Annotated in this window: 56 protein-coding genes; 25 read left to right on the top strand and 31 right to left on the bottom strand. The window is 66.7% G+C overall.

The window, feature by feature from the left end:
* Positions 1–12 precede the first annotated feature (12 nt).
* A complete protein-coding gene (locus JHD77_RS22540; RefSeq protein ID WP_003096551.1) occupies positions 13–375 on the top strand; it encodes a cupin domain-containing protein in 363 nt (120 codons plus the stop codon).
* 133 nt (positions 376–508) lie between these two features.
* Here the strand turns inward: JHD77_RS22540 and rpmG are convergent, their stop codons facing one another.
* Positions 509–664 carry a 50S ribosomal protein L33 gene (gene rpmG, locus JHD77_RS22535; protein WP_003096555.1) on the bottom strand — a complete coding sequence of 52 codons (156 nt, stop codon included), beginning with the start codon at positions 662–664 and terminating at the stop codon, positions 509–511.
* Between the two features lie 11 nt (positions 665–675).
* Positions 676–912 carry a 50S ribosomal protein L28 gene (rpmB, locus tag JHD77_RS22530; protein WP_003096556.1) on the bottom strand — a complete coding sequence of 79 codons (237 nt, stop codon included), beginning with the start codon at positions 910–912 and terminating at the stop codon, positions 676–678.
* Between the two features lie 354 nt (positions 913–1,266).
* On the opposite strand from rpmB, the gene JHD77_RS22525 reads away from it, so the two are divergent.
* Entirely contained in the window at positions 1,267–2,847 is a 1,581-nt protein-coding gene (locus tag JHD77_RS22525) for an ABC transporter substrate-binding protein (protein ID WP_003098288.1), read from the top strand.
* A gap of 25 nt (positions 2,848–2,872) precedes the next feature.
* Positions 2,873–3,421, top strand: a complete 549-nt coding sequence (locus JHD77_RS22520) for a hypothetical protein (RefSeq protein WP_003098290.1) — start codon at positions 2,873–2,875, stop codon at positions 3,419–3,421.
* Between the two features lie 16 nt (positions 3,422–3,437).
* Here JHD77_RS22520 and radC read toward each other — a convergent pair whose 3' ends face one another.
* Positions 3,438–4,112, bottom strand: coding sequence for a RadC family protein (radC, locus tag JHD77_RS22515; protein ID WP_003096559.1), 675 nt, complete (start codon positions 4,110–4,112; stop codon positions 3,438–3,440).
* A gap of 139 nt (positions 4,113–4,251) precedes the next feature.
* Between radC and coaBC the strand changes: the two genes are divergently transcribed.
* Genes coaBC through argB form a run of 4 tightly spaced genes read left to right on the top strand, consistent with a single transcriptional unit; the run spans position 4,252 to position 9,473 of the window.
* Positions 4,252–5,460, top strand: a complete 1,209-nt coding sequence (gene coaBC, locus JHD77_RS22510; protein WP_003098292.1) for a bifunctional phosphopantothenoylcysteine decarboxylase/phosphopantothenate--cysteine ligase CoaBC — start codon at positions 4,252–4,254, stop codon at positions 5,458–5,460.
* A 7-nt stretch (positions 5,461–5,467) separates the two neighbouring features.
* On the top strand, positions 5,468–5,923 hold the full coding sequence (gene dut, locus JHD77_RS22505; protein WP_019372296.1) for a dUTP diphosphatase: 456 nt from the start codon (positions 5,468–5,470) through the stop codon (positions 5,921–5,923).
* A gap of 36 nt (positions 5,924–5,959) precedes the next feature.
* A complete protein-coding gene (locus tag JHD77_RS22500) occupies positions 5,960–8,551 on the top strand; it encodes a phosphomannomutase/phosphoglucomutase (RefSeq protein ID WP_031755388.1) in 2,592 nt (863 codons plus the stop codon).
* 16 nt (positions 8,552–8,567) lie between these two features.
* Positions 8,568–9,473 (top strand): acetylglutamate kinase, encoded by a 906-nt coding sequence (gene argB, locus JHD77_RS22495; protein ID WP_003096572.1) that lies wholly within the window; start codon positions 8,568–8,570, stop codon positions 9,471–9,473.
* A gap of 45 nt (positions 9,474–9,518) precedes the next feature.
* Here the strand turns inward: argB and sphR are convergent, their stop codons facing one another.
* Positions 9,519–10,589: an AraC family transcriptional regulator SphR gene (gene sphR / locus JHD77_RS22490; protein ID WP_003098298.1), complete on the bottom strand. Its 1,071-nt coding sequence runs from the start codon at positions 10,587–10,589 to the stop codon at positions 9,519–9,521.
* 225 nt (positions 10,590–10,814) lie between these two features.
* Between sphR and JHD77_RS22485 the strand changes: the two genes are divergently transcribed.
* On the top strand, positions 10,815–11,765 hold the full coding sequence (locus JHD77_RS22485) for a SphA family protein (RefSeq protein ID WP_003098300.1): 951 nt from the start codon (positions 10,815–10,817) through the stop codon (positions 11,763–11,765).
* Positions 11,766–11,834: 69 nt separating this feature from the next.
* Here JHD77_RS22485 and JHD77_RS22480 read toward each other — a convergent pair whose 3' ends face one another.
* The 3 genes from JHD77_RS22480 to JHD77_RS22470 form a co-directional block, all read right to left on the bottom strand.
* A complete protein-coding gene (locus JHD77_RS22480; protein WP_073658430.1) occupies positions 11,835–13,043 on the bottom strand; it encodes a DSD1 family PLP-dependent enzyme in 1,209 nt (402 codons plus the stop codon).
* Between the two features lie 82 nt (positions 13,044–13,125).
* The gene (locus JHD77_RS22475) at positions 13,126–14,454 is read right to left on the bottom strand and encodes a D-arabinono-1,4-lactone oxidase (RefSeq protein ID WP_003098304.1); all 1,329 of its coding nucleotides are present in this window, start codon (positions 14,452–14,454) and stop codon (positions 13,126–13,128) included.
* A gap of 77 nt (positions 14,455–14,531) precedes the next feature.
* Positions 14,532–14,921: a c-type cytochrome gene (locus JHD77_RS22470; RefSeq protein WP_003098306.1), complete on the bottom strand. Its 390-nt coding sequence runs from the start codon at positions 14,919–14,921 to the stop codon at positions 14,532–14,534.
* Between the two features lie 173 nt (positions 14,922–15,094).
* Here JHD77_RS22470 and JHD77_RS22465 point away from each other — a divergent pair, with 173 nt between their 5' ends.
* Complete coding sequence (locus tag JHD77_RS22465; protein ID WP_003098308.1) at positions 15,095–15,559, top strand: acyl-CoA thioesterase; 465 nt, start codon at positions 15,095–15,097, stop codon at positions 15,557–15,559.
* Here JHD77_RS22465 and JHD77_RS22460 read toward each other — a convergent pair.
* Together JHD77_RS22460 and pyrE are read right to left on the bottom strand one after the other, a co-directional pair.
* Positions 15,539–16,156, bottom strand: a complete 618-nt coding sequence (locus JHD77_RS22460) for a hypothetical protein (RefSeq protein ID WP_003161150.1) — start codon at positions 16,154–16,156, stop codon at positions 15,539–15,541. The genes JHD77_RS22465 and JHD77_RS22460 overlap by 21 nt on opposite strands.
* Positions 16,157–16,176: 20 nt before the next feature.
* Positions 16,177–16,818, bottom strand: a complete 642-nt coding sequence (pyrE, locus tag JHD77_RS22455; RefSeq protein ID WP_003096586.1) for an orotate phosphoribosyltransferase — start codon at positions 16,816–16,818, stop codon at positions 16,177–16,179.
* A gap of 80 nt (positions 16,819–16,898) precedes the next feature.
* Here pyrE and JHD77_RS22450 point away from each other — a divergent pair, with 80 nt between their 5' ends.
* Positions 16,899–17,678: an exodeoxyribonuclease III gene (locus tag JHD77_RS22450; protein WP_003098313.1), complete on the top strand. Its 780-nt coding sequence runs from the start codon at positions 16,899–16,901 to the stop codon at positions 17,676–17,678.
* 58 nt (positions 17,679–17,736) lie between these two features.
* Here JHD77_RS22450 and JHD77_RS22445 read toward each other — a convergent pair whose 3' ends face one another.
* On the bottom strand, positions 17,737–18,108 hold the full coding sequence (locus tag JHD77_RS22445) for a DUF4870 domain-containing protein (protein ID WP_003096590.1): 372 nt from the start codon (positions 18,106–18,108) through the stop codon (positions 17,737–17,739).
* 46 nt (positions 18,109–18,154) lie between these two features.
* On the bottom strand, positions 18,155–18,874 hold the full coding sequence (gene rph, locus JHD77_RS22440; RefSeq protein WP_003096595.1) for a ribonuclease PH: 720 nt from the start codon (positions 18,872–18,874) through the stop codon (positions 18,155–18,157).
* A gap of 180 nt (positions 18,875–19,054) precedes the next feature.
* On the opposite strand from rph, the gene JHD77_RS22435 reads away from it, so the two are divergent.
* From JHD77_RS22435 to JHD77_RS22410, 6 genes are all read left to right on the top strand, one after another.
* Positions 19,055–19,918, top strand: a complete 864-nt coding sequence (locus JHD77_RS22435; protein WP_003096599.1) for a YicC/YloC family endoribonuclease — start codon at positions 19,055–19,057, stop codon at positions 19,916–19,918.
* Between the two features lie 58 nt (positions 19,919–19,976).
* Entirely contained in the window at positions 19,977–20,588 is a 612-nt protein-coding gene (gmk, locus tag JHD77_RS22430; RefSeq protein ID WP_003098317.1) for a guanylate kinase, read from the top strand.
* 88 nt (positions 20,589–20,676) lie between these two features.
* Positions 20,677–20,943: a DNA-directed RNA polymerase subunit omega gene (gene rpoZ / locus JHD77_RS22425; protein WP_003096602.1), complete on the top strand. Its 267-nt coding sequence runs from the start codon at positions 20,677–20,679 to the stop codon at positions 20,941–20,943.
* Between the two features lie 65 nt (positions 20,944–21,008).
* Positions 21,009–23,114: a bifunctional GTP diphosphokinase/guanosine-3',5'-bis pyrophosphate 3'-pyrophosphohydrolase gene (spoT, locus tag JHD77_RS22420; RefSeq protein ID WP_003096603.1), complete on the top strand. Its 2,106-nt coding sequence runs from the start codon at positions 21,009–21,011 to the stop codon at positions 23,112–23,114.
* A gap of 61 nt (positions 23,115–23,175) precedes the next feature.
* Positions 23,176–23,556, top strand: coding sequence for a RidA family protein (locus JHD77_RS22415; protein ID WP_003096609.1), 381 nt, complete (start codon positions 23,176–23,178; stop codon positions 23,554–23,556).
* A 54-nt stretch (positions 23,557–23,610) separates the two neighbouring features.
* Positions 23,611–24,342 carry a hypothetical protein gene (locus JHD77_RS22410; protein WP_003096611.1) on the top strand — a complete coding sequence of 244 codons (732 nt, stop codon included), beginning with the start codon at positions 23,611–23,613 and terminating at the stop codon, positions 24,340–24,342.
* Positions 24,343–24,348: 6 nt separating this feature from the next.
* On the opposite strand, the gene JHD77_RS22405 is transcribed toward JHD77_RS22410, so the two are convergent.
* The 3 genes from JHD77_RS22405 to JHD77_RS22395 form a co-directional block, all read right to left on the bottom strand.
* On the bottom strand, positions 24,349–24,969 hold the full coding sequence (locus tag JHD77_RS22405; protein ID WP_031755386.1) for a LysE family translocator: 621 nt from the start codon (positions 24,967–24,969) through the stop codon (positions 24,349–24,351).
* Between the two features lie 66 nt (positions 24,970–25,035).
* On the bottom strand, positions 25,036–25,836 hold the full coding sequence (locus JHD77_RS22400) for an AraC family transcriptional regulator (RefSeq protein WP_003114367.1): 801 nt from the start codon (positions 25,834–25,836) through the stop codon (positions 25,036–25,038).
* Complete coding sequence (locus tag JHD77_RS22395; protein ID WP_003096618.1) at positions 25,836–26,687, bottom strand: SDR family oxidoreductase; 852 nt, start codon at positions 26,685–26,687, stop codon at positions 25,836–25,838. The genes JHD77_RS22400 and JHD77_RS22395 overlap by 1 nt, the downstream gene beginning before the upstream one ends.
* A 137-nt stretch (positions 26,688–26,824) precedes the next feature.
* On the opposite strand from JHD77_RS22395, the gene oxyR reads away from it, so the two are divergent.
* The 3 genes from oxyR (at position 26,825) to JHD77_RS22380 (ending at position 31,328) form a co-directional block, all read left to right on the top strand.
* Positions 26,825–27,757 (top strand): oxidative stress transcriptional regulator OxyR, encoded by a 933-nt coding sequence (oxyR, locus tag JHD77_RS22390; RefSeq protein ID WP_003096622.1) that lies wholly within the window; start codon positions 26,825–26,827, stop codon positions 27,755–27,757.
* On the top strand, positions 27,754–29,829 hold the full coding sequence (gene recG / locus JHD77_RS22385; RefSeq protein ID WP_031755384.1) for an ATP-dependent DNA helicase RecG: 2,076 nt from the start codon (positions 27,754–27,756) through the stop codon (positions 29,827–29,829). Before oxyR ends, recG begins: the two co-directional genes overlap by 4 nt.
* Before the next feature lie 89 nt (positions 29,830–29,918).
* Entirely contained in the window at positions 29,919–31,328 is a 1,410-nt protein-coding gene (locus tag JHD77_RS22380; RefSeq protein ID WP_003098324.1) for an HDOD domain-containing protein, read from the top strand.
* Positions 31,329–31,399: 71 nt separating this feature from the next.
* On the opposite strand, the gene JHD77_RS22375 is transcribed toward JHD77_RS22380, so the two are convergent.
* From JHD77_RS22375 to glcD, 9 genes are all read right to left on the bottom strand, one after another.
* Positions 31,400–31,792 carry a hypothetical protein gene (locus JHD77_RS22375; protein ID WP_003096629.1) on the bottom strand — a complete coding sequence of 131 codons (393 nt, stop codon included), beginning with the start codon at positions 31,790–31,792 and terminating at the stop codon, positions 31,400–31,402.
* A gap of 135 nt (positions 31,793–31,927) precedes the next feature.
* Positions 31,928–32,200 carry an HU family DNA-binding protein gene (locus JHD77_RS22370; protein ID WP_003096630.1) on the bottom strand — a complete coding sequence of 91 codons (273 nt, stop codon included), beginning with the start codon at positions 32,198–32,200 and terminating at the stop codon, positions 31,928–31,930.
* 201 nt (positions 32,201–32,401) lie between these two features.
* Positions 32,402–33,556 carry a rubredoxin-NAD(+) reductase AlkT gene (alkT, locus tag JHD77_RS22365; protein ID WP_028681425.1) on the bottom strand — a complete coding sequence of 385 codons (1,155 nt, stop codon included), beginning with the start codon at positions 33,554–33,556 and terminating at the stop codon, positions 32,402–32,404.
* Between the two features lie 51 nt (positions 33,557–33,607).
* Positions 33,608–33,775: a rubredoxin gene (locus JHD77_RS22360; RefSeq protein ID WP_003098329.1), complete on the bottom strand. Its 168-nt coding sequence runs from the start codon at positions 33,773–33,775 to the stop codon at positions 33,608–33,610.
* A gap of 183 nt (positions 33,776–33,958) precedes the next feature.
* Positions 33,959–34,126 (bottom strand): rubredoxin, encoded by a 168-nt coding sequence (locus JHD77_RS22355; RefSeq protein WP_003098330.1) that lies wholly within the window; start codon positions 34,124–34,126, stop codon positions 33,959–33,961.
* Positions 34,127–34,259: 133 nt separating this feature from the next.
* Positions 34,260–34,661: a heme-binding protein gene (locus JHD77_RS22350; RefSeq protein WP_003098332.1), complete on the bottom strand. Its 402-nt coding sequence runs from the start codon at positions 34,659–34,661 to the stop codon at positions 34,260–34,262.
* 4 nt (positions 34,662–34,665) lie between these two features.
* Positions 34,666–35,892 (bottom strand): glycolate oxidase subunit GlcF, encoded by a 1,227-nt coding sequence (gene glcF / locus JHD77_RS22345; protein ID WP_016264032.1) that lies wholly within the window; start codon positions 35,890–35,892, stop codon positions 34,666–34,668.
* A 9-nt stretch (positions 35,893–35,901) separates the two neighbouring features.
* On the bottom strand, positions 35,902–36,981 hold the full coding sequence (glcE, locus tag JHD77_RS22340; RefSeq protein WP_009877268.1) for a glycolate oxidase subunit GlcE: 1,080 nt from the start codon (positions 36,979–36,981) through the stop codon (positions 35,902–35,904).
* A complete protein-coding gene (gene glcD / locus JHD77_RS22335; RefSeq protein ID WP_009877269.1) occupies positions 36,981–38,480 on the bottom strand; it encodes a glycolate oxidase subunit GlcD in 1,500 nt (499 codons plus the stop codon). The genes glcE and glcD overlap by 1 nt, the downstream gene beginning before the upstream one ends.
* A 204-nt stretch (positions 38,481–38,684) precedes the next feature.
* Here glcD and glcC point away from each other — a divergent pair, with 204 nt between their 5' ends.
* From glcC to ubiA, 3 genes are all read left to right on the top strand, one after another.
* Positions 38,685–39,440, top strand: a complete 756-nt coding sequence (gene glcC, locus JHD77_RS22330) for a transcriptional regulator GlcC (protein WP_003096643.1) — start codon at positions 38,685–38,687, stop codon at positions 39,438–39,440.
* Positions 39,441–39,519: 79 nt separating this feature from the next.
* Entirely contained in the window at positions 39,520–40,056 is a 537-nt protein-coding gene (locus tag JHD77_RS22325; protein WP_003114374.1) for a chorismate lyase, read from the top strand.
* Between the two features lie 26 nt (positions 40,057–40,082).
* On the top strand, positions 40,083–40,973 hold the full coding sequence (gene ubiA / locus JHD77_RS22320; protein ID WP_003104612.1) for a 4-hydroxybenzoate octaprenyltransferase: 891 nt from the start codon (positions 40,083–40,085) through the stop codon (positions 40,971–40,973).
* 23 nt (positions 40,974–40,996) lie between these two features.
* Here the strand turns inward: ubiA and JHD77_RS22315 are convergent, their stop codons facing one another.
* Positions 40,997–41,380 carry a COG4315 family predicted lipoprotein gene (locus tag JHD77_RS22315; RefSeq protein WP_003096652.1) on the bottom strand — a complete coding sequence of 128 codons (384 nt, stop codon included), beginning with the start codon at positions 41,378–41,380 and terminating at the stop codon, positions 40,997–40,999.
* Positions 41,381–41,556: 176 nt separating this feature from the next.
* On the opposite strand from JHD77_RS22315, the gene phoB reads away from it, so the two are divergent.
* The 3 genes from phoB to JHD77_RS22300 all read left to right on the top strand — a co-directional run bounded on the left by phoB (position 41,557) and on the right by JHD77_RS22300 (position 45,093).
* Positions 41,557–42,246 carry a phosphate regulon transcriptional regulator PhoB gene (phoB, locus tag JHD77_RS22310; RefSeq protein ID WP_003096653.1) on the top strand — a complete coding sequence of 230 codons (690 nt, stop codon included), beginning with the start codon at positions 41,557–41,559 and terminating at the stop codon, positions 42,244–42,246.
* A 72-nt stretch (positions 42,247–42,318) separates the two neighbouring features.
* A complete protein-coding gene (gene phoR, locus JHD77_RS22305; protein WP_003121316.1) occupies positions 42,319–43,650 on the top strand; it encodes a phosphate regulon sensor histidine kinase PhoR in 1,332 nt (443 codons plus the stop codon).
* A gap of 102 nt (positions 43,651–43,752) precedes the next feature.
* Positions 43,753–45,093 carry a hemolysin family protein gene (locus tag JHD77_RS22300; protein ID WP_003096655.1) on the top strand — a complete coding sequence of 447 codons (1,341 nt, stop codon included), beginning with the start codon at positions 43,753–43,755 and terminating at the stop codon, positions 45,091–45,093.
* Between the two features lie 34 nt (positions 45,094–45,127).
* On the opposite strand, the gene JHD77_RS22295 is transcribed toward JHD77_RS22300, so the two are convergent.
* From JHD77_RS22295 to pstS, 7 genes are all read right to left on the bottom strand, one after another.
* A complete protein-coding gene (locus tag JHD77_RS22295) occupies positions 45,128–46,027 on the bottom strand; it encodes a peptidoglycan DD-metalloendopeptidase family protein (RefSeq protein ID WP_003096656.1) in 900 nt (299 codons plus the stop codon).
* 115 nt (positions 46,028–46,142) lie between these two features.
* Complete coding sequence (locus tag JHD77_RS22290) at positions 46,143–47,045, bottom strand: response regulator (protein WP_003096657.1); 903 nt, start codon at positions 47,043–47,045, stop codon at positions 46,143–46,145.
* A gap of 118 nt (positions 47,046–47,163) precedes the next feature.
* Positions 47,164–47,892: a phosphate signaling complex protein PhoU gene (gene phoU / locus JHD77_RS22285; RefSeq protein ID WP_003096661.1), complete on the bottom strand. Its 729-nt coding sequence runs from the start codon at positions 47,890–47,892 to the stop codon at positions 47,164–47,166.
* A 95-nt stretch (positions 47,893–47,987) separates the two neighbouring features.
* On the bottom strand, positions 47,988–48,821 hold the full coding sequence (pstB, locus tag JHD77_RS22280) for a phosphate ABC transporter ATP-binding protein PstB (protein ID WP_003096663.1): 834 nt from the start codon (positions 48,819–48,821) through the stop codon (positions 47,988–47,990).
* A gap of 15 nt (positions 48,822–48,836) precedes the next feature.
* On the bottom strand, positions 48,837–50,513 hold the full coding sequence (gene pstA / locus JHD77_RS22275) for a phosphate ABC transporter permease PstA (RefSeq protein WP_003096667.1): 1,677 nt from the start codon (positions 50,511–50,513) through the stop codon (positions 48,837–48,839).
* 19 nt (positions 50,514–50,532) lie between these two features.
* Positions 50,533–52,566: an ABC transporter permease subunit gene (locus JHD77_RS22270; RefSeq protein ID WP_003121319.1), complete on the bottom strand. Its 2,034-nt coding sequence runs from the start codon at positions 52,564–52,566 to the stop codon at positions 50,533–50,535.
* A gap of 422 nt (positions 52,567–52,988) precedes the next feature.
* Complete coding sequence (pstS, locus tag JHD77_RS22265) at positions 52,989–53,960, bottom strand: phosphate ABC transporter substrate-binding protein PstS (protein ID WP_003096673.1); 972 nt, start codon at positions 53,958–53,960, stop codon at positions 52,989–52,991.
* Between the last annotated feature and the right edge of the window lie 366 nt (positions 53,961–54,326).

Here is a 54,326-nt window from a genome sequence, read left to right as displayed (position 1 = left end):
CCGAGAGTCAGCATGAACATCGAACAGATCGTCGACTTCGCCCAGGCCAACAGCGCCCCGGAGCACTACAGCCCGGCGCCGGAGAAAATCCTCAAGGGCGACCCGAAACAGAGCGTGCGCAACCACTACGGCAGCCCCTGCGGGCAGTTCAACGCCGGTATCTGGGAAGGCGCCGTGGGCCAGTGGACGGTGAACTACACCGAACACGAGTACTGCGAGATCATCCAGGGCGTCTCGGTGCTGCGCGACCGGCACGGCAACGCCAAGACCGTGCGCGCCGGCGACCGCTTCGTGATCCCTGCCGGCTTCCAGGGCACCTGGGAAGTGCTCGAAGCCTGTCGCAAGGTGTATGTGATCTTCGAAGCCAAGGCTTGAGCCCCGGCTTCATCCAGAATGCTTGTTACCCTTGCCCGCCACCTGGCGGGCTTTTTTGTGCGCGGCCCGGGGTTCGTACGCCGGAAATGAAAAAGCCCGCCAGGGGCGGGCTTTTCGCAAGGTGCCGGATCAATTACTTGATCTTGGCTTCCTTGTAGATCACGTGCTGACGAACAACCGGATCGTACTTCTTGATCTCGATCTTCTCAGGCTTGGTACGCTTGTTCTTGTCGGTGGTGTAGAAGTGGCCGGTACCGGCGCTGGACACCAGACGAATCAATTCACGCATGATTCAGCTCCTTAGAATTTTTCGCCGCGGGCACGCAGGTCAGCCAGGACGGCCTCGATGCCACGCTTGTCGATGATACGCATGCCCTTGGCGGAAACGCGCAGACGTACGAAGCGCTTCTCGGACTCGACCCAGAAACGGTGGTGCTGCAGGTTCGGCAGGAAACGGCGGCGGGTTTTGTTGTGTGCGTGGGAAATGTTATTCCCGGTAACCGGACCCTTACCGGTTACTTGACAGACTCTAGACATGCCTCAGCCCTCTATAACCTCATGCCCAACCCGGCATGGGTTGGCTGCTTTAACTCAAGTTCGATACTCAGTTTCACCGGGGTCTTACCCGCTGCATCCCGACGAAGGAGAGCGTGGCCCCAGAAAAGAGCGCAGCTTTATATCAGAAAGGCGCCCCGCGCCGCAAGGGTGAAGACCATGGCGCAGCCGCGGCCCGCCTCACTGCGGGCTTCGCACCGCGGCCGTTCGTCGCCTTGCCTCGTTGTCGCTGCCCGCCGCATGGTCTAGGGTAGCGATTCAAGGTCGCCAACGGCCTTGCATGACTGCGCCCAACCGCTGCGGATGGGCATGTTAACCGTTCGAATGGAGCCCGTCATGCGCCTCGCCGCTTTCTCCCTGTTCCTCGCCCCCCTGCTGCTCGCCCAGCCCGCCGCCGCTGCCGCCTTGAGCGTGTGCACCGAAGCCAGCCCCGAGGGCTTCGACGTGGTCCAGTACAACTCGCTGACCACCACCAACGCCTCGGCCGATGTGCTGATGAATCGCCTGGTCGAGTTCGACGCCGGCAAGGGGACGGTGGTGCCCTCGCTGGCCGAGCGCTGGTCGGTGTCCGACGACGGCCTGAGCTATCGCTTCGACCTGCGCCAGGGTGTGCACTTCCACAGCACCGCCTACTTCAAGCCGAGCCGTACGCTCGACGCCGACGACGTGGTGTTCAGCTTCCAGCGCATGCTCGATCCGGCCAATCCCTGGCACAAGGTGGCGCAGAACGGCTTCCCGCACGCCCAGTCGATGCAACTGCCGGAGCTGATCAAGCGGGTGGAGAAAAGCGGCGACCACCAGGTGCTGTTCGTTCTCGACCACCCCGACGCGACCTTCCTGCCGATGCTGAGCATGGGCTTCGCCTCCATCTATTCGGCGGAATACGCCGACCAGTTGATGAAGGCCGGAACCCCGGAAAAGCTCAACGCCGAGCCGATCGGCAGCGGCCCGTTCGTGTTCAAGCGCTTCCAGAAGGACGCGGTGGTGCGCTACGCCGCCAACCCCGAGTACTTCGCCGGCAAGCCGGCGGTCGACGCGCTGATCTTCGCCATCACCCCGGACGCCAACGTGCGCCTGCAGAAGTTGCGCCGCGGCGAATGCCAGATCGCCCTGTCGCCGAAGCCGCTGGACGTGGAGAGCGCGCGCAAGGACGCCAGCCTGAAGGTCGAGCAGACGCCGGCCTTCATGACCGCCTTCGTCGCCCTCAATACCCAGCATCCGCCGCTGGACGATCCCAAGGTGCGCCAGGCGATCAACCTGGCCTTCGACCGCACCAGCTACCTGCAGGCGGTATTCGAAGGCAGCGCCAGTGCCGCCACCGGCATCTATCCGCCGAACACCTGGAGCTATGCCAGGGATATTCCCGCCTACCCGCACGCCCCCGAACAGGCGCGCAAGCTGCTGGCCGGCAAGCAGCTTCCCGAGCTGAACATCTGGACCCGCCCGTCCGGCAGCCTGCTCAACCCCAACCCGAGCCTCGGCGCCCAACTGCTCCAGGCCGACCTGGCGGAGGCCGGGATCAAGGCCAACATCCGCGTCATCGAATGGGGCGAGTTGATCCGTCGCGCCAAGAACGGCGAACACGACCTGCTGTTCATGGGTTGGGCAGGCGACAACGGCGATCCGGACAACTTCCTCACTCCGCAATTCAGCTGCGCCAGCGTCAAGTCGGGGCTCAACTTCGCGCGCTATTGCGACCCCGGCCTGGACAAGCTGATTGCCGACGGCAAGGCCGCCAGCAGCCAGGAACAACGCACCGGCCTGTACCACCAGGCGCAGAAACTGATCCACGAACAGGCGCTCTGGCTGCCCCTGGCCCACCCGACCGCCTTCGCCCTTACCCGCCAGGAGGTGCAGGGCTACCAGGTCAATCCGTTCGGTCGCCAGGATTTCTCTCGGGTCGCCGTGAAACGCTGAAGGCCACGCCCGGGAGAACCCAGCGATGGATCTCGACCGTCTCTACCTGCCGCATTGGCAGTTCAGCGAACACCACCAGCGGCTGATCGACGCGCCGGCCGCAGCGGTACTCGACGCGGTGGAAGACCTGCTGCGCTTCGACGACCCGCTGGTGCGCGCCTTCCTCGTCCTGCGCGAAGCGCCGGGAAGGCTGGCCGGCCTGCTGGGCCGGCGCAACGACCTGGCCGGCCGCCCACGCTTCGGCCTGCATGAGTTCACCCGCCTGGAGCGCCGCGCCGACCAGGCCATCGCCTACGGCCTGGTCGGCCGCTTCTGGCGCGCCGACTTCGCCCTGGAACGCATCGCGGACGGCGAGCATTTCCGCTGCTACGACCAGCCCGGAGTGGCCAAGCTCGTGCTGTGTTTCCGTTGCACGCCCAGCGCCAGCGGTACCCTGCTGCACACGGAAACCCGAGTGTTCTGCCCCGATCGCGCCAGCCGCCTGCGCTTCACCCCCTACTGGTTGGCGATCCGCCCGGTCAGCGGGCTGATCCGCCGGCGCCTGCTGGCGGGCATCGAGCGGCGCCTGGGCTGAGCCCTTCGTCGAACGCTCACAGCCAACCGTATTCGGCCAGCGACAGCGGCTCGCCGTCGCCGATGATGAAGTGGTCGAGCACCCGCACGTCGATGAGCGCCAAGGCTTCCTTGAGGCGCGCAGTGAGTTGGCGGTCGGCGAGACTCGGACGGGCGTCGCCGGAGGGGTGGTTATGGGTCAGGATCAGCGCCGCCGCGTTGTGCGCCAGGGTGCGCTTGACCACCTGGCGCGGGTAGACGCTGGCGCCATCGATGCTGCCCTGGAACAGCACCTCGAACGCCAGGACCCGGTGCCTCGTGTCGAGGAACAGGCAGGCGAACACCTCGTGCTGCTCGTGGCGCAGGCGCGCCTTGAGATAGTCGCGCACCGCCTGCGGGCTCTCCAGTATCGAATCGCGACGCAGGCGCTCGGCCAGGTGGCGCCGGCCCATCTCCAGCACGGCCTGCAATTGCGCATACTTGGCCACGCCGAGCCCGAGATGGCCGCAGAACGAGGCGAGGTCCGCCTCGAGCAGGGCACGCAGCCCGCCGAACTCGCTCAACAGCCGCCGCGACAGCTCGACCGCACTGCAACCGGTCACTCCCGTACGCAGGAAGATCGCCAACAGCTCGGCATCGGAAAGGGCCGCCGCGCCCTGCTCCAGAAGCTTCTCCCGAGGCCGTTCGGCTTCGGGCCAATCGCGGATGCTCATTCGCTTTCCCCATCGAGCCCGCCCGCTGTTCCCGTGCGGACGCTGTGCTATCTTAGCCCATCCTTTTTGCGCGGCAGACGACCTGGGGAGGCGCGTTTGCCGAAGCGCATGTCATCCATTTCCTTATTAAGGCAAGCCTATGCAGCGGCTCTATCGGAAACGCATCGTCCTCGGCGTGGGCGGCGGCATTGCCGCCTACAAGAGCGCCGAACTGGTCCGCCGCCTGCGCGACCAGGGCGCTGAAGTCCGAGTGGTGATGACCCAGGGCGGCCGCGAGTTCATCACGCCCCTGACCCTCCAGGCGTTGTCCGGCCATCCGGTGCATACCGATCTGCTGGACCCGGCGGCGGAAGCCGCGATGGGCCACATCGAACTGGCCCGCTGGGCCGATCTGGTGCTGATCGCACCGGCTACCGCCGACCTCATGGCGCGCCTGGTCCAGGGCGTGGCCAACGACCTGCTGACCACCCTGGTGCTGGCCACCGACGCGCAAATCGCCCTGGCACCGGCGATGAACCAGGCCATGTGGCGCGACACCGCGACCCAGGCCAACGCCGAGCTGCTGCGCCAGCGCGGCTTCCACCTGTTCGGTCCGGCAGCGGGCAGCCAGGCCTGCGGCGACGTCGGCCTCGGGCGCATGCTCGAAGCCGAGGAACTGGCGCAGCGCGCCGCCGACTGCTTCCAGCGCCAGGCGCTGACCGGCGTGCATGTGCTGATTACCGCCGGCCCGACCCAGGAAAACATCGACCCGGTGCGCTACATCACCAACCACAGTTCCGGAAAGATGGGCTTCGCCCTCGCCGAGGCGGCGGTGGAAGCCGGCGCACGAGTGACCCTGGTCACCGGCCCGGTGCACCTGCCGACGCCCGACCGGGTGCAGCGCGTCGACGTGGTCAGCGCCCGCGACATGCTGGCCGCCTGCGAGGCGGCGATGCCCTGCGACCTGCTGATCGCCTCCGCGGCGGTCGCCGACTACCGCCCGGAAGTGGTCGCCGCGCACAAACTGAAGAAAGACCCTACCAGCGGCGAGGGCTTGCTCTTGCAGCTGGTGCGCAATCCCGACATTCTCGCCACCCTCGCACAGCGCGAGGATCGTCCCTTCAGCGTGGGCTTCGCCGCAGAAACCGAAAACCTGCTGGACTATGCTGCACGCAAGCTGAAGGACAAGAACCTCGACCTGATCGTCGCCAACGACGTGGCCAACCCCTCGATCGGCTTCAACAGCGACGAGAACGCGATCACGGTGATCGACCGCGACCTGCATCCGAGCACCTTCGCCCAGACCAGCAAGGGCAAGATCGCTCGCCAGCTGATCGCCTTCATCGCCGACCGCCTCAACCAGCAATGAGTTACTGATGCACTCTCTCCAAGCCAAGATCCTCGACCCCCGCCTGGGCTCCGACTTCCCGCTCCCGCAGTACGCCACGCCGGGCTCGGCCGGCCTCGACCTGCGCGCCATGCTCAAGGAAGACAGCGTCCTCGGCCCGGGCCAGACCCTGCTGATTCCCACCGGCCTGTCCATCTACATCGCCGATCCCGGCCTCGCCGCCCTGGTTCTGCCGCGCTCCGGCCTGGGCCACAAGCACGGCATCGTGCTGGGCAACCTGGTCGGCCTGATCGACTCGGACTACCAGGGCGAGCTGATGGTGTCCTGCTGGAACCGCGGCGAGTCGCCGTTCACCATCGCCGTCGGCGAGCGCATCGCGCAGTTGGTACTGGTGCCGGTGGTGCAGGCGCATTTCGAGCTGGTCGAGCAGTTCGACGAAAGCCAGCGCGGCGCCGGCGGCTTCGGCCATTCCGGCAGCCACTGACCCCGAACACAGGACGAGACGCCGAGGAGACGCGGCATGAAGCTTTTCCAGCGCACCGCCAAGGATGGGAACGAGTTGGGCGACCTGCTCGAACCGGAAAAGAAGCCGCGCAAGGCAGCGTCCGAACGCGCTGACGGCAAGGACCTGCTGCCCGGCATAGGCGCCAGCCTGCTGGGCGTGGCGGCCGCCGGCGCCCTGCTCTGGTTCGGCGTCTTCGGCGGCGCCGGTGAGGCACAGCAGCGCCAGTTGGACGCGGCCTGGGCCGAAGGCCAGGCCGGCGCCTTGCGCCAGGCCTTGCAGCAACTCGCCGCCGACACCCGCGCCGCCGCGGCCAGCCCCCTCGCCCTCGAAGCCCTGCAAAGCGGCGACGCCGCCCGCATCGAGGCCGCCCAGCGCAGCCTGCTGGCCTGGGACGGCGTGGTCGATGCCCACCTGAACGCGCCCGGTCAGGCCACCCAGGACAACGACAGCCCCGGCCCGGTCAGCTTCGCCGCCCTGGATATCCTGCACCGGGTGGAAAGTGGCCAGAACGTCGCCGCCGAAGCCTACAAGGTCGGCCAGCGCTGGCTGCTGTACAGCGCCGCGCCGGTGCGCGGCGCCGACCAGAGCCTGCAAGGCACGCTGCTGCTGGCGGTCGACCTGCAACGGCTGCTGCGCGCCCTGCCGCCCTTGCCGGGCGATGCCGGCCAGGTGCAACTGGTCCAGCAGTTCTCCGGCGCACCGGCCCAGGTGCTGCTGCAACGCGGTATGCCGGCGCCGGGCAAGGGTGCGCAAGCGCTGGACAGCGGCAATCCGAACTGGAAACTGAACTACACGCCCGGCAGCGTCGCCTCGACCCAGGCCTCGCCGCTGCTGCTGGCACTCGCGGCGCTGCTGGCCCTGCTCGGCGGCATCCTCGGCGCCTACCTCACCCGTTCGTCGCTGTTGCGCCGCCTGCACCAGGATGTCCTGACCCTCGGTCAGTATCTTCAGGAACTCGGCGGGCAACGCACTGCCAAACCCCCTGTGCCTAGCCTGCCGGGCTTCGCCCCGCTGATCCAGGCATTGGCCCGCCAGCCGCGGCGCAAGCCGGAGCCGACCAGCGTGCCCAGCCCTGCCAAGGCAGCGCCGGTGGCGAAAGCGCCTCCTCGCGAGGAGCCGGCATTGGCAGATCCGTTGTTCCAGAACACCGACATTCTGGATATCGACATTCTCGATGAAGACCAGGACCTCCTGGGATTGGAGCAAACCCCCATCATGAGCACTGCAAAAGCACCGACGCTGCCCGCCAGCATCTTCCGCGCCTACGACATCCGTGGCGTGGTAGGCGATACCCTCACCGCCGAGACCGCCTACTGGATCGGTCGCGCCATCGGCTCGGAAAGCCTCGCCCGCGGCGAACCGTGCGTCGCTGTCGGCCGCGATGGCCGCCTGTCCGGTCCCGAGCTGGTCAAGCAGCTGATCCAGGGCCTGGTGGACTGCGGTTGCCAGGTCAGCGACGTGGGCATGGTGCCTACCCCGGTGCTGTACTACGCGGCCAACGTGCTCGAGGGCAAGTCCGGGGTGATGCTGACCGGCAGCCACAACCCGCCGGACTACAACGGCTTCAAGATCGTGGTCGCCGGCGAGACCCTGGCCAACGAGCAGATCCAGGCCCTGCGCGAGCGCATCGAGAAAAACGACCTGGCATCCGGCGTCGGCAGCGTAGAGCAGGTCGACATCCTGCCGCGCTACTTCAAGCAGATCCGCGACGACATCGCCATGGCCAAGCCGATGAAGGTGGTGGTCGACTGCGGCAACGGCGTGGCCGGGGTGATCGCCCCGCAGTTGATCGAGGCCCTGGGCTGCAGCGTGATCCCGCTGTACTGCGAGGTCGACGGCAACTTCCCGAACCACCATCCGGACCCGGGCAAGCCGGAGAACCTGAAGGACCTGATCGCCAAGGTCAAGGCCGAGAACGCCGACCTGGGCCTGGCCTTCGACGGCGACGGCGATCGCGTCGGCGTGGTCACCAATACCGGTACCATCATCTATCCGGACCGTCTGCTGATGCTGTTCGCCAAGGACGTGGTCTCGCGCAACCCGGGGGCCGACATCATCTTCGACGTCAAGTGCACCCGCCGTCTGATCGCCCTGATCAGCGGCTACGGCGGCCGTCCGGTGATGTGGAAGACCGGCCACTCGCTGATCAAGAAGAAGATGAAGGAAACCGGCGCCCTGCTGGCTGGCGAGATGAGCGGCCACGTGTTCTTCAAGGAGCGCTGGTTCGGCTTCGACGATGGCATCTACAGCGCCGCCCGCCTGCTGGAAATCCTCAGCCAGGATCAGCGTGACAGCGAGCACGTGTTCTCGGCCTTCCCGAGCGACATTTCCACCCCGGAAATCAACATCACCGTCACCGAGGACAGCAAGTTCGCCATCATCGAGGCGCTGCAACGCGACGCCCAATGGGGCGAAGGCAACATCACCACCCTCGACGGCGTGCGGGTCGACTACCCCAAAGGCTGGGGCCTGGTACGCGCCTCCAACACCACTCCCGTGCTGGTCCTGCGCTTCGAAGCGGACACCGAGGAAGAGCTGGAGCGCATCAAGACCGTCTTCCGTAACCAACTGAAGGCAGTGGATTCCTCGCTGCCCGTGCCCTTCTGACATGTCGGAGCTCCCCATGACCCTGAGTCGCGATGACGCCGCCCAGGTTGCCAAGGTCCTTTCCGAGGCCCTGCCCTACATCCGCCGCTTCGTCGGCAAGACGCTGGTGATCAAGTACGGCGGCAACGCCATGGAGAGCGAGGAGCTGAAGGCCGGCTTCGCCCGCGACGTGGTGCTGATGAAAGCGGTCGGCATCAACCCGGTGGTAGTGCATGGCGGCGGCCCGCAGATCGGCGACCTGCTCAAGCGCCTGTCGATCGAGAGCCACTTCATCGACGGCATGCGCGTCACCGACGCGGCGACCATGGACGTGGTGGAGATGGTCCTCGGCGGCCAGGTGAACAAGGACATCGTCAACCTGATCAACCGCCACGGCGGCAGCGCCATCGGCCTGACCGGCAAGGACGCCGAGCTGATCCGCGCGAAGAAGCTCACCGTGACCCGCCAGACCCCGGAGATGACCAAGCCGGAGATCATCGACATCGGCCACGTGGGCGAAGTCACCGGGGTCAACGTCGGGCTGCTGAACATGCTGGTCAAGGGCGACTTCATTCCGGTGATCGCGCCGATCGGCGTGGGCAGCAACGGCGAGTCCTACAACATCAACGCCGACCTGGTGGCCGGCAAGGTGGCGGAAGCGCTGAAGGCCGAGAAACTGATGCTGCTGACCAACATCGCCGGCCTGATGGACAAGCAGGGCCAGGTGCTGACCGGGCTGTCCACCGAACAGGTCAACGAGCTGATCGCCGACGGCACCATCTACGGCGGCATGCTGCCGAAGATCCGCTGCGCCCTGGAAGCGGTGCAGGGCGGCGTGACCAGCGCGCACATCATCGATGGCCGGGTGCCGAATGCCGTGCTGCTGGAAATCTTCACCGACAGCGGCGTCGGCACCCTGATCAGCAACCGCAAGCGTCACTGATCCGCCCGCCACGGCGCGCTCCGGCGCGCCATGGCGGTTCCTCCATTAGCGTCGCGCGGCCAGCGTGAAGACCTGGTCCAACGGGCTCGTGCCCTCGCTACGGAAGGTCGCCGGGCTCACTCCCGTCCAGCGCTTGAACGCGCGCCTGAAACTGCGGATATCACGATATCCCACTTCCTCGGTGATACGTTCGATGGACATCCCGGGGTTGCCCAGCAGGCTCATCGCCCGCCCTCGACGCACCTGCTCCAGCAACGCCTCGAAGGTCAGCCCGTGTTCGGCCAGCCGCCGCCGCAGGGTGCGGCTGCTCATGTTCAGTTCGGCGGAAATCCTTTCGATCTGGCTGCCCAGGCTTAGGTCGCGGGCGATGGCCCGTTCCACCGCCTGGACCAAGTCGAGTTTCCGGTGCACCTGGGTGCTTTCCTGCTCCAGCAGGGCCAGCGCCTGGCGCAACGCCGGCAGGTTGTGGTTGGGCAGGCGCATGTCCAGCCAGTGGCTGGCGATCGCCATGCGGTTGTGCAGGCAGCCGAAGCGTACCTGGGGCCCCAGCAGGCGCAGGTATTCGCCCGCGTAGGGCGGAGCGGCATGGATGAGTTCGATGCCCAGCGGTTCGAACGCCGGGCTGACCAGGGCACGCCCATACACCAGCAGGCTGGCGAAGAACTCCTCGATGGCGAACACCTGCACCTCACTGCTGGGCAGGTGGCATTCGACCTCGACGAAGAAGGTTTCGCCCTGCTGGTAGACGCTGGAAGTGACGATCCCGCCCGAGCTGTGCTGGTAGCGCACACCGATGTCGAACGCGTCGCGCAGGGTACGGCACAGCGACAGCACATGGCCCAGCAGGCCAAGGGTGCCGAGCACGTTCTGGTGTCCGACCCACAGCCCCAGCCCCCGCTCCGGCAGGGCCTGGAGGGCACGCTGGATCATGCTCACGGCCTGGCGGTAGGAGATGCGCTGGGTAGGGTCCTGCAGGTCTTCGACGGTGAAGCCCAGGCCCCGGCACAGCCGCGCGGGATCGACGCCATGGCCTTCGACCACCTCGGCCAGCGTCTGCAGCAGGAAGGTGGATACCTGGGCGAGTTCGTAGCGCGCATCGGCGGCATTGTTGTGCATGGGCGAAATCCTGAGCCGGTCTCGGCTTCGTTCTTGTTCTGGCGGTGGATCGCGACATGGGATGAGCGTCCCATCATATAGCGTTCCGCACAGATGTAACAAAGCATTGCACGGTGTCCGCAAATCCCCCCCTCGCTGACCGTCAATGCCCTGCCTCGGCCTGTCGATAGGGCTTATTCCTATGCCGTACCCCGAGCCACGCCAAACAATAATAAGAGCCCGCCCATGAACCCGACCCACCCCCGCAGGCCCCTGCGCCTGGCCGCCTGCGTCACCCTCGCCGTCAGCTGCTGCACCCATGCCAGCGAAGGCGGCGTGGACAACATAGGTCCAGGAACCGACGGTTTCTTCACCCTGCCATTGGACGTCGACAACCTCCCGGACCACATGTTCGCCTTCAACGTCTACTACAACCACTACGAAGCCAGGAAGCTGAACATCAGCTCCTTCGGCGGCAAGGTATCCGACGTGAAGATCAGCTCGGATGCGATCATCCCTCGCCTGGACTACCTGAGCCCGCTGCGGATCTTCGGCGGGCGCCTGGGCGGCTACATCGCCCAGCCCTATCTCCGCCAACGGGTGGCCGCGTTCGGCCTGAGCGACGAACGGGAAAGCATGGGTGACACCACCTTCGCGCCGATCATCCTCTGGGACATGGGCAAGGACCTGACCCTGGCCGCCGCCGTGGAGGTCACCGTGCCCACCGGCAAGTACGATGCCGAGCGGCTGGCCAACACCAGCAACAACTTCTACACCTACAAGCCGCTGTTCTCCTTCACCTGGCTGCCCACCGAACGCACCGAGCTGTCGCTGAAGGCCACCTACAGCTTCAACATGGAAAACCACGACACCGACTATCGCTCGGGGCAGATCTTCCATTTCGACTATTCCGCCAGCTACCGGGTGACCGACAACCTGCGCCTCGGCCTGAACGGCTACTACCTCAAGCAGACCACCGACGACAAACAGAACGGCGAGACCGTACGGGTGTTCGGTTTCGGCGAGGAAGTCGACGACGGCGTACGCGGCCAGGTCTTCGCCATCGGCCCGGCCGTGCACCTGACCTTCCTCAAGTACGCCAGCGCGGAGATCCGCTGGGCCAAGGAATTCGACGTGGAGAACCGCCCCGAGGGCGACATGCTCTGGGCCAAGCTGACCATTCCGTTCGAACTCTGAGGCATCGGAACGAAGCGGCAGCCCGGTATCCGCGGGCTGCCGCCATCGACGAGGAAAGCGCCAGGCGTCCTAGGCGTAAACCGGCCAGCGCTCGACGATCCGCCCGCCGCGCAGCGCCAGCAGGTCGCCGAATTGCAGCAGCACCGACTCGCTCTGGGTCGGCCGCAGGAAGACCTGGTCGTCCACCTCCAGGCCCACCGAAGGCGAGCCGTTGACCATTTCCTGGTTCGAGCTGCGCCCGTAGATGCCGTTGCTGCGCAGTCCCTCGGGCGAGGCGAAGTCGGCCATCCAGTTGCCGCCGTAGATGAAGAAGGTGCCGCGCTGGTTGGGGTCCCACCAGGAAAACAGCCGCGACTTGCCGTCCAGCGCCGGGATCTGCACCGCGCCGGTGCTCTTGAGTACCGGCGTGGCGATGTAGACGGCCGGCACATGCTCGGCCAGGGACGCCAGGTCGTAGTGGCTCGGCTTGAGCATGGCGGTGCCCACCGAGACCTCGCTGCTCAGCGTTTCCTTCTCGTGCATGCGATAGCTGGGGCTGCCGGCGGTATTCAGGGTCAGCTGTGGTGTCCACAGCGCGGCGAAGCGCTGGCGGGTGAAGTCGACATGTCCCTGGTAGAGCGCCATGACCTTGGCGAACAGCTCCTCGGGCGAACCGAGGATGCCCGGCACCCCCATTCCGACGAAGGGGTCGTAGCCCATGAAACCAGCGAACTCCAGGTGCTGCGGATGCGCCGCGATCAGCGCCAGCAATTCGCCCAGCGCGGCCTGGTCGACCACCCCGCCGCGATGCAGGCCGACGTCCAGTTCGATGTTGACGCGCATCCGGGTACCCAGCCCCTGGGCCAGCGCCAGGTACTGACGCAAGCGCTGCGGCGTATCGATCAGCCATTGCAGCTGCCGCGCCGGGTCGAACGCACCCTTGTGCTCGCGGTAGAACAGTTCCGCCGAACGCACCGGCAACGGCTTGCCGAGGAGGATGTCGGCATCCGCAAAAGCGACCGCGTCGTGGTTGAGGAACGGTTGGTGGAAGGACATCAGCCGCCGGGTGCCGGCGCGCCTGGCGATGTACGCCAGCAGGCCGGGCGAAGGCAGCGATTTCTCCACCAGCCGCAGATGCTTGCCGCCGCGGCGGACCGAACGCATCACCACATCGATGTTGTGGTCCAGGCGATCGAGGTCGATGAGCAGCACCGGGCACATCGGGCCATTGGCCTTGAGTTCGCGGTTCAGCGCGCGGAAATAGTCGTCGTACGGCCCGCCACGGTCGGCGGGACGCATCCAGGCGGCAGTTCCCGCCAGCAGCGCGCCGGCCCCGAGGCCGGCGAACATGAACTTGCGTCGATTCACGGCGTCGCTCCTTTCAGGTCACGCCCAGGATGGAAGAGAGGTGCGCATTGAGGAACCGCCCGCGGGGATCCAGCGCCTGGCGCACCTCGGCGAATGCCTTCCAGCGCGGATAGAGCCCCTGCAACTGGTGCGCGTTGAGGCCATGCAGCTTGCCCCAGTGCGGCCGCCCGGCGTATTTCCAGAAGATCGGTTCCACCGCGGCGAAGAAGTTGTGGTGGTCCATGCTGTAGTGCTGATGCACGGAAATGGAACAACTGTCGCGGCCCTCGAACATGCTCAGGGGAATGTCGTCGGCCTTCACATAGCGGTACTCGATGGGAAACCAGGTGCGCAGGTCCTTGTCGCGGATCAGCGCGAGGATCTCCCGCAGGCAGGCGGGGCCATGCTCGGCGGGGACCGAATACTCCATCTCGTTGAAGCGCACGTTGCGCACGTTGGCGTAGACCGCATAGGAATCGTCGACCCGCTCGTCGAAGCGGGCGAAGTGGCGCAGGCTGTTGAGCAGGGTGCGGCGGGTCTCCGGGAAGTCGCTGAGGTACTTGTCGAGACCTTCGATCAGGCCGACGAACTCGTTGCCGCCTTCCTTCGCCGGGTCCAGGGGCGGGGTCTTCGGCTCGTCGGTCTCGTTGAGGGCGATCGACAGGGCGTAGTCGGAATGGGTCACCACCAGCATCTCCCAGTGCTGGTTCTCGCGCGTATTCTTCTCCACGTCTTCCAGCAATTCTTCGGTCCGGGCGATCCACTGCCGTTCACGCAGGCGGTAGGCCGCGCGGTTCTGCAGGCGCACCCGGGTCACGACGCCCAGCGCCCCCAGCGAGACCCGCGCGGCATCGAACACCTCCACGTTGCGCTTGGCGTCGCACTCGAGCACCTCGCCGCTCGCGGTGACCAGTTGCAGACCGCGAACCTGGGCGGAATAGGAACCGAAGCCGACCCCGGTGCCATGGGTGGAAGTAGCGATGGCGCCGGCCAGGGTCTGGTAATCGATATCGGCCATGTTCACCAGCGCCTGGCCGATCTCCTTGAGCGGAGCGCCCATCTGCGACATCGGCGTACCGCCGCCGAACTCGGCCTGGAGGGTCGCGCTGTCGTGGCTGAGCAAGCCGCTGAAGTAGGCGAGCGAGAGCAGGGTGCCGTCGGTCGGGACCAACGCGCTGAACGAATGCCCGGAGCCCACCGGGCGGATCCTGCCGGACGCCTGGCGGATGATCCGGACCAGTTCGTCGAGGTCTTTCGGTGCCTCCCGCGCCAGGGGCAGGCAGCTTTGCGCGCCGGACCAGTTGCGCCAGGGAATCAGGCGCGGTGCGCGGAGCAACTCCGCCAGCGCGGGGTTTCCCACCATGGCGGCGAACGCACCGAGCGCTCCCGCCCGTTGCAGGAGCTGGCGTCGCGACAGATGACTTGGCATGCCGGTATCCCCTATCGGTCCTGCGCTGCGGACATGAAATCGATCAAAGCCCGGAACTGTTCTTCCGAGCACTGCATGCACATGCCCATGGGTGGCATGCCCTTGTAGCCGTTGATGCTGTGGTCCAGCAGGGTGTCGATGCCCTGCGCCAGGCGTGGCGCCCAGGCAGCGGCATCGCCGGTCAGCGGCGCGCCGGAGGCGGGATTGGCGTGACAGAGCTTGCAACTGGCGGAATACACCTGCGCCAACGCAGGGTCCGCAGGGACACGCTGGGAATCGGCGGCCCGCGCCGGCGGCTCCGTGGATTCTCCGCAGGCCACCAGCATCAGGCCCAGGGCAAGCAGCAACCCCGGGCGGCAAAGGCGCGAGTTGCCCGGTCCGGGGCGGAGCGTGGACGACATGGTGTTCCTCTCTCGTTGCGCACGGCGTGCGTTCTCGTCGAACAACACTAAGGCCGCGACGCCCCGAGGATGAGGGCAATGCGGGCCAGCGACGGGGGGTTCTGCGGCCAGCCCTTTCGCACCGCGCGATGGCGGTCTAGAGTCGATGTCTGCAGCAGCGTCGAGGAGCCGGCATGAGCAGCGCAGCACAGCGCCAGAACTACACCTTCTTCCATTCCCTGCGGGTTCGCTGGGCGGAGGTCGATCCGCAGGGCATCGTCTTCAACGGCAACTACCTGACCTATCTCGACGTCGCCACCACCGAGTACTACCGCCAGCTCGGCATGTCCTACCCGGCCGACCTGCTGCGCGGCGGAGGCGACCTGTTCGCGGTGAAGAGCACCCTGGAATACCGCGCCCCGGCGCATTTCGACGACTGGCTGGACATCGGCACCCGCGTGGCGCGGCTGGGGCGCAGCAGCCTGGTTTTCGAACTGGGCATCTGGCGCGACGAGCAGTTGCTCACCGTCGGCGAGCTGGTCTACGTCTATGCGGATGCGAACGAGCGACAGAGCCAGCCCCTGCCGGACTGGCTGCGCGAGAAGATCAGGGCGTTCGAGCGACAGTCGCCAGTGGAATCAGGGACTCACGCCGAGTAGCTGGGAGAGCCGCGCGCGGTCGGCGGCATAGGTTCTTTCCGCGTCTTCGCGGGCCTTCTGGAAACGCCCGATCTCGCCCTGCAGGCGCTTTTCCTCCTGCTTGAGATCGTCCAACTGGTCCACCAGCGCCTGCGCCACCGGACGTCCGGCACGCTCCTGGTTGGCCGCCTGGCCTTGCAGGTTGGCCTGTTGCAGCTTGAGCGACTGCAGGTTGCCGCGCGCCACGCTGCTCAGCCCGTCCAGTTCCGCCAGGCGCCGTTCGCGAGCGCGGTCGACGTCCTCGAGGCTGGAATACAGGCGCAGCAGCTGCGCATCGGAGCTGGCCTGGGCTTGGGCCGCCTTGCGCTGCCGCAGTTCCTCGGCGGTCGGCGCCGGCGGTACGGTGCGGATAACCCGGCCCTGGTCGTTGAGGACCTGGTAGCCCTTGCCGATGTACTGCGGCGGCACACCCTGGCGGTCGAGCACCACCACGCCCTTGTCGTTGACGTAGCGGTACAGCTCCACCGCTCCGCCCGGCGCCGCCTGGGCGCCGAAGGAAAGCCCCTGGAGCACCAGCCCCAGGGCCATCAGGCAACGCATTACATCCTGTCCGACCATGCCAGTCCCTTGTGAAAGGTTCAGATACCGTATTGGGCGCGATAGGCCTCTACCGCCGGCAGATGCTTCTTCAGTTCAGCATCTTCGGCAAGATATTCCAGCACCTGCTCCAGGGAAACGATGCTCACCACCGGCATGCCGAAGTCGCGCTCGACCTCCTGGATCGCCGACAGCTCGCCCTTGCCGCGCTCCTGGCGGTTCAGCGCGATCAGCACGCCCGCGGCCCTGGCGCCCTGGGCGTCGATGATCTGCATCACTTCGCGGATCGCGGTGCCGGCGGTGATCACGTCGTCGATGATAAGCACCCGGCCGCTCAGCGGCGCGCCAACCAGCGTGCCGCCTTCGCCGTGGTCCTTGGCTTCCTTGCGGTTGAAGCACCAGGGCAGGTCGCGTTGGTGCTGCTCGGCGAGGGCCACCGCGGTGGTGGCGGCCAGGGGAATGCCCTTGTAGGCCGGGCCGAACAGGACGTCGAAGTCGATTCCGCTGTCGATCACCGCCTCGGCGTAGAAGCGTCCCAGGCGGGCCAGCGCCAGGCCGCTGTCGAACAGGCCGGCATTGAAGAAATAGGGGCTGGTGCGCCCGGACTTGAGGGTGAACTCACCGAAGCGCAGAACCCCGCGCTCGATGGCGAAACGAATGAAATCGCGCTGATACGCCTGCATGAATGACACCAAGCCGCATGAATTTAGCTAAACCGTTTGAGCTCGGGTATCATACACGCACGTGATTTTGGGGGCCATTTATGCGGATCATCAGTGTGAACGTGAATGGTATTCAGGCTGCGGCCGAGCGCGGTTTGCTCAGTTGGCTGCAAGCACAGAATGCCGACGTGATCTGCTTGCAGGACACCCGAGCCTCCGCCTTCGATCTGGATGACCCGTCCTTCCAACTGGACGGCTACTTCCTTTATGCCTGCGATGCCGAGCTACCCGAACAGGGCGGTGTCGCACTCTACAGCCGTTTGCAGCCCAAAGCTGTGATCAGCGGCTTAGGTTTCGAAACGGCCGATCGTTACGGGCGCTACCTGCAAGCCGACTTCGACAAGGTGAGTATCGCCACCCTGCTGCTGCCTTCCGGGCAGAGCGGAGACGAGAGCTTGAACCAGAAATTCAAGTTCATGGACGACTTCACCCATTACTTGAGCAAGCAGCGTCGCAAGCGCCGCGAATACATCTACTGCGGCTCGCTGTACGTCGCCCATCAGAAGATGGATGTGAAGAACTGGCGCGAATGTCAGCAGATGCCGGGCTTCCTCGCGCCCGAACGGGCCTGGCTGGACGAAGTGTTCGGCAACCTCGGCTATGCCGACGCCCTGCGCGAAGTCAGCCGCGAAGGCGACCAGTTCAGTTGGTGGCCGGACAGCGAACAGGCCGAGATGCTCAACCTCGGCTGGCGCTTCGACTACCAGGTGCTGACCCCCGGCCTGCGCCGCTTCGTGCGCAACGCCAAGCTGCCGCGCCAGCCGCGCTTCTCCCAGCATGCGCCGCTGATAGTCGACTACGACTGGCAGTTGAGCATCTGAGCCCTGTCAGACACGAAAAAGCCGGCGCATGCGCCGGCTTTTCTATTTCCCGTGCGGCCTACTTGATCAGCCGCAGGCAGAACGGATAGCGATAGGCCTTGCCTTCGTTGGCCTTGATGCCGGCGATGATGGTCAACACCAGCGCCGCCAGGCAGACCAGGCCGAGCAGGAAGAAGCCGATCACCACCAGCATCAGCAGGAAGCTGACGAACATCGCCAGCGCCACGGTGATCTGGAAGTTCAGCGCTTCCTTGCCCTGGGCGTCGACGAACGGATCGCTCTCGCGCTTGAGTTGCCAGACGATCAGCGGCCCGAGCAGGCTGCCGAAGGGAAACACCAGGCCGATGAACGCCGCGAAATGGCAGAACATCGCCCATTGCCGGGCTTCCTGGCCGGGGGTCGCGGCGACCTCTTCGGATACATCGTTCATGTAGCGCTCCTTCTCCGGGGCCCGGCAGGCAGTGCCGGGCGTCTGCTCATTCGGCCAGCGCGGCGCGCTGAAGTTCGAACAGCTCCTGCATGCCCTGCTGGGCCAGTTCGAGCATGGCATTCAGCTCGGCGGGACGGAACGGCGCGCCTTCGGCGGTTCCCTGCACCTCGATGAAGCCGCCGGCATCGGTCATCACTACGTTCAGGTCGGTTTCCGCGGCGGAATCCTCCAGGTAGTCCAGGTCGAGGACCGGCACGCCCTGGTAGATGCCCACGGAAACGGCGGCGACCATTTGCTTCAGCGGATTGCCCTTGAGCGCGCCACGCTTCTTCAGCACCGCCAGGGCGTCGATCAGCGCCACGGTGGCGCCGGTGATTGAGGCGGTGCGGGTGCCGCCGTCGGCCTGGATCACGTCGCAGTCGATGTACAGGGTGTTCTCGCCGAGCTTGCTGAGGTCCAGCGCCGCTCGCAGGGAGCGGCCGATCAGGCGCTGGATCTCCAGGGTACGACCGCCCTGCTTGCCGCGGCTGGCCTCGCGCTGGTTACGCTCGCCGGTGGAGCGCGGCAGCATGCCGTACTCGGCGGTCAACCAACCCTGGCCCTGGCCCTTGAGGAAGCGCGGCACCCCGGACTCGGCGCTGACGGTGCAGATCACCTTGGTATCGCCGAACTCGACCAGCACCGAACCTTCTGCGTGCTTGGTGTAATGGCGGGTGATGCGGATCGGGCGCAGCTGGTCGGCGGCACGGCCACTGGGACGATTCATCGTGGATATCCTGTACTGAGAAAGCGGAATTGGCCGCCATTATAGAGGCCAGCCTGGGCTCTCAACCACCGTCGGCGTGCGGGCCCCGCCGGACGTGGGTTACAATGCCCGGCTCGAATCACGGCAGCCGCGCGCGTCCGGCGCCGAACGCACTCCCCACACGACTATCGAGGTAGACCCATGGTGCACAGCATGACCGCCTTCGCCCGCGTCGAGCAGGCCGGTACCCACGGCACCCTGAGCTGGGAGCTGCGCTCGGTCAACCACCGTTACCTGGAGCCCCACCTGCGCCTGCCCGACGCCTTCCGCGACCTCGAAGGCGCGGTGCGCGAGGCGCTGCGCCAGGGCCTGTCGCGTGGCAAGGTGGAATGCACCCTGCGCTTCGCCGAGGAAACCGCCGGCAAGAGCCTGCAGGTCGACCAGGAGCGCGCCCGCCAACTGGTCGCCGCCGCCGAAGGCGTAGCCGCCCTGATCCGCCAGCCGGCGCCTCTCGATCCGCTCGCCGTGCTGGCCTGGCCCGGCGTACTGGTGGCCGACTCGGCCGATCCGCAGGCGCTCAACGCCGCCGCCCTGGAAGCCTTCGGCCAGGCCCTGGAGCAACTCAAGGCCGGCCGCTCGCGCGAAGGCCAGGAGCTGGCGAAGCTGCTCAACGATCGGCTCGACGCGATGCTGGTGGAAGTCGGCAACCTGCGAGAACTGGTGCCGACCATGCTGGCCAACCAGCGGCAGAAGATCCTCGACCGCTTCGCCGAACTCAAGGCCGAACTCGATCCGCAGCGCCTGGAGCAGGAACTGGTCCTGCTGGCGCAGAAGAGCGATGTCGCCGAGGAGCTGGACCGCCTCGCCACCCACGTCGGCGAGGTCCGCCGGGTCCTCAAGGCCGGCGGCGCCGCCGGTCGGCGCCTGGACTTCCTGATGCAGGAACTCAACCGGGAAGCCAACACTCTAGGCTCCAAGGCGTTCGACCCGCGCTCGACCCAGGCGGCGGTCAACCTCAAGGTCCTGATCGAGCAGATGCGCGAGCAGGTCCAGAACATCGAATGACCGGCGGGCGCCTCCGCCCGATCTCTTTCCAACCCGTACGAAGCACCAGGAACACCTCATGTCCGGCACCCTGTACATCGTTTCCGCTCCCTCCGGCGCCGGCAAGACCAGCCTGGTGAAGGCCCTGCTCGACGCCGCCCCCGAGGTCCGCGTGTCCGTCTCCCATACCACCCGCGGCATGCGTCCGGGCGAGGTGGACGGGGTCAACTACCACTTCACCAGCCGCGAGGAATTCCTCGCCATGCTCGAGCGCAACGAGTTCCTCGAGCATGCCGAAGTCTTCGGCAACCTCTACGGCACCTCGCAGCGCTGGGTCGAGAAAACCCTCGCCGAAGGCCTCGACCTGATCCTCGAGATCGACTGGCAGGGCGCCCAGCAGGTGCGCCGGCTGATGCCCGAGGCCCAATCGATCTTCATCCTCCCGCCGAGCCAGGAAGCCCTGCGCCAGCGCCTGACCAACCGCGGCCAGGACAGCGACGAGGTGATCGAGCGGCGCATGCGCGAAGCCGTCAGCGAAATGAGCCACTACGTGGAGTACGATCACTTGGTGATCAACGACGATTTCGCCCACGCCCTGGACGACCTCAAGGCGATCTTCCGCGCCCGCCAGTTGCGCCAGGACGCCCAGCAGCAACGCCACGCCGAACTGCTCGGTCGTCTGCTCGCCTAAATCGGCTCTTCCATAAAGATTGGCGATTTTTTAGACTATTCAGTCCGCCCGGCAAACGTCGGGCTCACTTTTCGTTACGAGGAACACCATGGCCCGCGTCACCGTTGAAGACTGCCTGGACAACGTCGATAACCGTTTCGAGCTGGTCATGCTCGCCACCAAGCGCGCCCGTCAGCTGGCTACCGGCGGCAAGGAGCCGAAAGTGGCCTGGGAAAACGACAAGCCGACCGTCGTCGCCCTGCGCGAGATCGCTTCCGGCCTGGTCGATGAGAACGTCGTCCAGCAGGAAGACATCGTCGAGGACGAACCGCTGTTCGCAGCGTTCGACGACGAGGCCAACACCGAGGCCCTGTAAGCCATGGCCTCGGCTCGACGTCGCCTGCGAGCGCCGCAACCCGCCTACGGGCAGGGGGTGAACCCTTGCCGGGCATAGACGCCTTCGCCGACAGACTGTCGAGCTACCTCGGGCCGGACCAGGTCAACCTGGTCCGCCGCGCCTACTACTACGCCGAGCAGGCCCACGACGGGCAACGCCGCCGCAGCGGCGAACCGTACGTGACCCACCCGCTGGCGGTCTCCAACATCCTCGCCGACATGCACATGGACCATCAGAGCCTGATGGCCGCGATGCTGCACGACGTGATCGAGGACACCGGCATCGCCAAGGAAGCGCTCACCGCGCAGTTCGGCGAGACGGTTTCGGAACTGGTCGACGGGGTCAGCAAGCTGACCCAGATGAACTTCGAGACCAAGGCCGAGGCCCAGGCCGAGAACTTCCAGAAGATGGCCATGGCCATGGCCCGCGACATCCGCGTGATCCTGGTCAAGCTGGCCGACCGCCTGCACAACATGCGCACCCTCGAGGTGCTGTCCGGCGAAAAGCGCCGGCGCATCGCCAAGGAAACCCTGGAAATCTACGCGCCCATCGCCAACCGCCTGGGCATGCACACCATGCGCGTGGAGTTCGAGGACCTAGGTTTCAAGGCCATGCACCCGATGCGCGCCGAGCGCATCCGCCAGGCGGTGAAGAAGGCCCGCGGCAACCGCCGCGAGATCGTCGGCAAGATCCAGGAGTCGCTGGTCAACTGCCTCGCCCGCGAAGGCATGGAAGGCCAGGTGATCGGCCGCGAGAAGCACCTCTACAGCATCTACCAGAAGATGCGCGGCAAGCGTAAGGCGTTCAACGAGATCATGGACGTCTACGCCTTCCGCATCATCGTCGACAAGGTCGATACCTGCTATCGCGTGCTGGGCGCCGTGCACAGCCTGTACAAGCCGTTCCCCGGACGCTTCAAGGACTACATCGCGATTCCCAAGGCCAACGGCTACCAGTCGCTGCATACCACCCTGTTCGGCATGCACGGGGTGCCCATCGAGATCCAGATCCGTACCCGCGAGATGGAAGAGATGGCCAACCACGGGATCGCCGCGCACTGGCTGTACAAGTCCAACGACGAGACGCCCAAGGGCACCCATGCCCGCGCCCGGCAATGGGTGAAGGGCGTGCTGGAACTGCAGCAGCGCGCCGGCAACTCGCTGGAATTCATCGAGAACGTGAAGATCGACCTGTTCCCGGACGAGGTCTACGTGTTCACGCCCAAGGGCCGCATCATGGAACTGCCCAAGGGTTCCACCGCGGTCGACTTCGCCTACGCGGTGCACACCGACGTCGGCAACAGTTGCATCGCCTGCCGCATCAACCGTCGCCTGGCGCCGCTCTCCGAGCCGTTGCAGAGCGGCCAGACGGTGGAAATCGTCACCGCCCCGGGCGCCCGGCCGAACCCGGCCTGGCTGAGCTTCGTGGTCACCGGCAAGGCGCGCACCCATATCCGCCATGCGCTCAAGCTGCAACGCCGCTCCGAGTCGATCAACCTCGGCGAGCGCCTGCTGAACAAGACCCTTACCGGCTTCGACAGCCACCTCGAGAAGATTCCCCAGGAACGCATCCAGGCCGTGCTCGCCGAGTACCGCATGGAAGTCTTCGAGGACCTGCTGGAAGAGATCGGCCTGGGCAACCGCATGGCCTACGTGGTCGCCCGCCGCCTACTGTCCAGCGAGGGCGAGGAAGCGCCAAGCGCCGAGGGTCCGCTGGCGATCCGCGGCACCGAAGGCCTGGTCCTGAGCTACGCCAAGTGCTGCACGCCGATTCCCGGCGACCCGATCGTTGGCCACCTGTCCGCCGGCAAGGGCATGGTGGTGCACCTGGAAAGCTGCAAGAACATCAGCGAAGTACGCCACAACCCGGAAAAATGCATCCAGCTCAGCTGGGCCAAGGATGTCACCGGCGAATTCAATGTCGAACTGCGCGTCGAGCTGGAGCACCAGCGTGGCCTGATCGCCCTGCTCGCCACCAGCGTCAACGCGGCCGACGGCAACATCGAGAAGATCAGCATGGACGAGCGCGACGGCCGCATCAGCGTGGTCCAGCTGGTCGTCAGCGTGCACGATCGCGTCCACCTGGCCCGCGTCATCAAGAAGCTGCGCGCCCTCAAGGGAGTGATCCGGATCACCCGCCTGCGTAGCTGACCCGCTTTTTCCTGTGTCATCCGGCGCCCCCGCGCCCACTCGATTTCAGCAAGGAGTTCCCATGACCAAGACCGTTATCCACACCGACAACGCCCCGGCCGCCATCGGCACCTACTCCCAGGCCATCAAGGCCGGCAATACCGTCTACGTGTCCGGGCAGATCCCGCTGGACCCGAAGACCATGGAACTGGTGGAAGGCTTCGAGGAGCAGACCGTCCAGGTGTTCGAGAACCTCAAGGCGGTGATCGAGGCTTCCGGCGGCTACCTGCACGACGTCGCCAAGCTGAACATCTTCCTCACCGACCTGTCGCACTTCGCCAAGGTCAACGAGATCATGGGCCGCTACTTCACCCAGCCCTACCCGGCGCGCGCCGCTATCGGCGTAGCCGCCCTGCCGAAGGGCGCACAGGTGGAAATGGACGCCATCGTCGTCCTCGAGTAAGCCGGATGTTCGCGACGGGGCCCAAGGCCCCGTCGCTCTGCATGGAGTAGCACGATGCGCCGCGTGATTTTCCTCGCCGCAGCCGCCACCCTGCTGGCCGGCTGCGCCGGCACGGCCGATCCGTCCGGCACCTGGATCAACCAGGCCGCGATCGACGCCGCGAGCAAGGACGGCAAGCTGCGCGAGGCCCTGCTCGCCTATGGCCCGAACCTGGAATGGAAGCTCGACAGCAAGGCAGGCGAAGCCACCTTCAGCAACGGCTTCGAACTGGGCGAAGGGACCCTGAGCAAGAGCGATGACGAGCACTGGAAGGTTGCCTTCTATGGCGACGACAACCAGGAGAGCCTCGAACTGGACGGCAAGGAGCTGATCCAGCAGGCCAGCGCCAACGGCCCGGAACAGCGTTTCCGCCGTCTCGACCCGCAACCCGCGGCCAACAGCCCTGCCGGCAGCGGTTTCGAGCGGGCCTTGTACGGCAGCTATCTGAAGGGCAGCTGGAAGATCCGCGAAGGCCAGGGCCAGGGCGGCAAGGTCGAGTTCCAGGCCAATGGCCTGGTCAGCGGTCTGCCCGGCGCCGAACGCTACGCGCTGTGCCTGGCCGGCGATTGCGCGGCGATGAGCGGCGACAACGACAGCATCTGGCTGCAACAAGGCAACCGCGGCCGCGAACTGCTGTTCAGCCTCGACGACGACGAGCTGCAACTGTTCGAGGCGGTCAACACCGCCGGCGCCAACGAGATGCCCAGCTACGTGCCCGGCAAGCGCGTCTGGCTACTGGAGCGCTGACGCCTCTCAGAGGGCGGCCAGCACCAGCCAGCCGCCCAGCGCCAGCAGCAGAACGCCGCACAGCCGGTCCAGCGCACCTACCCGCCGTTGCAACCAGCCGCGCCAGCGCGGCCTGTCCAGCAGGCGCACCAGCGCCATGTCCCAGCACAGCACCGCCAGGCTCATCCACGCCAGGCACAGGGCCAGCGCCCAGCCCGGCAGGCTGAAGCGCGCCAGCACGCCGAACAGCCCCGCATAGAAGATCGGCAGCTTGGGATTCAGGCTGCTCGCCAGCAGGCCGTCGCGCAGCCCGCGCAGATAGCCGCCGCGGGACGGGACGTCGCGCTGCGCCGGCATTTCCAGTCGCCGCTGCGCAAGCAGCGCCTGGCCCGCCAGCCAGAGGAAGTACAGTCCGCCGAGCACCTGCAGCCAGCGCAAGGCGCTGTGCGCCGAGTCCGGCACGCTGGCCAGCAGGCCGAGCACCAGCAGCATGCTCAGGAGGTTGGCCAGGGCGATGCCGGCGGCCACCCCGTCGGCCTGGCGCCGGTCGCGCAGCAGGGCGGCGCGTACCAACAGGAAGAAGTCCGGCCCCGGCGACAGCAGGGCAGCGAAATGGGTACTGGCGACAAGGACGAACGCGGCGAACATGAAGGTCCCTCGAAACGCGAAGGCCTCCAGTCTGTGCAGCGCGGCGGGCGCCGTATTGGAAAAAACTCAGGTCTTGGCGCTGCGCCGGAACTGCCCCGGAGTGACCCCGGTGAAACGCCGGAAGGTCGTGGAGAAGTGCGCCTGGTCGTAGAAGCCGAGGTGCTGGGCGAGTTCCGCCAGCGGCCGTTCTTCCAGCAACAGGCGCTTGGCCTGGCGCACCCGGCATTGCAGTTGGTAGGTATGCGGAGGTACGCCGTAGGCACGCCGGAAAGCCTCGATCAGATGGCGCGGGTGGCGCTGCAGCAACTGCGCCAGTTGGTCCAGACCGAGCGCCTCGGTGGCATGCGCTTCCAGGTAATCGCGCAGGCGTGCGGTGGTTCCGCCGTCGCGGGGCGCCGCAGCCGCCGGGCGCAAGCCGCCGTGGCGCACGAAGACCTGTTCGAGCAAGGCCAGCAGGCGGCTTTCCAACCCCAATGCGTCGCTGCGCTGGAAATCCTCGGCCAGCCACGCCAGGCCAGCCGCCACGCTGCCGTCGTCGGCCGGGTTCAGTTCGCCGAAGCCGCGCGGCAACTGTTTGCGGCCGAGCAGGCCGAGCAGGCGCGTTTCCTCGACATAGAGCATCCGGTAGACCAGCCGCTCGGATTCGGCGTGCCCGGTATGTGGCTCTTCCGGGTTCATCAGCGACAGGGTGCCGGCCGGCAGCGCATGGCGCCGCCCGCGGCACTGGTAGCCGCCGACGCCGTGGAGGATCGAGCCGATGGCGAAGGCCGAATGGCTGTGGCGGCCGAACGCCTGGCCGGAGAAGTCCGCATGGAACAGTTCCACGCCAGGCAGCCAGGGACGCGCCAACAACCGGTTGGCAGCCATCAGGCGTCCCCGAGCACCGCCGCGTAGCCCTCGCGGTAGCTGGGATAGCGCGGCACCCAGCCGAGCGCCCGGGCGCGGCGGTTGCTGCAACGCTTGCTGCCGGCGCGGCGTACCGAATGTTCGTCGGCCCATTGGCTGACGCCCAGGCGCTGGCGCAGGTAGTCGACCACCTCGTGCATCGCCACGGGCGCGTCGTCGACACCGATGTAGCAGTCCTCCAGCGCCTGGCCGCCGGCATCGGCGCGCAACAGGAAGGCCAGCAGCCCGGCCGCATCGTCGGCGTGGATCCGGTTGGCATACAGGGGCGGCTCGCTGACCACCCGGTACCCCTGGCGCACCTGGTTGAGCAGCCACTCCCGCCCCGGACCGTAGATGCCGGCCAGGCGCACGCGGGTAGCCGGTATCCCGCTGTCCAGCGCGACCTGCTCGGCGTCGAGCATGATCCGTCCGGAATAGGCCTGGGAAAGCGCCGGCGACTCCTCGTCGATCCAGCCGCCATCGGTCTGCGCGTAGACCCCGGTGCTGGAGACGAACAGCAGGCGCCTGGGCCGCTGGCCGTGGGCCTGCAACCAGCCCAGCACATGGCGCAGGCCGTCGACGTAGGCGGCACGGTAGCCAGCCTCGTCGTGCTGACTGGCGGCGGCGCTGTACACCAGGTAGTCGAGCGGCTCGCTCGGCCACTGCGCGGGACACTCCGGAGCCTGCAGATCGCCAGCCACCGGCAGGATCCCCTGCGGCAAGGCGTCCACCGAGCGACGCAGGCCATGGACCCGCCAGCCATCGGCCAGCAGCGCCTCGCCGAGGCGCCCGCCGACATCGCCGCAGCCGGCGATCATCACTGTTTGCGACATGAAGCCGTCTCCTTCCTACAACAAGGCGGGCAGTGTAGGCGTCGAATCGTCTGCAATGCACGCCCGATCATGCCCCCGGAGGTTGGTTCGCGGCGGTGCAGCCGCTATGCTTGGCCGATCTTAACGGATGAGCAGCCATGACCCTCACCGAACTGCGCTACATCGTCACCCTCGCCCAGGAACAACACTTCGGCCGCGCCGCCGAGCGTTGCCACGTCAGCCAACCGACCCTCTCGGTCGGCGTGAAGAAGCTCGAGGACGAGCTGGGGGTGCTGATCTTCGAGCGCAGCAAGAGCGCCGTGCGCCTGACGCCAGTGGGCGAAGGCATCGTCGCCCAGGCGCAGAAGGTCCTCGAACAGGCCCAGGGCATCCGCGAGCTGGCCCAGGCCGGCAAGAACCAGTTGGCCGCGCCGCTGAAGGTCGGCGCCATCTACACCATCGGTCCCTACCTGTTCCCGCACCTGATTCCCCAGCTGCACCGGGTCGCGCCGCAGATGCCGCTGTACATCGAGGAGAACTTCACCCATATCCTCCGCGACAAGCTGCGTACCGGCGAACTCGACGCGATCATCATCGCCCTGCCGTTCCAGGAAGCCGACGTCCTGACCAAGCCGCTGTTCGACGAGCCCTTCTATGTGCTGATGCCGGCCGACCATCCCTGGACCGCCAAGGCCAGCATCGATTCCGAGCTGCTCAACGACAAGAGCCTGCTCCTGCTCGGCGAAGGCCACTGCTTCCGCGACCAGGTGCTGGAAGCCTGCCCGACCGTGCGCAAGGGCGACGAGAACAAGCACACCACGGTGGAGTCCTCGTCGCTGGAGACCATCCGCCACATGGTCGCCTCCGGACTGGGCGTCTCGGTGCTGCCGTTCTCCGCGGTGGACAGCCACCACTACGCGCCGGGCGTCATCGAAGTGCGCCCGTTCAGCGCGCCGGTGCCGTTCCGTACCGTTGCCATCGCCTGGCGCGCCAGCTTCCCGCGTCCACGCGCCATCGAAGTGCTGGCCGACTCGATCCGCCTGTGCTCGGTGGCCCGTCCGCAAACCCAGGAACAACCGCAAATAGCATGACCGAGCTGTCCAGGGTCCCGGTCACCGCGCTAAAGGGCGTAGGCGCCGCGCTGGCGGAGAAGCTCGCTCGGGTAGGCCTGGAAACCCTGCAGGACATCCTGTTCCACCTGCCCCTGCGCTACCAGGACCGTACCCGCGTCACCGCCATCGGCGCCCTGCGGCCAGGGGCCGACGCGGTGGTCGAGGGCGTGGTGGCCGGCGCCGACGTGGTGATGGGGCGCCGCCGCAGCCTGCTGGTGCGCCTGCAGGACGGCAGCGGCACCCTGAGCCTGCGCTTCTACCATTTCAGCCAGGCGCAGAAGGACGGTCTCAAGCGCGGCACCCACCTGCGCTGCTACGGCGAAGTCCGGCCGGGTGCCTCGGGCCTGGAGATCTACCATCCGGAATACCGCGCGCTGAACGGCGACGAGCCGATTCCGGTGGAGCAGACCCTGACGCCGATCTACCCGACTACCGAGGGCCTCACCCAGCAGCGCCTGCGCCAGTTGAGCCAACAGGCCCTGGCCATGCTCGGCCCCAGCAGCCTGCCCGACTGGCTGCCGGCGGAACTGGCCCGCGATTACCAACTTGGCCCGCTCGACCAGGCGATCCGCTACCTGCACCGGCCGCCGCCGGATGCCGACATCGAGGAACTGGCCGAAGGCCGGCACTGGGCGCAGTTGCGCCTGGCCTTCGAAGAACTGCTGACCCACCAGTTATCCCTGCAGCGCCTGCGCGAAGCCGTGCGCTCGCAGGCAGCGCCGCGCTTGCCGGCGGCCAGCCGCTTGCCGAAACGCTTCCTTGCCAACCTCGGCTTCCAGCCGACCGGCGCGCAACGCCGGGTCGGCGCGGAGATCGCCTACGACCTGGCCCAGGACGAACCGATGCTGCGCCTGGTGCAAGGCGACGTCGGCGCCGGCAAGACCGTGGTCGCCGCCCTCGCCGCCCTGCAAGCCATAGAGGCCGGTTACCAGGTGGCGCTGATGGCGCCGACCGAGATCCTCGCCGAGCAGCATTTCCTCAACTTCAGCAAGTGGCTCCAGCCGCTGGACATCGAAGTCGCGTGGCTGGCCGGCAAGCTCAAGGGCAAGGCCCGCGCGGCGGCACTGGAACGCATCGGCGACGGCGCGCCGATGGTGGTCGGCACCCACGCGCTGTTCCAGGATGAAGTGAAATTCAAGCGCCTTGCACTGGCGATCATCGACGAACAGCACCGCTTCGGCGTGCAGCAGCGCCTGGCCCTGCGCCAGAAGGGCGTGGACGGCAGGCTCTGCCCACACCAGTTGATCATGACCGCCACGCCGATCCCGCGGACCCTGGCGATGAGCGCCTATGCCGACCTCGACACCTCGATCCTCGACGAGCTGCCGCCCGGGCGTACCCCGGTGAATACCGTGCTGGTGGCCGACAGCCGCCGTATCGAGGTGATCGAGCGAGTCCGCGCGGCTTGCCGCGAAGGGCGCCAGGCCTACTGGGTGTGTACCCTGATCGAAGAGTCCGAGGAGCTTACCTGCCAAGCCGCCGAGACCACCTACGAAGAGCTTTCCTGGGCGCTGGGCGAACTGCGTGTCGGCCTGATCCACGGGCGCATGAAGCCGGCGGACAAGGCCGTGGTGATGGAGGCCTTCAAGGAAGGCATGTTGCAACTGCTGGTGGCGACCACGGTGATCGAGGTCGGCGTCGACGTGCCCAACGCCAGCCTGATGATCATCGAGAACCCCGAGCGCCTTGGCCTGGCCCAACTGCACCAGCTACGCGGCCGGGTTGGCCGGGGCAGCGCCGCCAGCCACTGCGTGCTGCTCTACCACCCACCGCTGTCGCAGATCGGCCGCGAGCGGCTGGGCATCATGCGCGAAACCAGCGACGGCTTCGTCATCGCCGAGAAGGACCTGGAATTGCGCGGCCCCGGCGAAATGCTCGGCACCCGCCAGACCGGCCTGCTGCAATTCAAGGTCGCCGACCTGATGCGCGACGCAGACCTGCTGCCGGCGGTCCGCGATGCCGCCCAATCCCTCCTGGCGCACTGGCCGCAGCATGTCAGCCCGCTGCTCGAACGGTGGTTGCGCCACGGCCAGCAATACGGTCAAGTGTGATCTATTTCGCTCTCGCTGACCGGCGTAGGTCTCAGTCTTGAAGCAGCTCTGGTTATACTGAGGGAAAATCCAGCTCGCATGGTCTCGTCATGACAGAAGCCGCCCTGGCCTCCGCCGATGCTCCGCACGCCCCCCAGGTCATCCTCCAGCTGCTCGCCAAGCTAGGCATCGCCTGCCGCGAGGTCAGCGACAGCGCGGAGCTGCCTGCCGCCCGCCGGGTCCAGGCGGTGCTGCTGGACGACGCCGTCGGCACCCTGCTGGTGCTGTTCCCGCAGAGCCAGTTGCTGGACCTCGCCCGGCTCACCGAACTGACCGGCCGCAAGCTGCTGGCGATCAAGCCCGAGCGCCTGGAGCGAATGCTCGGCAAGCACGAGTTGCACCGCCTGCCGGCGTTGCCGCCCCTGACCAGTTCGCCCTGCCTGTACGACGAGCGCCTGTTGCAGGAACCGCGCCTGCTGATCGAGTCCGGCCAGCCCGGCATCCTCCTGGAGATCGCCAGCAACGACTTCCGCGGCCTGCTGGGCAAGGCCAGCGCCGCGCGCTTCGGCGAACCGCTGGAAAACATCAACCTGAACCTTGACCGCCCGGACGACGACCGCGCGGAAATCAGCCAGGCCGTGCAGGCCTTCACCGCCCGGCGCATCCAGCAGCGCCTGGAGCAGACCATCGAGATTCCACCGCTGCCGCAGACGGCGCAGAAGATCATCAAGCTGCGGGTCGACCCCAACGCCAGCGTCGACGACATCACCGGCCTGGTGGAAACCGATCCGGCGCTCGCCGCCCAGGTGGTCAGTTGGGCGGCCTCGCCCTACTACGCCGCGCCGGGCAAGATCCGCTCGGTGGAAGACGCGATCGTCCGCGTCCTCGGTTTCGACCTGGTGATCAACCTGGCCCTCGGCCTCGCCCTGGGCAAGAGCCTGAGCCTGCCCAAGGACCAGCCACAGCAGGCCACGCCCTACTGGCAGCAAGCGATCTACACCGCAGCGGTGATCGAGGGCCTGACCCGCGCCATGCCGCGCGAGCTGCGCCCGGAGTCCGGCCTGAGCTACCTGGGCGGCCTGCTGCACAATTTCGGCTACCTGGTCCTGGCGCATGTCTTCCCGCCGCATTTCTCGCTGATCTGCCGGCACCTGGAGGTCAACCCGCACCTCGGCCATGCCTATATCGAACAGCACCTACTGGGGATCACCCGCGAGCAGATCGGCGCCTGGCTGATGCGCGTCTGGGACATGCCTGACGACCTCTATTGCGCCCTGCGCTTCCAGCAGGACCCCAGCTACACCGGGCCGAACGCGGTCTACGCCAACCTGATCTGCCTGACCAACCGGTTGCTGCGCAACAGCGGCATCGGCGATGGCCCGCAGCAAGCGATTCCGGCGGCATTGTACGAGCGCCTAGGGATCACCCCGGAGAAGGCCGGGGACGCCGTGAAAAAGGTGCTGGAAGCGGAAGCGGCCCTGCGCGAACTGGCGGCCCAGTTCAATCGCTTGCCGGGGTGACCGGGTAGTCCGCTGCGAAACGCACTACCGAAAGGCTGCGGCCGCAGCCCGGATGAGATCGAAAGCCGCCCTCAGGCGGCTTTCTTCTCCGGAGCCTTCTTCTTCGGCTTGAGGTACTTCACCAGACCCTGGAACCAGATCACCAGCGCCGGATTGCCCTGTATCTGGATGTCCTTGTTCTGGATGCCCTGCATGAAGGCCAACTGCGGGTTCTTCGAAGTCATCGCGGCGAAACCGTAGGCTCCGTCCTTGAACCCCAGGGAAAAAGCCGGTTGCGGATGGGTACCGCGCTTGCTGCTGACGCGCAGGTCCCTGACCAGGTAGTGGCGCGCCACCTTGCCGTCGAGGGTATGCAACTGGAACACCAGGTCCTTGCCCTCGAGCTGCTTCTGGAAAGCGGGATTGTCGCGGCTGGCCTTGGCCATCAGGCGACCAAGCATCCACAGGAGAAGACGAAATTTCATGCACGCGCCTCGATATCCGGGGAGATGAGCGGCGCATTGTAGCTGTTCGCGAGGAGGACTACAGCTGTCCTTTCGATGAGCGCGGAAGCGTCTTCGACGAAGCCCGGAGCCGCTCTGACTCCGGGCTCTCGGCGGTCAGTTGACCGCGTCGCGCAGGGCCTTGCCCGGCTTGAAGGCGACGGTGTTGCTGGCCTTGATCTTCACCGGCTGGCCGGTCTGCGGGTTCTTCCCCGTGCGGGCTCCGCGATGGCGTTGCAGGAAGGTGCCGAAACCGACCAGGGTCACGCTGTCCTTGCGGTTCAGCGCGCCGGTGATTTCATCCAACAGGGCGTTGAGAACGCGATTGGCCTGTTCCTTGGTGAGATCGGCCTTTTCGGCGATAGCGGCGGCTAGTTCTGGTTTACGCATAGTTGCCTCTTTGACGGTTTGTTGTTTTTGTGTCCGTGCTGTCTTCCCAGCAGCGCTCAAAGGCACCGCAGTCCACCGGAACCATAGGCTCTAGACTGCGGTAGACGCGATGGAGGATGGCATGCTCCCGAGGACTGCGCCAGTATCGTCCGACAATTTTGCCGCAAGTCTCGACGGCATAACGGCCGGAACCAATGGCATTCAAGCCATGAGGCCGGGTAACTCTTTGTTCAGGGCCAATTTTTCGTTCACCGCCGCTCCGGTCAGGGCATAACCGATCACTCGACCAGCGGTATCCCGGCACAGGACCTTGAGGTCCGTTCCAGAGCCTTCCACTAGCCATTGGCCATCCATTCCGCGGGGCGGCGGCGACACCACCAGCGGGCAGGCCGGGGTCTTCACCGTCACCGGCATGGGACCGTAGGCCACCTGGCTGGGGTTGCCGGCGAGGGTCTGCGCCAGCGCGCGTGCGCAAGCCATCAGCGGCATCACATAGAGCAGGTTGAGGCCGTCCACTTCGGCGCAGTCGCCCAGCGCGTAGATGTTGGCGTGGGAGGTGCGCAGCGAGCGGTCGACGACGATCCCGCGGTTGACCGCCAGCCCGGCGGCGAAGGCCAGTTCGGTGCGCGGACGCAGGCCGACGGCGGAGACCACCAGGTCGCAGGGAATCACCTCGCCATCCGAAAGATGCGCTTCCAGCCCCTCGCCGGCCTTCTTCAGGCTGGCCAGCACCGGCCCCAGGTGGAAGCGCACGCCGAGGCCTTCCAGGCCTGCCTGCACGGCCTTCGCCGCGGCCGGGTGGAGCAGGCCCGGCATGACCTGCTCGCAAGGCGCCACCACGTCGAGCTGGTAGCCGCCGCTGGAGAGGTCGTTGGCGAATTCGCAACCGATCAGCCCCGCACCGAGCAGCAGTACCCGGCGCTTGCCGGCAGCCGCCTGGCGGAAGCGCGCGTAGTCTTCCAGGTCGTTGATCGGGTAGAGCGCTTCCTGGGCATCGCCCTCGACCGGCACCCGGATCGGCTCCGCGCCCCAGGCCAGGACCAGGTCGCGATAACGCACCTCTTCCTCGCCGATCCAGATCCGCTGATGGCCGGGATCGATACCGGTGACCCGGGTATGGGTCAGGATGCGTGCGTTCAGTTGCTCGGCCATGGCGCCCGGTTCGGCCATGGCCAGGCCGTCGGCGTCCTTGTTCTTCGAGAAGCCGGTGGAGAGCATCGGCTTGGAATAGGAACGGCCGTCGTCGGCGGTGATCATCAGCAGCGGCGTCTCGCTGTCCAGCTTGCGCCACTCGCGGGCCAGGTTGTAGCCCGCCAGGCCGGTTCCGATGATTACCAGGGGCGCACGCTCGCTCATTTCCGTTCCTCTGTGATTGCCGGCGCCGGGCGCCGCTTCTGTGGATTTCGCTCAGGCGATCTCGATCATCTCGAAATCGATCTTGCCGACACCGCAATCCGGGCAGACCCAGTCCGCCGGGATGTCTTCCCAACGGGTTCCCGCCGGAATGCCTTCTTCGGGCAGGCCCAGGGCTTCGTCGTAGATGAAGCCGCAGACCACGCATTGCCACTTGCGCATAGCCACCCTCCTCGTTCGTCGAACCTAGCTCAGCGTCGGTGGCCGGCCAACGGCAAGGCTGCCGGGCGTTCCCGGCAGGACAGTCAATGACCGGACCCAAGTCCCAAGGATAACTCCTGGACGGCCGCTGGCCAGGCATGAAAAAAGGCGGCCAGGGCCGCCTTCTTCGCCGGCGAGCGGGGCTCAGCCGATTTCGATCATCTCGAAGTCCAGCTTGCCGACGCCGCAGTCGGGGCACAGCCAGTCTTCAGGCACGTCTTCCCAGCGCGTTCCCGCCTCGATGCCTTCTTCCGGCCAGCCTTTGGCCTCGTCATAGATCAGTCCACACACCACGCATTGCCACTTCTTCATTGTTTACCTCGGGCGGGTTACCACGGTTCAGCGCCGGCAACCTATAACAAATCCACCCTGTCCGCCAACCTGCCCGAAAGGCAAGGTGGTGCCGAACGGGCCAACCAAAGATGGGTGGTGCCCACCGGTCGCCTCACAACCCCTCGGCTCCGATCCGCGCCACCCGGGCGTCCTCTTCGGCGCGTACGCCGGAAACCCCGACCGCGCCGACCACCTGTCCGTCCACCAGGATCGGCACACCGCCCTCCAGGGTGGCCTGCAGCAGCGGCACCGAGAGGAAGGCGCTGCGTCCGCCGTTGATCATGTCCTCGTAGCGCTTCGTTTCCCGGCGTCCCAGGGCGGCGCTGCGGGCCTTTTCCGTCGCGATGTAGGCACCGATCGGCGCGCAGCCGTCGAGGCGCTCCAGCGCCAGCGGGTGGCCGCCGTCGTCGACCACCGCGATGCTCACCGCCCAGCCTTGGCGCTGTGCCTCCTCGCGGGCCGCGCCAAGGACGCGGGCGACCTCCTCGCGGCCTAGTACCGGCTTGCTGTGCATGGTTTCACTCTCCTCCGGGCAAGGCCTGGTCGAGCAGCTCGATCCAGTGGCGTACCGGGGTCCGTCCGGCCCCGTCGAGATGGGCCTGGCAACCGACGTTGGCCGTGGCGATGACATCCGGCGCGCCGCTTTCCAGGGCGTCCAGGCGGTTGTCGCGCAGACGCCGGGACAGCGCCGGCTGGGTCAGCGAGTAGGTGCCGGCGGACCCGCAGCAGAGATGACCGTCGGCCACCTCGGTGAGATGGAAGCCCAGTCGCCGCAGCACCGCCTCCACGGCCCCGCCCAGTCGTTGCGCGTGCTGCAGTGTGCATGGGCAGTGGAACGCCAGGCGCTGGTCGCAGCGCAGGCCGAGGGACTCCAGCGGCTCGTCGCGAAGCACTTCCACCAGGTCGCGGGCAGCGGCGGCGACCTCGTGCGCCTTGTCCGCGTACCGTGGGTCGTCGCGCAGCAGGTAGGCGTAGTCCTTGACGAAGGCGCCGCAGCCGCTGGCGGTCTGCACGATGGCCTCGGCACCCTCGCGCAGCAACGGCCACCAGGCGTCGATATTGCGCCGCGCGCGCTGGCGGCCGCGCTCCTGCGCATCCAGGTGGAAATCCAGCGCGCCGCAGCAGCCGGCCGCGGCCGCCGGCGTCACGCTGATTCCCAGGCGGTCCAGAACCCGCGCGGCGGCGGCGTTGGTGTTCGGCGACAGCGCCGGCTGCACGCAACCCTCGAGCAGCAGCACGCGCCGCGCATGCCGGGGCTGCGGCCGCCTGCCCGGCGCCGCGACCCGACGTGGCAGCTTGCCCTGCATCGCCTCAGGCAGCAGAGGCCTCAGCCGCCCGGCAGCGCCGGCCAGCGCGCCGAACAACCCCGGGCGCGGGGCCAGCAGGCGCAGCCCGTCGCGCAGCAGGCGTTGCCGGAAGCCGCGCGGCAGGCGTTCGGCGAGTAGGTCGCGGCCGATATCCAGCAGCTTGTGGTACTCGACTCCGGACGGGCAGGTGGTTTCGCAGTTGCGGCAGCTCAGGCAGCGATCGAGGTGCAGGCGGGTGCGCTCGCTGGCCTCGTCGCGCTCGAGGAACTGCTTGATCAGGTAGATCCGTCCGCGCGGGCCGTCGAGTTCGTCGCCCAGCTCCTGGTAGGTCGGGCAGGTGGCGTTGCAGAAACCGCAGTGCACGCAGCTGCGCAGGATGCGCTCGGCTTCGGCGGCCTCGGCGCGTTGCCGGGCGGAATCGCAGAGGTTGGTTTGCATCGCGCCTCCTCAGAGTTCGGCGTACATCCGCCCGGGATTGAAGATGCCCTGCGGGTCGAGCTGGCGTTTGAGTGCCCGGTGCAGGCCGAGCAGTCCAGGCGGTAGCGGCTGGAACGGCGCATCGAGATGGCCGGCGCGGTAGCAGGTGGCGTGACCGCCATGGGCGGCGGCCCACGCACGGATGTCCGCGGCCGGCGCGTCGCTTTTCAGCCAGCGCAGCGCCCCGCCCCAGTCCAGCAACTGACGACCGGGCAACGGCGTCTCCGGCGCCAGCGCCGGCAGCGACAGGCGCCAGAGCGGTCGCGGGTCGTCGAAGAACGGCAGGCGCTGCTCGCGCAGGTCGGCCCAGAAGCCGTCCTCGAGCGCTTCGCCACCGAGGCGGTCGCGCGCCGAGCGTACCGAGCCCTCGCCGCCCTCCAGGCGCAGGCGCAGGGCTTCGCCGTCGTGGCAGGCCGCACTGATCGGCAATGGCTGGCCTCCCCACTCGGCCAGCTTGCGCAACGCCGTCGCCACCGGCAGGTCCAGGCTCAGGCCGGCCTGGCAGCGCGGCATGGGTAGCACCTTGAAGGACACTTCGGTGACCACCCCGAGGCAACCGAAGCTGCCCGCCAGCAACCGCGACAGGTCGTAGCCGGCGACGTTCTTCATCACCTCGCCGCCGAAGCGCAGGTGGGTGCCCAGGCCACTGATCAGCCGCGTCCCGAGGACGCAATCGCGTACCGCTCCCGCCCAGGGCCGGCGCGGTCCGGACAGGCCGCTGGCGAGCACCCCGCCGACCGTCGCCCGGCCGCCGAAACCCGGCGCCTCGCAGGCAAGCATCTGCCCGCCGCGCGCCAGCACGGCCTGTAGCTCGTCCAGCGGCGTACCGGCACGGGCGGTGATCACCAGTTCGCAGGGATCGTAGGCGACGATCCCACGGTGTTCGGCGAGCGCCAGCGGTTCGCCCGCAACCGGCCTGCCGAGGAACGCCTTGCTATCGCCACCGACGATGCGCAGCGGCGCGCGCCGCGCCAGGGCGTCGCGGACCCGCTCGAGCAGCGCGCCGGCATGGTCGGCGCCAGCGTCCGGATCGAAATACGGCTGGCTCATCAGAAACGCTCCAGTTCGGGGAACGGCAGTCGACCGTGGCGGACGTGCATGGCGCCGAACTCGGCGCAGCGATGCAGGGTGGGCACGTTCTTGCCGGGATTGAGCAGCCCGGCCGGGTCGAACGCCGCCTTCACGGCGTGGAACAGGGTCAGCTCGTCGGCATTGAACTGAGCGCACATCTGGTTGATCTTCTCGCGGCCGACGCCATGTTCGCCGGTGATGCTGCCGCCTACCGCCACGCACAACTCGAGGATCCTGCCGCCCAGCGCTTCGGCGCGCTCCAGCTCGCCCGCCAGGTTGGCGTCGAAGAGGATCAGCGGGTGCATGTTGCCGTCGCCGGCGTGGAATACGTTGGCCACCCGCAGGCCGTATTCGCGCGAAAGCTCGGCGATGCCATGCAGCACCCGCGGCAGCTCGCGGCGCGGGATGCTGCCGTCCATGCAGTAGTAATCGGGGGAAATCCGCCCGACCGCCGGAAACGCATTCTTGCGCCCGGCCCAGAAGCGCTGGCGCTCGGCCTCGTCTTGGGCCTGTCGCACCGAGGTGGAGCCAGCCGCCTCGAACAGCTCGCGGACCCGCTCGCAATCCTCGTGCACGTCGGCTTCCACGCCATCCAGTTCGCAGAGCAGGATCGCCGCCGCGTCGACCGGGTAACCGGCGTGGATGAAATCCTCGGCGGCGCGGATCGACAGGTTGTCCATCATTTCCAGCCCGGCCGGGACGATGCCGGCACCGATCAGGTCGGCCACCGCCCGCCCGGCGCTTTCCACATCGTCGAAGCTGGCCAGCAGGACCTTCGCCACCGGCGGGCGCGGCAACAGCCTGACGGTGACCTCCACCACCACGCCGAGCAGCCCTTCGGAGCCGGTGAACAGCGCCAGCAGGTCGAAGCCGGCGCTGTCCAGGGCGCTGGACCCCAGGCTCAGGCGCTCGCCTTCCAGGGTCACGATGTCCACCTGCAACAGGTTGTGCACGGTCAGGCCGTACTTCAGGCAATGCACGCCGCCGGCGTTCTCCGCGACGTTGCCGCCGATGGAGCAGGCGATCTGCGAGGACGGGTCCGGTGCGTAGTACAGACCATGAGGGGCAGCGGCCTGGGAGATCGCCAGGTTGCGCACGCCAGGCTGGACCCGGGCGAAACGACCCAGCGGATCGATCTCGAGGATCCGCCGGAAACGCGCCATCACCAGCAGCACGCCGTTCTCCAGCGGCAGCGCGCCGCCGGACAGGCCGGTGCCGGCACCGCGCGCCACGACCGGCACCTTCAGCCGATGGCAGAGGGCGAGCAGGCCCTGAACCTGTTCGATGCGTTCCGGCAATGCCACCAGCAACGGCGTGCAGCGATACGCCGAGAGTCCGTCGCACTCGTAGGGACGTAGGTCTTCCGCGGCGTGCAGCAGTTCGAGGTCGGGCAGGCGGAGGCGCAACTCGGCCAGCAGGCCATCCTTGTCCACCTGCGGCAGCGGACCGTCCAGACGCTCGTCGTAGAGGATGTTCATGGCGGCTGTCCTTGTTGTGGTTGTCGGCGGGATCAGCAAGCGTCCCCAGCCTGTACCGCGCGGACGCCGGGGTCCAGCAGGCGTCTAACTGGTCCTACCAGTATCACCAGGAGCCATGGGCATGAGGCGCATGCTAGAAAGTCCCTGAGCTTCTATAGTGAGTAACGACAGCCAACTGGTCCTACCAGTGCAACGGGAGCTTCCATGCAGAAACAGCGGGTGGCCGACCAGGTCGCAGAGCGTATCGAGCGGCTGATCGTCGACGGCGTGCTCAAGGTCGGCCAGGCTCTGCCGTCCGAGCGGCGCCTGGTGGCCAAGCTCGGCTGCTCGCGCTCGGCCCTGCGCGAGGGCCTGCGGGCGCTGCGCGGGCGCGGCATCATCGACACCGAGCATGGCCGTGGGTCGTTCGTCGCCGACCTCGACCGCAACGCCGACGCCAGCCCGCTGATGCACCTGTTCGGCTCCCAGCCGCGCACCCTCTACGACCTGCTCGAAGTCCGCGCCCTGCTGGAGGGCGAGGCGGCCCGCCTGGCAGCGCTACGCGGCACCGAGGCAGACTTCGTCCTGCTCGCCCGACGCTACGAAGAGATGCTCGCCAGCCACGAGGAAACCCAGCCGATCGATCCCCGCGAGCACGCCCGCCGCGACCACGCGTTCCACCGGGCGATCAGCGAGGCATCGCACAATCCGGTGCTGGTGCATACCCTGCAATCGCTCAACGAACTGCTGCTGAGCACGGTGTTCGCCTCAGTGAACAACCTCTATCACCGGCCGCCGCAGAAACGCCAGATCGACCGCCAGCACGCGCGCCTCTACGCGGCCCTCCGCGAGCGCCAGCCGGACCAGGCGCAACGGGCGGCGCGCGAACATATCCACAGCATCCGCGACAACCTGCGGGAGATCGAGCAGGAAGAACAGCGCCTGGTCCGCGCCACCCTGCGCCTGAACGGCTGGGGGTGACGCGCCACCGCGTCGCAGACCGGCCGCCGGCCGAACGTGCTACCCTCGCCGCCTTCTGCCGCCGTCTCGTAGTCCCGTCATGCCCAGCAATGCGCTCTGGCTTCGCGCCGACCAACTGTCAAGCGTCTCCCCCGCCGTCCTCGACTGGCTGTTCGACGAGGGGTCGCTGACCCGGCGCCTGACCGCCCTGGCCGACGGCGCGTTCCGCGTCGAACCCCTGCTGGAAGGCTGGCAGACCCTGCGCGACGACGAATGCCAGGGGCTCGACGTCCCTACCGGCAGTAGCGGCTGGGTCCGCGAGGTCTACCTGCATGGCCACGACCGTCCCTGGGTGTTCGCCCGCAGCGTGGCGGCGCGCAGCGCCCTGGAAGGCTCGGGCTTCGACCTGGCGCTGCTCGGCACCCGCTCGCTGGGCGAGTTGCTGTTCAGCGACAGCGCCTTCGAGCGCGGGCCCATCGAAGTCTGCCGCTATCCGGCGGCCGGTCTGCCCGCCGAGGTCCGCGCCGAGGGTCTCTGGGGCCGTCGCTCACGGTTTTCCCGCGGCGCGCTCGGGGTGCTGGTGGCGGAGGTGTACCTACCGCGCCTGTGGGACCAGGCGGGAATCGCCGACGTATAATCCCCCGGTCGACTCCGGAGGTCCCCATGTTCGTCACCCTGATCAAGCCGCTGGCCCGCCTGCACCCCCGCGCCTGGGACTTCGTCCAACTGGTGCGGCTGGACCGGCCGATCGGCATCTACCTGCTGCTCTGGCCGACCCTCTGGTCGCTGTGGATCGCCGCGGACGGCGTGCCGGAACTGAAGAACCTGCTGATCTTCGTCCTCGGCGTCATCCTGATGCGCGCCGCCGGCTGCGTGATCAACGATTTCGCCGACCGCAATTTCGACGGCCATGTCGCACGCACCAAGGCGCGCCCGCTGGCCACCGGCAAGATCAGCGTGCGCGAGGCCTGGATCACCTTCGCCGTCCTGGTCGCGCTGAGCTTCGGCCTGGTCCTGCTGACCAATGCAACGACCGTCTGGCTGTCGTTCGGCGCGGTAGCCGTGGCCTCGCTCTACCCCTTCATGAAGCGCTACACCTACTATCCGCAGGTGGTGCTGGGCGCCGCCTATTCCTGGGGCATCCTGATGGCCTTCACCGCCGAGCGCGGCGAATTGCCGGCCAGCGCCTGGCTGCTGTTCCTGGCCAACGTGCTGTGGACGGTCGCCTATGACTCCTACTACGCGATGACCGACCGCGAGGACGACCTGAAGATCGGCATCAAGTCCACCGCAATCCTCTTCGGCGATGCCGACCGCCTGATCATCGGCAGCCTGCAGGGCCTGACCCTGCTCCTGCTAGTGCTGGCCGGCAACCGCTTCGAACTGGGCCTGTGCTTCTACCTCGGCCTGGCGGTGGCGGCGGCCTGCTTCGTCTGGGAAGCCTGGTCGACCCGCGACCGCGACCCGCAGGCCTGCTTCCGCGCCTTCCTGCACAACCACTGGGCTGGCCTGGCGATCTTCCTCGGCACGGTCGCCGACTACGCGCTGCGTTGAGCGGCGCGCAGGCCGGCGACCATCTAGTCCATGTCCGGCTGGGCGACGTGCCAGGCGCCCATCTTGCCGTCACCGTTCTTGTCGCCAGGCTTCTTGTCCTGGATGAAGGTATAAAGGGGCTTGCCGTAGTAGGCCCACTGCTGGGTGCCGTCCTCGCGAGCGACCAGGCTCCAGTCGCCGCTGGCCTGCGCTCCCTGGGCCGCTGCCAGCGGCGGCCAGTTCTTCGCGCACTGCCCGGAACAGGCGGATTGCCCTTCGCTGTCCTTGTCGTAGGTATAGAGCGTCATGCCCTTGCCATCGACCAGCACGCCGTCCTTCTCGGTGGCCGGCGCCACCGTTTCCTGGGCCAGCGCGGCGAACGCCGGCAGGGCCAGCGCCAGACCCAGCGCCAGGTGGATTCTGTTCATCGCGTCTCTCTCCTGTGTCTTCAGGTGGAGCGTTCGCCGCCCGCAGGGACGGCACCGGAACCTGTTGAGCATAGCCCCGCCGCGGGCAGTCGGCGGAAACTACGCCGTTGTGTCACATACCTGACACAATTTCGTTATCTAATGCGGCGCAAGACAGATCGACCCGAGGCAAGACCATGGTTGGCAAGACAATCCTCATCGTTGATGACGAAGCACCGATTCGCGAGATGATCGCCGTGGCCCTGGAGATGGCCGGCTACGAGTGCCTGGAGGCGGAAAATACCCAGCAGGCGCACGCGGTGATCGTCGACCGCAAGCCGGACCTGATCCTGCTCGACTGGATGCTCCCCGGCACTTCCGGCATCGAACTGGCGCGACGCCTGAAGCGTGACGAACTGACCGTCGACATCCCGATCATCATGCTCACCGCCAAGGGCGAGGAGGACAACAAGATCCAGGGCCTGGAGGTCGGTGCCGACGACTACATCACCAAGCCGTTCTCGCCCCGCGAGCTGGTCGCCCGCCTGAAGGCCGTGCTGCGCCGCACCGGGCCTGGCGACAGCGAGGCGCCGATCGAGGTCGGCGGCCTGCTGCTGGACCCGATCAGCCACCGCGTGACCATCGACGGCAAGCCGGCCGAGATGGGCCCCACCGAGTACCGCCTGCTGCAGTTCTTCATGACTCACCAGGAACGCGCCTATACCCGCGGCCAACTGCTGGACCAGGTCTGGGGCGGCAACGTCTATGTCGAGGAGCGCACCGTCGACGTGCATATCCGCCGCCTGCGCAAGGCGCTCGGCGAGGTCTACGAAAATCTGGTTCAGACTGTCCGCGGGACCGGCTATCGTTTCTCCACCAAGAGCTGACCCCGCTCCCGGCCGCCCGGCGGCCGGAGTCGTTTCCCCTGGACGGTCCGTGACGGACCGCCACTGGACAGGATGCAATCCGTCGTGAACCAAGACTGGCGTGGAGCGCTGATCCGCCACCTGCTTCTCGTGCTGGCCGCCAGCCTCGTGCTCGGCGTGGTCAGCGGCCATTACGGCTGGGCCCTGGCCCTCGGCCTGGCTCTCTACCTCGGCTGGACCCTCTGGCAGCTACTGCGCCTGCACCAGTGGCTGCGCAACCACCAGCCAGACGAGCCACCGCCGGACAGCTACGGCCTCTGGGGCGAAGTCTTCGACAATATCTACCACCTGCAACGCCGCAACCAGCGCGCCCGTGGCCGCCTGCAGGCGGTGATCGACCGGATCCAGGAGTCCACCGCGGCCCTGCGTGACGCGGTGATCATGCTCGACAGCGACGGCAACCTGGAATGGTGGAACCTCGCCGCGGAAAACCTGCTCGGCCTGAAGACCCCGCAGGACGGTGGCCAGCCGGTGAGCAACCTGATCCGCCATCCGCGCTTCAAGGAATACTTCGACCAGGAGGATTACCGCGAGCCGCTGGAAATCCCCTCGCCGATCAACGAGCGCCTGCGCCTGCAATTCCACATCACCCTCTACGGCAACCGCGAGCACCTGATGCTGGTCCGCGACGTCACCCGCGTCCACCAGCTGGAGCAGATGCGCAAGGATTTCGTGGCCAACGTCTCCCACGAGCTGCGCACGCCGCTGACGGTGATCGCCGGCTACCTGGAGACCCTCCTCGACAACGTCGAGGATGTGAACCCGCGCTGGCTGCGCGCCCTGCAGCAGATGCAGCAGCAGGCCGGACGCATGCAGAACCTGCTCAACGACCTGCTCCTGCTGGCCAAGCTGGAGGCCACCGACTACCCCGGCGACAACAAGCCGGTGGCGGTGGACGCTCTCCTCGCCAGCATCCGTAACGACGCCCAGGCCCTGTCCGCCGGGCGCAACCACCGCATCAGCCTGGACGCCGCACCCGCTGTGCAGCTCAAGGGCAGCGAGGCGGAACTGCGCAGCGCCTTCTCCAACCTGGTATTCAACGCGGTGAAGTACACCCCCGACGAAGGCGAGATCCGCATCCGCTGGTGGGCCGACGAACAGGGCGCGCACCTGTCGGTGCAGGACACCGGTATCGGCGTCGACCCCAAGCACCTGCCGCGCCTGACCGAGCGCTTCTACCGGGTGGACTCCAGCCGCGCCTCCAACACCGGCGGCACCGGCCTCGGCCTGGCCATCGTCAAGCACGTGCTGATCCGCCACCGCGCGCGCCTGGAAATCAGCAGCGTGCCCGGCAAGGGCAGCACCTTCACCTGCCATTTCGCCCCGGCGCAGGTCGCCGAGGCCGAGCGCAAGGCGCCGAAGTGAGCCTCGTCGCGGTGCCGCGCCGCCGGCGTCGGCACGGCCAAGGCTTGCAAGCGACGACACAGCCCCTCATTCTTAAGGGCCTTTTGGCTACCGCACACCCCCATGGACCCTTCTCCTAGTACCAGCATCGCCACCTATTTCGCCGATGCCGGCCTGATCCTCTTCGCGCTTTTCCTCGTCCTACTCAATGGCTTCTTCGTCGCCGCCGAGTTCGCCATGGTCAAGCTCCGCGCCACCCGCGTGGAAACCATCGCCAAGCAGCACGGCTGGCGCGGCGCCATCCTGCGCAAGGTTCACAACCAGCTGGACGCCTACCTGTCCGCCTGCCAGCTGGGCATCACCCTGGCCTCCCTGGGCCTGGGCTGGGTCGGCGAGCCGGCCTTCGCCGAACTCCTGGAACCGCTGCTGGCGATGATCGGCGTGCATTCCGACGAACTGATCCGCGGGATCTCCTTCTTCACCGCGTTCTTCATCATTTCCTACCTGCACATCGTGGTCGGCGAGCTGGCGCCCAAGTCCTGGGCGATCCGCAAACCGGAACTGCTGTCGCTGTGGACGGCGGTGCCGCTGTACCTTTTCTACTGGCTGATGTACCCGGCGATCTGGCTGCTCAACGCCAGCGCCAACGCCATCCTCAAGATCGCCGGCCAGGGCGAGCCCGGCCCGCACCACGAGCATCACTACAGCCGCGACGAACTGAAGCTGATCCTCCACTCCAGCCGCGCCCAGGACCCCAGCGACCAGGGCATGCGCGTGCTGGCCTCGGCGGTGGAGCTGGGCGAACTGGAGGTGGTCGACTGGGCCAACTCCCGCGAAGACCTGGTCTACCTCGAGCACGACGCGCCGCTGGCGGACATCCTCGCGGTGATCCGCCGCCACAAGTACAGCCGCTACCCGGTCTGGGACAGCCACAAGGGCGAGTTCATCGGCCTGCTGCACATCAAGGACCTGCTGCTGGCGCTGTCCGCCCTGGACAGCCTGCCGGAGACCTTCGACCTCGACGAACTGGTGCGCCCGCTGGAGATCGTCACCAAGCACACCCCGCTGTCGCGCCTGCTGGAGCAGTTCCGCAAGGGCGGCGCGCACTTCGCCGTGGTGGAAGAGGCCGATCACAAGGTGGTCGGCTTCCTGACCATGGAGGACGTGCTGGAAGTGCTGGTCGGCGACATCCAGGACGAACACCGCAAGACCGAGCGCGGCATCCTCGCCTACCAGCCGGGCAAGCTGCTGGTGCGCGGCGACACACCGCTGTTCAAGCTCGAGCGCCTGCTCGGCATCGACCTCGATCATGTCGAGGCGGACACTCTCGCCGGGCTGGTCTACGACACCCTGAAGCGGGTGCCGGAGGAAGAGGAAGTCCTCGACACCGAGGGCCTGCGGATCATCGTGAAGAAGATGCGCGGTCCGAAGATCGTCCTGGCCAAGGTGGTCAAGCTCGACTGAGACGAGCCGGCGCCGCCACGGCGCCGGCGACTTTTCAAGGCTCGCGGACGATGGCGAAGTTCGGCAGGCTGTCGACCGGCTGGGCGAAGTCGTAGGGAATCGACTCCAGCGCCAGGCCGACGTTGCGCTGGATCACGAAGTGCAGGTGCGGCCCGCTGCTGTTGCCGGTGTTGCCGGAGCGCGCCAGCGGCGTGCCGACCTGGACCCGCTGGCCCTCGGCGACCAGTACCGAATGGCGCATCAGGTGCAGGTAGACGCCCATGGTGCCGTCGTCGTGCAGGATGCGGACGAAGTTGCCCGAGGGATTGTTGCCGCGCCCGCTCTGGTTGTTCTCGATCTTCACCACGGTGCCGCCGCGGGCAGCGATGATCGGCGTGCCCTCGGGCATGGCGATGTCCATCGCGTAGCGGCCCTTGGGGGTGAAGTGGCTGTACTTGCCATTGGCGCCCTGGGACAGGCGGAACGGCCCGCCGCGCCAGGGCAGCGGATAGCGATAGAGCAGCGGCTGCTGGCGCGGGTCGCCGAGCGCGTAACGCAGCTTCGGGGTGTAGCTCATCGGCTTGCCGGCCTTGCGCGGCGCCAGGGTCGCCAGGCGCACCTGGCTGCGCGCCGGGACCACCCAGCGAATCGGCCCGTCGGGCACCCCGACGGCATTGCGCGGGTTGCGGATCCGCAACTCGACCTCGACCGGCGCGTAGAGGTCGTTGCGCACCTGCAGGGTCTCGCCACCCGCGTGCTTCTTCGTCTCCAGCTTCACTTCCCGTTCCAGGTGCTCGACCATCCGGTCGCGGAAGACGAACACCTGCGCCCCGGCCACGGCGCGGTCGGAGTAGGTCACCACGCCATTGGCGTCGGTGTACTTGTAGATGGTCAGGGCCGCAGCCGGAGCTGCCGCGGCGAACAGGCCACAGAGAAGGAGAAGGCGCCCTAGCATGACTGCACGGATCGTGTCGTTCTGGTTATCCCGAATCGGCAAGACTAGCAGCGCTTTATTGCCAGGGCGAGACGACAGCGAGCGGGCTGTGAACGGATCGTCGGGAAAAAACCGCTCAGGCGCCGGGAACGTAGTGCTTCTGGGTACTTCCGCGGGCGATCAGGCGCGACAGGTAGTCGAGCTTCTGCGGGTCGCGGTCGACGAAACGCAGGGTCAACAGCAGCCAATCGCTATCCGGCTTCGGCTCCAGCGCGGCGATGGCGTGCAGGTAGCCGTTCAGGCGCGCCACGTCGCTGTTTTCCTCGAGGTCCAGCACCGCGCTTTCCAGCACCTGCGGCAACGGGTCGGCGCGCTTCACCACCAGTTGCGCTTCCTTCAGACTGACCGCCTTGATCACGCAGGGCATGCTGCTCTGCGGCAGGCGCAATTGCGCCTGCCCCAGCGGGTTGCCGCTGCCGGCGGGACGCGCGCTGGCCTGGGGAGCCGAAGCCGGCTTCGGCGCGGGGGCCGGTTTTGCCGGACTGGCGGCAGGCTTGATCACCTCGGCGCGACCACCGGTCAGGGCGGCCAGCGAATCGTTGGCCATGCCGCTGGCGATCTCCCGGCGCGGCGCGTGGGCCGCCAGGGCTTCCAGCTTGCCGCTGCGGCTCAGGGCCTTCTTGATCTTGGCCACCAGTTGGTCATTGGAGAATGGCTTGCCGATGTAGTCCGACACCCCGGCCTGGATCGCCTGGACCACGTTCTCCTTGTCGCCGCGACTGGTGACCATGATGAACGGGGTAGTCTTGAGGTTTTCCTGGGCACGGCACCAGGTCAGCAGTTCGAGGCCGGACATCTCCGGCATCTCCCAATCGCAGAGGATCAGGTCGACGTTCTGCCGACTGAGCAGTTGCTGGGCCTTGCGGCCGTTCACGGCCTCCTCGATATGAAGGCCGGGGAAGTTGTCGCGCAACCCTTTCTTCATCAGATCTCGGATGAAGGGGGCGTCATCCACCACTAGCGCGCTGACTTTGCTCATCGACTTCTCCTGGACAGGTCCGCCTAGGATAGCCTCCCCTGCTGGCAGGATGCCAAGCCTTGCTGCAGTCGCGCGAAGAAACAAGGCTCCAGGTCAAGGGAGCCTTGCCTGCGGAAGATCACTCGCCGCGGTTGTTCTCGACCTCTTCCTTCATGCGGGTCAGGCCGATGTGGCGAACGTCGGTGCCGCGAACCAGGTAGATCACCAGCTCGGCGATGTTGCGCGCATGGTCGCCGATGCGCTCCAGCGAGCGCAGGGCCCAGATGATGTTGAGCACGCGGGATATCGCCCGCGGGTCTTCCATCATGTAGGTGACCAGCTCGCGCAGGGCGGTCTTGTATTCGCGATCGACGGTCTTGTCGTACTGCGCCACGGACAGCGCCAGGTCGGCATCGAAGCGGGCGAAGGCGTCCAGTGCCTCCTGCACCATCTTCTGTACCTGGCTGCCGATGTGCCGAACCTCGACGTAGCCGCGCGGCGACTCGCCTTCCTCGCACAGCTGGATGGCGCGGCGGGCGACCTTGGAGGCCTCGTCGCCGATCCGCTCGAGGTCGATCACCGACTTCGAGATGCTGATGATCAGGCGCAGGTCGGAGGCCGCCGGCTGACGCCGGGCGAGGATACGCACGCACTCCTCGTCGATGTTGCGCTCCATCTGGTTGATCTGGTCGTCGATCTCGCGGACCTGCTGGGCGAGGCCGGAGTCGGCGTCGATCAGCGCGTTGACCGCGTCGTTGACCTGCTTTTCCACCAGCCCGCCCATGGCCAGGAGGTGGCTGCGCACATCCTCCAGCTCGGCGTTGAACTGCTGGGAGATGTGATGGGTGAGACTGTCTTTGTTGATCATGTGGGGAATCCTTCTGGAGCCGCTGCGACCGGTGACATCAACGAGCTACGGAGAGCGCCGGAGGCAGCGGTATCGCCGCGCCTCCGGACGCGCCGCTAGCCGTAGCGGCCGGTGATGTAGTCTTCGGTCTGCTTCTTCGCCGGGTTGGTGAACAGCGTATCGGTGTCGCCGAACTCGATCAGCTTGCCCATGTACATGAACGCCGTATAGTCGGAAACCCGCGCGGCCTGCTGCATGTTGTGGGTAACGATGACGATGGTGAACTTCGACTTCAACTCGTAGATCAGCTCTTCGATCTTCAGCGTGGAGATCGGGTCCAGCGCCGAGCACGGCTCGTCGAGCAGCAGCACTTCCGGTTCCACCGCGATGGTCCGGGCGATCACCAGGCGCTGCTGCTGGCCGCCGGACAGGCCGAGGGCGGACTCGTGCAGGCGATCCTTCACCTCCTCCCACAGCGCAGCCCCCTTCAGCGCCCACTCGACGGCCTCGTCAAGTACGCGCTTCTTGTTGATGCCCTGGATACGCAGGCCGTAGACCACGTTCTCGTAGATGCTCTTGGGGAACGGGTTGGGCTTCTGGAACACCATGCCGACGCGACGGCGCAGCTCGGCGACGTCGACGCCCTTGGCGAAGATGTTGTGGCCATCGAGGCGAATCTCGCCTTCGACGCGGCAGCCATCCACCAGGTCGTTCATCCGGTTGAAGCAGCGCAGCAGGGTCGACTTGCCGCAGCCGGACGGGCCGATGAAGGCGGTCACGCGCTGCTTCGGAATGTTCATCCGGACGTCGAACAGGGCCTGCTTGGCGCCGTAGAACAGGTTCAGCCCGGGCACTTCCAGTTCGACACTTTCGGAAGCCAGGTCGAGGCTCTGGCGGTCGCGGCCGAGCGCATCGAAGTTGATGCCGTGGCTGGCGGTCTCGTTTTGCATGGGAAGCTCCCTCAATCAGTTTTCCAGGGCCTTGTACTTCTCGCGCAGGCGATTGCGGATCGCGATGGCGGAGAAGTTCAGCAGGGCGATCACCACGACCAGCAGCAACGCCGTAGCGTATACCAGCGGCCGTGCGGCCTCGACGTTGGGGCTCTGGAAACCGACGTCGTAGATATGGAAACCGAGGTGCATGATCTTCTGGTCGAGATGCACGTACGGATAGTTACCGTCGACCGGCAGCGACGGTGCCAGTTTCACCACGCCGACCAGCATCAGCGGCGCCACTTCGCCGGCGGCACGGGCCACGGCGAGGATCAGGCCGGTCATCATCGCCGGGCTGGCCATCGGCAGGACGATCTTCCACAGCGTTTCCGCCTTGGTCGCGCCGAGCGCCAGGGAGCCTTCGCGGACCGCGCGCGGAATCCGCGCCAGGCCTTCCTCGGTGGCGACGATCACCACCGGCACGGCGAGGATCGCCAGGGTCAGCGAGGCCCAGAACAGCCCGGGGGTACCGAAGGTCGGCGCCGGCAGGGCCTCGGGGAAGAACAGCCGGTCGATGGAACCGCCCAGCACGTAGACGAAGAAACCCAGGCCGAACACGCCGTAGACGATCGCCGGTACGCCGGCGAGGTTGTTCACGGCGATGCGGATCACCCGGGTCAGCGGCCCCTGCTTGGCGTACTCGCGCAGGTAGACCGCAGCGATCACGCCGAACGGGGTGACGATCAGCGCCATCACCAGGGTCATCATCACGGTGCCGAAGATCGCCGGGAAGATACCGCCCTCGGTATTGGCCTCGCGCGGATCGTCGCTGAGGAACTCCCAGAGCTTCTTGAAGTACACCGTCATCTTGGTGCCCAGGCCCATGGCGTTGGGCTGGTAGGCATGCACCAGCTTGCCAAGGGTGATTTCGCTCTCGCGGCCGCTGGCGTCGCGCATTACCACGCTGTCGCGGTTGAACTCCTGGTGCAGGCCGTTGAGCTGCTCTTCCAGGACCTTGTAGCGCGCCTGCAACTCGCTGCGCTCGGCGGCCAGGTCGGCCTGGGCGGCGGCGTCCAGCTTGCCGTCCAACTGCAACTTGCGCTCTTTCAGGCGCAGGCGCTCGAGACCGTGGTTGATCCCGCCGATGTCGCCCTTCTCCAGCTTGTAGAGCTTGGCGTAGAGGTCATCCACCCGCTGCATGCGCTTCTGCAGTTCGCCTACCGCGGCGTCGCCTTCGGCGACCACCTGGCCGTTCTCCTTGACGCTCAGCAGGTAGCCGTAGAAGTTGCCCCACTCGCGGCGTTCGAGAACCATCAGCGCTTCGGGACGCTTGATGTCCTGCAGCCACTCGCCGACGACCCAGGAGAAATCGCTGCCGTAAAGCTCGCGGTTGCCCAGCTTGAGCAGCTCGCGGGTCATGAATTCGGGGCCGGCCTCCGGGACCGGCATGCCGGCGCTGCGCAGGCGCGCGCGCGGCACTTCCTCGGCCTGGACCACCTCGCCGATCACGGTCTTGGCGGCTTCGCCAGGGATCTGGTAAGTCGCCTCGATGACGTTCGCCGGCCAGAAGTGGCCGAGGCCGCGTACCGCGATCACCGCCAGCAGGCCGATGGTCATGATCACCGCGATCGACACCGCGCCGGCGTTCATCCACACCCAGGGCGAGCCGCTGCCGAACCAGGCTTTGACGGTTTCCTGTTTCTGTTTCACAGAGCTATACCTCCGCCGCTTACAACGACGCGTATTTCTTGCGCAGACGCTGACGGATCAGCTCTGCCAGGGTGTTCATCACGAAGGTGAACGTCAGCAGTACCAGCGCCGAGAGGAACAGCACGCGGTAGTGGCTGCCGCCGACCTCCGACTCGGGCATCTCCACCGCGACGTTGGCCGCCAGGGTGCGCATCCCCTCGAAGATATTCACTTCCATCACCGGGGTATTGCCGGTCGCCATCAGCACGATCATGGTCTCGCCGACGGCGCGGCCCATGCCGATCATCAGCGCCGAGAAGATGCCTGGACTGGCGGTCAGGATCACCACGCGGGTCAGCGTCTGCCAGGGCGTGGCGCCCAGTGCCAGGGAGCCGTAGGTGAGGCTGCGCGGCACGCTGAAGATGGCGTCCTCGGCGATCGAGAAGATATTCGGGATCACCGCGAAGCCCATTGCCAGCCCGACGATCAGGGCATTGCGCTGGTCGTAGGTGATGCCCAGGTCGTGGCTCAGCCAGAGGCGCATGTCGCCGCCGAAGAAGGTGGTCTCCAGGTGCGGGCTCAGCCACAGGGCGAAGGCGCCGACGGCAAGCACCACCGGGATCAGCAGCGCGGCTTCCCAGCCGGCCGGCAGGCTCAGACGGATACGCTCGGGCAGGCGGCTCCAGAGCAGGCCGGCAAGAAGGATGCCCAGCGGCGTCAGCAACAGCAGGCTGAACACACCCGGCAGGTGGCCTTCGACGTAGGGCGCCAGGAACAGGCCGGCGAAGAAGCCGAGGATCACCGTCGGCAGCGCCTCCATCAGCTCGATCACCGGCTTGACCTTGCGGCGCATCGCCGGAGCCATGAAATAGGCGGTGTAGACGGCGGCCGCGATGGCCAGCGGAGCTGCCAGGATCATCGCGTAGAAGGCGGCCTTGAGCGTGCCGAAGGTCAGCGGCGAGAGGCTCAGCTTCGGTTCGAAGTCGGTGGTCGCGGCGGTGGACTGCCAGACGTAGGCCGGCTTGTCGTAGCTCTCGTACCAGACCTTGCCCCAGAGCGCGCTCCAGGAGATTTCCGGGTGCGGGTTGCTCAGGGCGAAGCGGTGGATCTTGCCACCCTGCTCCAGCAGCAGGCGGTTGGCCCGCGGCGACAGGGTGATGACCCCGGAAGAGTCGGCGACCGGCTGGACCAGCAGGGTACGGTGCGCGGTGCTGTGGAAGACGCCGAGGTTGCCCTTCTCGTCCAGGGCGATGAAGCCCTTGCGCCGTTGTTCCGGAGCGATGGCGCTGATCGGCGCGCCATCCAGATTGAAGTCGCGAACGTGCGACAGGCGCGGTTCGCCGTCGGTATCGCGAGCCATGAACCACTGGGCGATGCCACCCTTGGAGTCGCCCACCAGCAGCGAGATGCCGCCCAGCAGCTGGGTGCTCGCGGTGACCTCGGCGTTGGGGTCTTCCAGCAGCTTGTAGCGACCGTTCAACTGGCGGCTGTGCAGGTCGAACACATCGGCGGTGGCACGTCCGTTGATCACGTACAGCCACTGCTTGCGCGGGTCGAGGTAGATGGCTTTCACCGGTTCGGCGATCTGCGGGAGTTCGATGCGCTCCTCGTCCAGCGTGCTTTCGCCGGTCAGCATGTTCTCTTCCCGAGTCATGCTCAACAGCAGCAGTTGCTTGTCGACGGAGCCAGCCAGCAGCAGGCTGTCGTCGCCGGCATTGATGCTCACATGCTCCAGCGGGCGGCCCTGCGGATCGAGACCGATCGGGGTCTCGCCGTAGGGGAAGGCGATCTCCGGGGTGATGGTCTTCTTGTTGTCCGGGTAGGTGACCTTGTAGGTGTGCTGGAACACCAGCACCTGTCCGTTGGACAGGCCCAGGGCGACCGTCGGGCTGCCCGGCTGGTCCTGGGCGATCGAGCGGATCTCGCTGCCCGCCGGAAGCGGCAGAGCGACACGCTTCAGTTCGACACCGGTCTTGGCGTTGAAGAAGAGAATCTCGCCCTGGCCGCCGACGCGCATGGCCACCTGGTTCTGCTCCTCGATGCTGAGCAGCAGGGGCACCTGCGCCTGCTGCATCCAGGCCGGAGTCAGCGCTTCGCGGGTCTCCAGGTCGGCGCCGCGGAACAGGGGGAGCACGACGTAGGCCAGGTAGAAGAAGATCAGGGTGATCGCCGCCAGCACGGCCAGGCCGCCGACCAGCACGTACCAGCGGGTCAGGCGGTCCTTGAGGGCACGGATGCGGCGCTTGCGTTGCAGGGCTGGCGTATTGAAGTCAATCCGCTCGGGAGCAAGGGAGGAGTTCATCGGGGAGTTGGCCATGTCGTTCATGGGGTGACACCCTAAAGGCTCTGTATGACAGACAGATGACAGCAACATGACGCAACAAAGCCCGCCAGCAGAGCCTCGCTGGCGGGAAAGGCCGGCGGATCCTAGCGCCCGCCGGCAGAGCCTTCATGCCTGGACGGCCCATCGCTGGGCCATCCGCTCAAGTCACTGGATTACAGGCCCAGTTCCTTGATCGCCTTCTCGGCCACCTTGGCCGGCAGCGGGATGTAGCCGTCCTTGACCACGACCTGCTGGCCGGTCTTGGACAGAACCAGCTTGAGGAACTGAGCCTCCAGCGGGTCCAGCGGCTTGTTCGGCGCCTTGTTCACGTAGACGTAGAGGAAGCGCGACAGCGGATAGGTGCCGTTCAGGGCGTTCTGCTCGTTGTCCTCGACGAAGGCAGCGCCTTCCTTCTTGGCCAGGGCCACGGTCTTCACGCTGGCGGTCTTGTAGCCGATACCGGAGTAGCCGATGCCGTTCAGCGACTGGCTGACCGACTGCACCACGGAAGCCGAACCCGGCTGCTCGTTGACGTTCGGACGGAAGTCGCCTTTGCACAGGGCTTCTTCCTTGAAGTAGCCGTAGGTGCCGGAAACCGAGTTGCGGCCGAACAGTTGCACCGGCTTCTTCGCCCAGTCACCGGTCAGGCCCAGATCGCCCCAGGTCTTCACGTCCTGCTTGCTGCCACACAGGCGGGTAGCGGAGAAGATCGCATCGACCTGCTGCATGGTCAGGCCTTTGATCGGGTTGTCCTTGTGCACGAAGATCGCCAGGGCGTCGACAGCGACCGGGACGGCGGTCGGCTTATAGCCGTACTTCTGCTCGAAAGCCTGCAGCTCGACGTCCTTCATCTTGCGGCTCATCGGGCCCAGGTTGGCGGTGCCTTCGGTCAGGGCCGGCGGCGCGGTGGAAGAACCGGCAGCCTGGATCTGGATGTTCACGTTCGGATAGAGGCGCTTGTACTCCTCGGCCCACATGGTCATCAGGTTGGCCAGAGTGTCGGAGCCGACGCTCGACAGGTTGCCCGACACACCGCTGGCTTTCTGATATTCCGGCAGCGCCGGGTCGATCGCGGCTACCGCGGAAGCGGCGCCTACGCCTGCGGCGACGAACGTCAGGGCCGCCATCAAACGCTTGAGTTTCATGCCTTGCTCCTTGGACAGGATGGGGTTGGATGGAACGGGGGCCAGTATCGTCAGGCCGCATGAAGACTCTATGAAAGGAATATGACAGTTGGATGAAATGCCATCAGCCTTCCGACATTTTTCCGCAAGCCTTGGGAGAAGCCCTGCCACACCCCTAAAAGCCTGGAAACACAAGGGCTCCAGCCTTTCACGGAGGAGCCCGGGAGGCCCTCTGGAGCGCGTTTTCGATCCGCCTGGGGGAGGTAGCCGTCCATCCGTTTCATGCAGGATGGGTAGTTTCCAGGGCAATTGTGACAGTCGCCGCCGGCATTCGCAGTCGAGAAAAGAAGCGAGGAAGCACGCCTTTTTCCGCGCGCAAAAGCAAAA

It is taken from the genome of Pseudomonas sp. P20 (assembly GCF_016463925.1).
GTDB classification, from domain to species: Bacteria; Pseudomonadota; Gammaproteobacteria; order Pseudomonadales; family Pseudomonadaceae; genus Pseudomonas; species Pseudomonas aeruginosa.
This window is presented reverse-complemented; position numbering and strand designations above follow the sequence as displayed.

What these genes read in the sequence shown, in the direction of transcription:
- JHD77_RS22540 (WP_003096551.1), top strand. Translation starts at nt 13, where the DNA reads ATGAACATCGAACAGATCGTCGACTTCGCCCAGGCCAACAGCGCCCCG.
- rpmG (WP_003096555.1), bottom strand. Translation starts at nt 664, where the DNA reads ATGCGTGAATTGATTCGTCTGGTGTCCAGCGCCGGTACCGGCCACTTC.
- rpmB (WP_003096556.1), bottom strand. Translation starts at nt 912, where the DNA reads ATGTCTAGAGTCTGTCAAGTAACCGGTAAGGGTCCGGTTACCGGGAAT.
- JHD77_RS22525 (WP_003098288.1), top strand. Translation starts at nt 1,267, where the DNA reads ATGCGCCTCGCCGCTTTCTCCCTGTTCCTCGCCCCCCTGCTGCTCGCC.
- JHD77_RS22520 (WP_003098290.1), top strand. Translation starts at nt 2,873, where the DNA reads ATGGATCTCGACCGTCTCTACCTGCCGCATTGGCAGTTCAGCGAACAC.
- radC (WP_003096559.1), bottom strand. Translation starts at nt 4,112, where the DNA reads ATGAGCATCCGCGATTGGCCCGAAGCCGAACGGCCTCGGGAGAAGCTT.
- coaBC (WP_003098292.1), top strand. Translation starts at nt 4,252, where the DNA reads ATGCAGCGGCTCTATCGGAAACGCATCGTCCTCGGCGTGGGCGGCGGC.
- dut (WP_019372296.1), top strand. Translation starts at nt 5,468, where the DNA reads ATGCACTCTCTCCAAGCCAAGATCCTCGACCCCCGCCTGGGCTCCGAC.
- JHD77_RS22500 (WP_031755388.1), top strand. Translation starts at nt 5,960, where the DNA reads ATGAAGCTTTTCCAGCGCACCGCCAAGGATGGGAACGAGTTGGGCGAC.
- argB (WP_003096572.1), top strand. Translation starts at nt 8,568, where the DNA reads ATGACCCTGAGTCGCGATGACGCCGCCCAGGTTGCCAAGGTCCTTTCC.
- sphR (WP_003098298.1), bottom strand. Translation starts at nt 10,589, where the DNA reads ATGCACAACAATGCCGCCGATGCGCGCTACGAACTCGCCCAGGTATCC.
- JHD77_RS22485 (WP_003098300.1), top strand. Translation starts at nt 10,815, where the DNA reads ATGAACCCGACCCACCCCCGCAGGCCCCTGCGCCTGGCCGCCTGCGTC.
- JHD77_RS22480 (WP_073658430.1), bottom strand. Translation starts at nt 13,043, where the DNA reads ATGCGTCCCGCCGACCGTGGCGGGCCGTACGACGACTATTTCCGCGCG.
- JHD77_RS22475 (WP_003098304.1), bottom strand. Translation starts at nt 14,454, where the DNA reads ATGGTGGGAAACCCCGCGCTGGCGGAGTTGCTCCGCGCACCGCGCCTG.
- JHD77_RS22470 (WP_003098306.1), bottom strand. Translation starts at nt 14,921, where the DNA reads ATGTCGTCCACGCTCCGCCCCGGACCGGGCAACTCGCGCCTTTGCCGC.
- JHD77_RS22465 (WP_003098308.1), top strand. Translation starts at nt 15,095, where the DNA reads ATGAGCAGCGCAGCACAGCGCCAGAACTACACCTTCTTCCATTCCCTG.
- JHD77_RS22460 (WP_003161150.1), bottom strand. Translation starts at nt 16,156, where the DNA reads ATGGTCGGACAGGATGTAATGCGTTGCCTGATGGCCCTGGGGCTGGTG.
- pyrE (WP_003096586.1), bottom strand. Translation starts at nt 16,818, where the DNA reads ATGCAGGCGTATCAGCGCGATTTCATTCGTTTCGCCATCGAGCGCGGG.
- JHD77_RS22450 (WP_003098313.1), top strand. Translation starts at nt 16,899, where the DNA reads ATGCGGATCATCAGTGTGAACGTGAATGGTATTCAGGCTGCGGCCGAG.
- JHD77_RS22445 (WP_003096590.1), bottom strand. Translation starts at nt 18,108, where the DNA reads ATGAACGATGTATCCGAAGAGGTCGCCGCGACCCCCGGCCAGGAAGCC.
- rph (WP_003096595.1), bottom strand. Translation starts at nt 18,874, where the DNA reads ATGAATCGTCCCAGTGGCCGTGCCGCCGACCAGCTGCGCCCGATCCGC.
- JHD77_RS22435 (WP_003096599.1), top strand. Translation starts at nt 19,055, where the DNA reads ATGGTGCACAGCATGACCGCCTTCGCCCGCGTCGAGCAGGCCGGTACC.
- gmk (WP_003098317.1), top strand. Translation starts at nt 19,977, where the DNA reads ATGTCCGGCACCCTGTACATCGTTTCCGCTCCCTCCGGCGCCGGCAAG.
- rpoZ (WP_003096602.1), top strand. Translation starts at nt 20,677, where the DNA reads ATGGCCCGCGTCACCGTTGAAGACTGCCTGGACAACGTCGATAACCGT.
- JHD77_RS22415 (WP_003096609.1), top strand. Translation starts at nt 23,176, where the DNA reads ATGACCAAGACCGTTATCCACACCGACAACGCCCCGGCCGCCATCGGC.
- JHD77_RS22410 (WP_003096611.1), top strand. Translation starts at nt 23,611, where the DNA reads ATGCGCCGCGTGATTTTCCTCGCCGCAGCCGCCACCCTGCTGGCCGGC.
- JHD77_RS22405 (WP_031755386.1), bottom strand. Translation starts at nt 24,969, where the DNA reads ATGTTCGCCGCGTTCGTCCTTGTCGCCAGTACCCATTTCGCTGCCCTG.
- JHD77_RS22400 (WP_003114367.1), bottom strand. Translation starts at nt 25,836, where the DNA reads ATGGCTGCCAACCGGTTGTTGGCGCGTCCCTGGCTGCCTGGCGTGGAA.
- JHD77_RS22395 (WP_003096618.1), bottom strand. Translation starts at nt 26,687, where the DNA reads ATGTCGCAAACAGTGATGATCGCCGGCTGCGGCGATGTCGGCGGGCGC.
- oxyR (WP_003096622.1), top strand. Translation starts at nt 26,825, where the DNA reads ATGACCCTCACCGAACTGCGCTACATCGTCACCCTCGCCCAGGAACAA.
- recG (WP_031755384.1), top strand. Translation starts at nt 27,754, where the DNA reads ATGACCGAGCTGTCCAGGGTCCCGGTCACCGCGCTAAAGGGCGTAGGC.
- JHD77_RS22380 (WP_003098324.1), top strand. Translation starts at nt 29,919, where the DNA reads ATGACAGAAGCCGCCCTGGCCTCCGCCGATGCTCCGCACGCCCCCCAG.
- JHD77_RS22375 (WP_003096629.1), bottom strand. Translation starts at nt 31,792, where the DNA reads ATGAAATTTCGTCTTCTCCTGTGGATGCTTGGTCGCCTGATGGCCAAG.
- JHD77_RS22370 (WP_003096630.1), bottom strand. Translation starts at nt 32,200, where the DNA reads ATGCGTAAACCAGAACTAGCCGCCGCTATCGCCGAAAAGGCCGATCTC.
- alkT (WP_028681425.1), bottom strand. Translation starts at nt 33,556, where the DNA reads ATGAGCGAGCGTGCGCCCCTGGTAATCATCGGAACCGGCCTGGCGGGC.
- JHD77_RS22360 (WP_003098329.1), bottom strand. Translation starts at nt 33,775, where the DNA reads ATGCGCAAGTGGCAATGCGTGGTCTGCGGCTTCATCTACGACGAAGCC.
- JHD77_RS22355 (WP_003098330.1), bottom strand. Translation starts at nt 34,126, where the DNA reads ATGAAGAAGTGGCAATGCGTGGTGTGTGGACTGATCTATGACGAGGCC.
- JHD77_RS22350 (WP_003098332.1), bottom strand. Translation starts at nt 34,661, where the DNA reads ATGCACAGCAAGCCGGTACTAGGCCGCGAGGAGGTCGCCCGCGTCCTT.
- glcF (WP_016264032.1), bottom strand. Translation starts at nt 35,892, where the DNA reads ATGCAAACCAACCTCTGCGATTCCGCCCGGCAACGCGCCGAGGCCGCC.
- glcE (WP_009877268.1), bottom strand. Translation starts at nt 36,981, where the DNA reads ATGAGCCAGCCGTATTTCGATCCGGACGCTGGCGCCGACCATGCCGGC.
- glcD (WP_009877269.1), bottom strand. Translation starts at nt 38,480, where the DNA reads ATGAACATCCTCTACGACGAGCGTCTGGACGGTCCGCTGCCGCAGGTG.
- glcC (WP_003096643.1), top strand. Translation starts at nt 38,685, where the DNA reads ATGCAGAAACAGCGGGTGGCCGACCAGGTCGCAGAGCGTATCGAGCGG.
- JHD77_RS22325 (WP_003114374.1), top strand. Translation starts at nt 39,520, where the DNA reads ATGCCCAGCAATGCGCTCTGGCTTCGCGCCGACCAACTGTCAAGCGTC.
- ubiA (WP_003104612.1), top strand. Translation starts at nt 40,083, where the DNA reads ATGTTCGTCACCCTGATCAAGCCGCTGGCCCGCCTGCACCCCCGCGCC.
- JHD77_RS22315 (WP_003096652.1), bottom strand. Translation starts at nt 41,380, where the DNA reads ATGAACAGAATCCACCTGGCGCTGGGTCTGGCGCTGGCCCTGCCGGCG.
- phoB (WP_003096653.1), top strand. Translation starts at nt 41,557, where the DNA reads ATGGTTGGCAAGACAATCCTCATCGTTGATGACGAAGCACCGATTCGC.
- phoR (WP_003121316.1), top strand. Translation starts at nt 42,319, where the DNA reads ATGCAATCCGTCGTGAACCAAGACTGGCGTGGAGCGCTGATCCGCCAC.
- JHD77_RS22300 (WP_003096655.1), top strand. Translation starts at nt 43,753, where the DNA reads ATGGACCCTTCTCCTAGTACCAGCATCGCCACCTATTTCGCCGATGCC.
- JHD77_RS22295 (WP_003096656.1), bottom strand. Translation starts at nt 46,027, where the DNA reads ATGCTAGGGCGCCTTCTCCTTCTCTGTGGCCTGTTCGCCGCGGCAGCT.
- JHD77_RS22290 (WP_003096657.1), bottom strand. Translation starts at nt 47,045, where the DNA reads ATGAGCAAAGTCAGCGCGCTAGTGGTGGATGACGCCCCCTTCATCCGA.
- phoU (WP_003096661.1), bottom strand. Translation starts at nt 47,892, where the DNA reads ATGATCAACAAAGACAGTCTCACCCATCACATCTCCCAGCAGTTCAAC.
- pstB (WP_003096663.1), bottom strand. Translation starts at nt 48,821, where the DNA reads ATGCAAAACGAGACCGCCAGCCACGGCATCAACTTCGATGCGCTCGGC.
- JHD77_RS22270 (WP_003121319.1), bottom strand. Translation starts at nt 52,566, where the DNA reads ATGCAGCAGGCGCAGGTGCCCCTGCTGCTCAGCATCGAGGAGCAGAAC.
- pstS (WP_003096673.1), bottom strand. Translation starts at nt 53,960, where the DNA reads ATGAAACTCAAGCGTTTGATGGCGGCCCTGACGTTCGTCGCCGCAGGC.